This is a genomic window from Georgenia halophila, assembly GCF_039541595.1.
Window position 1 is genome coordinate 1 of record NZ_BAABGN010000011.1, and the last position, 57,671, is coordinate 57,671.

Below are 57,671 nucleotides of genomic sequence, written 5' to 3' on the forward strand. Positions count from 1 at the left end.
CGTTGTAGACCGCGTCATCGAGCACGTCCTCGGTCAGGTCATCGGTGAACCACGCACCCGCGGGCACCGGACCCTCCTGAGTGACCGCGACCGTGTACTCGATCGTCTCACCCGGCCGCACCGTCGACCCGGACTCCGGGTTCGCCGACTTCGCCACCGTGTAGTCCGTGACCACCAGCGCCGCCGACGTGCGCATCACCAGCTCGGTGTGCTCCGCCCGCGCCTGCGCCGAGTTCACATACACATCCTGCGGCTGCGCGTCCTGGGTGGTGATCACCACCTGGAAGGAGAACGACCCACCAGAGACCAGCTCACCACCAATCACTCGGATCGCCGTCGGATCCGCCGGCTTCGTGGTCGACCAGCCCACCGTGTTACCCGCGATGGTGCCGGCCGCACCGTTCGACGCATCCGCCGGGTCGTCAGACAAATCCGCAACGTCGGCGTCGGTGTAATACACCGTCCCACCATTGTTCAGCACCACATCGTCGAGGCTGTAGTCACCCGAGAACGCGGTCCCGCGCTGATCACCCACATACGGCAAGATGTCGATCGTGTCCGTGAACGACTGCGACTGCGGATCATTCGACTCGATCTCCACCGTCCACGAACCCGTGCCCACCCCATCACCATTCTGGTTCGGGATGAACTCCACATCCGCCGTCTTCAAAATCGTCGTATAACCATTGTTCGTCGTCGTCACCGTCTCTCTGGCCGGCCCCGAGGACTCACCGCCATAAGACGACACCGCCGTGTTCGTCAGCTGCGTGCCCGGCTCCACATCCGCCTCCGCGAACGCCTGATACCTCAGCTCGTGCGGCTCGTTCGTCGCCACACCGTCCAACGTCCACGTCAGCACCTGACGACCCTGAGCATCCAGCGTCACCGCCGGATCACACGCCACCGCCGCATCCTCAGGCCCGCACATCGCCGAACCCGGCTCATACCTCATCTCCAACGGCAACGTGTCAACGATCTCGTAGTCGTCGACCGCGTCCGGGATGATCCCCGAACCATTCGCCGAGTACGTCAACATGAAGTCCGCCGGCACACCCGGGGTCACCGTCGCTGCAGCAGCCGCCTTCTCGATATACGGCTGAGCCGAGATGATGCGCACGACGTCGCGCATGTTCGTCGTGCTGGCGTAGCGGGAGTCAGGCGTCGACACCGCGGCGCCTCCGTCCGGACCGATCCAAGCTCCGCCACGGTTGATGGAGCCGAACATCCAGACGTCCTGCCCCACGTCCACGTTCTCGTTGATGTCAGTGTGGGCCCGCAGCTGGAAAAGACTTGCATCTGCAGCGTCGAACGCCGAGTGCGGGTAGACGATCCGGACCGCCTTGGCGTCCGCCAGGCTCGCCGGCGTGGCGGTCCAACCGGTCGCCCCGTCACAGACGAACGCGTTCGGGTCGTACTGCCCGCTTCCCGGCGTGACGGACGCGTCGTTGCCCACGTAGTACTCCAGCCTCATCCCGTCCGGAAGCGACTCGATGACCTGGCTGCCTTCCCCGAGCACTGTGCCGATGACGTCGACGGCTCCGAACGGATCGGCGTCCGCGAGCGTCACATACGCCGTGTCGAGCGCCAGGCAGTTGCCCCACTGCGTGGTCGGCGGCGGGTCGGTGTTGAAGCCGTTGTTGTTGACGTACTGCCGCACCGATGTTCCCGCCGAGACCTCGTACGTGTTGTCGTTGCGGTTGCCGCCCGAGCCGGTGTAGGCGCGATGCCATGCCGCATGTCCACTGCCGGGGACGAAGAACGACTTGTTCGTCGTGTTGTTTTCGACGAGGTCGTCGGAAGTCTGCTCGATCGGACCGGAAGACGTGTAGGTCACCGGGTCGACGTCGACGGTGAACGACCCGCTCCGGTTGGTCTGCGCGTGGAACCACAACGACCCGCTGGCGATGTAGTTCCAGTCGGTCGGCAACGCCGTGCCGTTCGAAGAGCTGTCGGGCGTGTTGAGCAGGTCGTAGTTGATGTCCGTCAACGTCAGGAGGAACACGCCCGGCTCGCCAGGCACCGGAGCGAGGCTGCAGTCACCGACGAAGGACGTGTTCCGCGGGTTCGAGGCGGCGATGTCTGACCTCGACCACGGGTGATCGTCGTTGCTGCCGTAGTCGAACCGTGTGCACCCGACCTCGGGCGTCACCGCGTGTGTGCCGACGCTGACGGGAGACCCGTACTGTTCGGTCACGGTGAGCCGGTACTGCGCCGTGTTGGGTCCGGGGTCCGAGCCCTTGCCGAGCCGAAGCGACCACTGGACGTCCGCATCCACCTCGGTGTAGTCGGGGACGTCCCAGGTGTAGACCCGGGTGTTCTGACCCAGCTGGAGATCCATGTCGAACGAGTTCTGGATCGGGATCCGGGGCAGGGTGCGGGTCTCACCGCTCGGGGAGGTGCCCACCATCGCGACCTCTTCGCCCGTCACGCCGGTGGCCACCACCGATGTCTGCACCACCAGTGCGGTGCCCATGTTGACGGTGCCGAAGTTGCAGGTCAGGGTCATGCCGTCCGCGGAGATGCTCGACGGAGTGGTGACTCCCTCGGTTAGGCAGATGTCCGGGATCCCGTCGAAGATCGCCTTCTCGAGCGAGAACGTAGCCGTGACGTCGTCGACGGGGTCGTTGCTCGGAGGCATGTTGGCGTCGTTGACGTTGACCCGCCACTCGGCCACCACGGGATTCCCTCGCGCGATGGTTGTCGGGTTGTTCACCCATGATCCGTTGATCTCGTACTCCGGCGAGGCCGCCAGCACCTCCGCCTCGTCGGCGGCGAGCGGCGCGACCTCGGAGGTCGACGCCTGCTCGGCCGGCTCCTCGGTGCCGTCCGTCGGCTCAGTCGTCTGCGCTTCCGCGCGCGGGCTCGTCGCCGTCTCGGTCGACGGTTCTTCGCTCGACTCGTCTCCCTCTGACGCGGGGGTGTCGCTCGAAGGGGCGGGCTGCTGAGTCTCTTCGGAGGGCGCGTCGGTACTCGGACCAGAGTCCTCGGACCCCTCGGCCAGCGCGTCCGTAGCGGCCGAGTTGGCCGCGTTCGCGTCCTGCGCCGGCTCGGCACCGGACCCGGTGACGTCGGTGGTCGGAGCCTCCGTGGCTGCTCGGGCCGACGGCGCGATGAGCGCGATGCTCATCACGAGCGCGACCACGACGGCGAGGACTGCGGCGAGCCGCGCGGGCGAGCCAGTCCTGTCGGTCGCCACGACTGCCGCTCCGCCCGGCCCCGCTCGGTACGGCGAATTCTCTTGCCTGCTGCTGGAACTCATTGGTCCGCAACTCCTTCACGACACTCACTCGGTTCGGTCACCGGTGGTCGCACCGCCGCACGCGGATTGCCCCCCTCCCGGAGGTTTAGCAGCAATCCGCAGAATCGCCTAGAAGAAGTGGGCTCACCATCGGGCTTTGGTCCACCCATTGGTCCACGGGGACGGGCGTCCCCGTTTGCGGCGTCAAGCGGAGGCGAAAGGCCCGCGAAGCAGGTTTTTGGATGTCTCCGCGAGGACGAGGCCCGCGACCATGCGAGGACCTTGCGGAGGGGACTTCTGAGTCACGTGGAGAAGCCTGGTAGTTCGACTGAGCCAAGGCGCGCCCGACTGACCCCAGGACGCGGTGAGGATGGCGGCCCGACGTTCCACGTGCCTCGGTCGTCGTCGCGTACGCGGGTCGTCTGGTGGAGCCAACGGGACTCGAACCCGTAACCCCCTGCTTGCAAAGCAGGTGCGCTACCAATTGCGCCATGGCCCCGGTTGCGCCGTACGGCGCCGGTAGATCAGAAAGAATGCTACGCGATCAGCGGCGGGGCGGTTTCTCGCCGAAGCTGTCCGTGACCTCTGCCCACAGGTCGCGTTCCTCGCGGTCCTGGCGGACCTTGATCCACGCCACGTATCCGGCGACGGCGGCAGTGGCCAGCAGCAGTGCCTTCTTCACAGCGACCTCCGGTGTCGGCCCGACCGGCGGTCCGGAAGGGCATGACGAGTGGGCCTAGCTGGACTCGAACCAGCGACCTCTTCCTTATCAGGGAAGCGCTCTAACCGTCTGAGCTATAGGCCCCGCACCCCTGCGAACCACCAGGTCTCGGGGCGTGCGTGTTGGGCGCCGAGCAAGACTATCCCAGGGTTACCGGGCGCCCCAAACGGGATGAGAGCCAGGTGACCAGTCTCACTGGCGGTGGGCGGCGCGGCTGCGGACCCCGGCACAGCGAGGGCTACAGGCAGCACCGAAGGCTGCAGTTGCAACGGTAGCCCTCGGCGTTTCGAGTAGCCCTCGTGGCAACAAACCGGCCGGTCAGTCGTCCGTCAGCGTGAGGTGCAGGCCGCCGACGAGGGCGGCGGTGATGTTGTAGAGGAACGCCATGATCGTCCCGAGTGCAGTCAGCAGGAGGACGTCGAAGACCGCCACGATCGTCGCGAAGGACATCACCCGGTCGAACGCCACGTAGTCCATCAGCTCGAGGAACTGCTCGGACCCGATCGAGATGAGGAGCTCCTCGATCGAGGCGAACACCGCCATGGCGTCCAGCACGAACCAGACCAGTGCCACCGCGATGACGATCATGATCCCGATCGCCACCGAGAGCAGGAACGACAGCTTCATCGCGGACCACGGATCGACGCGCGAGACGGCCAGACGGACCCGGCGGGGTCCGGCCGCGACGGGCTGGGCCTGGGAACCAAGTTGGGCGTTCGCCGGTCCGGAACCGGTGCCCGCACCGCTGTCATAGGAGTCGCCGCGGCCGATCCGCTCGGACAGGTCGGTGCGCAGCGTCTGCGTGCGCGACGGATCCGGCTCCCCGGGAGGGGGAGGGGGCGCGTTCACGCCCTCTGGAGTGCTACTCATGCGTCTCCTCCGTCATCGCGCTCCGCGTCCGAGCTCTGCGGTCCAGTCTCCGAGTCGTTCACCGAGGACGGTACCTCTTCCGTCTCCGAGGGCGAGGTTCCGGACGTGGGGGTGTTCGCGGTGGCGTCGTCGGCCGTGTCCGGCACGCCGACCTCGGCATCGACCTGTCGTTCGATGTTGCGGGCAACGGCGATGATCCGGTCGCCCTTGTCCGGGCGGGCGAACGTCACGCCCTGGGTGTTTCGCCCGGTGAGGTTGACCTCGGCGACGGCGGAGCGGACCACCTTCCCGCCGCTCATGATGACCAGCACCTCGTCCTCGTCGGTCACGATCAGCGTGCCGACCAGGTCACCACGTGCCTCGACGAGATTGGCGACCTTGATGCCGAGCCCGCCGCGTCCCTGGACCCGGTACTCGGAGACGGAGGTGCGCTTGGCGAAGCCGCCCTCGGTCACCACGAAGACCTGCGAGTCGTCCCGGACGACCTCCATGGCGAGCAGCTCGTCACCCTCGCGGAACTTCATGCCGGTCACGCCGGAGGTCGGCCGGCCCATCGGGCGCAGGGCATCGTCGCTCGCGGTGAACCGCAGCGACTGGCCCTTCTTGGACACGAGCAGGAGGTCGTCGTCCGAGTTGATCAGCCGAGCGGCGATGACGCGGTCGGGGACACCGTCCTCGTCCTCGCGCAGGTTGATGCCGATGACACCGCCGCTGCGGTTCGAGTCGTACTCGCGCAGACGTGTCTTCTTGACCAGTCCGCGCTGGGTGGCGAGGACGAGGTACTCACTCTGTTCGTAGTCCCGCAGCGGGACCACCTGCGCGATGGTCTCTCCCGGCTGGAAGGCGAGCATGTTGGCGACGTGCTGACCCTTGGCGTCACGCCCGCCCTCGGGGAGCTCGTACGCCTTCGCGCGGTAGACCCGCCCCCGGTTGGTGAAGAAGAGCAACCAGTGGTGCGTCGTCGTGATCCCGAAGTGGTCGACGACATCGTCCTCACGCAGCTGAGCGCCACGCACGCCCTTGCCGCCGCGGCGCTGGGAGCGGTAGCTGTCCACCCGGGTCCGCTTGGCGTACCCGCCGCGCGTGATGGTGACGACCACGTCCTCCTCGGGGATGAGGTCCTCGATGCTCATCTCACCGTGGAACGGCAGGATCGTGGTGCGCCGCTCGTTGCCGTACTTGCCGACGATGCCCTCGAGCTCCTCGCCCACGATCCTGCGCTGGCGCGGGGGCGAGGCCAGGATGTCGTGGTAGTCCGCGATCTCGGCCTCGAGAGCCTCGTACTCGTCGACGATCTTCTGCCGCTCGAGTGCTGCCAGGCGGCGCAGCTGCATCGTGAGGATGGCCTCGGACTGGGTCTGATCGATCTCCAGCAGGTCCATCAGGCCGCTGCGCGCCTCGTCGACCGTCGGGGAGCGACGGATCAGGGCGATGACGTCGTCGAGCGCGTCCAGCGCCTTCAGCAGACCGCGCAGGATGTGGATGCGTTCTTCGGCCTTGCGCAGCTTGTACCGGGTGCGGCGGACGATGACATCGATCTGGTGATTGACCCAGTGGCGCACGAACCCGTCGAGGCTGAGCGTGCGGGGCACGCCGTCGACCAGCGCGAGCATGTTGGCCGGGAAGTTTTCCTGCAACTGGGTGTGCTTGTACAGGTTGTTCAGCACGACCTTGGCGACGGCGTCACGCTTGAGCACGATGACAAGCTTCTGGCCGTTACGCCCGGAGGACTCGTCACGCAGGTCGGCGATGCCGGAGAGCCGACCGTCACGCACTCCCTCGACGATGCGCTCCGCGAGGCGGTCCGGGTTGACCTGGTACGGCAGCTCGCTGACGACGAGGCACTGGCGACCCTGGATCTCGTCGACCTCGACGACCGCGCGCTGGGTAATGGAACCCCGCCCGGTGCGGTACATCTCCTCGATGCCGCGCGTGCCGAGGATTGTCGATGCGGTCGGGAAGTCCGGGCCCTTGATCCGGAGCATGAGCTCGCCGAGGAGCTCCTCCTTCGAGGCGTCCGGGTTGTCCAGGAACCACTGCACGCCGTCGGCCACCTCGCGCAGGTTGTGCGGCGGGATGCGGGTGGCCATCCCGACGGCGATGCCCTCGGACCCGTTGACGAGCAGGTTCGGGAACCGCGCCGGCAGGACGGACGGCTCGCGCGACCGGCCGTCGTAGTTGTCCTGGAAGTCGACCGTCTCGGCGTCGATGTCCCGGACCATCTCCAGGGCCAGCGGCGCCATCTTGCACTCGGTGTACCGCGGCGCGGCGGCGCCCAGGTTTCCGGGGGAGCCGAAGTTGCCCTGTCCGCTCACGAGCGGGTGCCGCATGGCCCACGGCTGCACCAGCCGGACGAGGGCGTCGTAGATCGCCGTGTCGCCGTGCGGGTGGTAGTGCCCCATCACGTCACCGACGACGCGGGAGCACTTGGAGAAGCTCGAGTCCGGCCGGTAGCCGCCGTCGTACATCGCGTACAGGACGCGGCGGTGGACGGGCTTCAGCCCGTCACGCACGTCCGGCAGGGCGCGAGAGACGATGACCGACATCGCGTAATCCAGGTAGGACCGCTGCATCTCGACCTGGAGGTCGACCCGCTCGATGCGGTCGCGCACGGCGACGACCTCGTCGTCCACGCCGTCCTGGGGCTGTCCGGTTGGCGTGTCGCCGGTGGGGGGCTGCGTCACTGGTGTCTCTCAGTCTTCTCAGATGGCTGTACCCATGTCGACATGTGGCGGTGGTCGCAAGCTGCGCCCGTCATATGGCCGTGCCCACGCCGACATATCTGCGGTGCTCGCTGGCGCTCGCTCCTCATATGTCGAGGAACCGCACGTCGTGGGCGTTTCGCTGGATGAAGCTCCGGCGGGACTCCACGTCCTCGCCCATGAGGACGGAGAACATCTCGTCGGCCGCCGCGGCGTCCTCGATGGTGACCTGGCGCAGGGTGCGGGTCTCCGGGTTCATCGTGGTCTCCCAGAGTTCCTGGTCGTTCATCTCGCCGAGGCCCTTGTACCGCTGGATGCCGCCGTCCTTGGGCAGGCGCCTGCCGGCACGGGCGCCCTCGGCGAGGAAGGCGTCCTTCTCCCGGTCGGAGTAGACGTACTCGTGGTCGGCGTTTGTCCACTTGAGTCGGTACAGCGGCGGCTGCGCCAGGTAGACGTGCCCGCGTTCGACCAACGGCTTCATGTACCGGAACAGCAGCGTGAGCAACAGTGTCGCGATGTGCTGGCCGTCGACGTCGGCGTCCGCCATGAGCACGATCTTGTAGTACCTCAGCTTGGCGATGTCGAAGTCCTCGGCGATGCCGGTACCGAACGCGGTGATGAGCGCCTGGATCTCGGCGTTGCCGAGGGCGCGGTCGAGCCGCGCCTTCTCGACGTTGAGGATCTTGCCGCGCAAGGGCAGGATCGCCTGGCGCTCGGGGTCACGGCCCTGGACGGCGGAACCGCCGGCCGAGTCACCCTCGACGAGGAAGATCTCCGAGATCGTCGCGTCACGGCTCGAGCAGTCCTTGAGCTTGCCCGGCATGGATGCCGACTCCAGCAACCCCTTGCGTCTGGTCGCCTCACGCGCCTTGCGCGCGGCGAGGCGGGCGGCGGCGGCCTGCTGGGACTTGCGGAAGATGTCCTTCGCCTCGCTCGGGTGCGAGTCGAGCCAGTCACCGAGGTGGCTGTAGAGCTGGCTCTGGACAAACGTGCGCGCCTCGGTGTTGCCGAGCTTGGTCTTGGTCTGGCCCTCGAACTGCGGCTCGCCGAGCTTGATGGAGATGACGGCGGTGAGGCCCTCCCGGATGTCGTCGCCGAGGAGGTTGTCGTCCTTCTCCCGGAGCATCCCCTTGTCTCGCGCGTACTTGTTCATCAGGGAGGTCAGCGCCGCGCGGAAGCCCTCCTCGTGGGTGCCGCCCTCGGTGGTGTTGATCGTGTTCGCGTAGGTGTGGACCGACTCGGAGAAGGCGGTGGTCCACTGCATCGCGATCTCGATGGAGATCTTCCGCTCGGTGTCCTCGGCCTCCAGCGAGATGATGTCGGGGTGGATGACGTCCACCTTTTTGGTGCGGTTGATGTGCTCGACGTAGTCCTCGAGGCCACGGTCGTAGCGGTAGCTCACCTCTCGGTGGTCGGCCCTGGGGTCGTCCGAGGTGCCGGCGTCGTCGCCGGTGATCTCGTCGCCGGCGTCCGTGACCCCGGGCCGCTCGTCGAAGAGCGAGATGCGCAGGCCCTTGTTGAGGAAGGCGTACTGCTGGAACCTGGTACGCAGCGTCTCGAAGTTGTAGTCCGTGGTCTCGAAGATCTCGTCGTTGGCCCAGAAGGTGACCGTGGTGCCGGTCTCCTCGGTGGGCTCACCTCTGGTCAGCTCGCCGGTGGGGACGCCGTCGACGAAGCCCATGTGCCAGGTGAAGCCGTCGGTGCAGATGTCGACCTGCAGCCGGTGCGAGAGTGCGTTGACGACGGAGACGCCGACGCCGTGGAGGCCGCCGGAGACCGCGTAGCCCCCGCCTCCGAACTTGCCGCCGGCGTGCAGGACGGTGAGCACGACCTCGACGGCGGGCTTGCCCTCGGATTCAATGATGCCGACCGGGATGCCGCGACCGTTGTCCACCACGCGTATCCCACCGTCGGCGAGGATCGTGACCTCGATGTGGTCGCAGTACCCGGCGAGGGCCTCGTCGACGGCGTTGTCGACGACCTCGGTGACCAGGTGGTGCAGGCCGCGCTCACCGGTCGATCCGATGTACATCCCGGGCCGCTTGCGGACGGCCTCGAGGCCCTCGAGGACGGTGATGTTCTCGGCGCCGTAGGCCTGGTCGGTCGGTACGGTGCCAGGGGTGGCTACCGATGGTGCCGCTTCTGCCGGTGGTACGGCTGTGGTGTCAGTTGTCTCGGCAGCTTCGGCACGGTGGTCAGCCACGTCGTAGGCTCTCCTCGTCTCGCGGGCGCGTTGCCCCGCCACCTGGGCGGATGCCGGGGTGGGGGGCCACCGCATGAACCCATGGACGCACGGCGGCGTCTCGTTGGGCGGGTCGGTCCATTCTACAGCGCCGAGCCGTAAACAACGAATATCCACAGGTTCCTCCACAGGGTCGTGTCGCCCTGTGGAAACACCACTGGACGAGCTCAGCCGTAGGTGTCACGGGGCCCTCGACCGCGCACCGAACGACGCCCGTGCTTCCAGCTCGGCCCACCGGGCCCCAGGACCGTGATCGAGGTGACCACGCCCTCGCCGACCTCCTCGGCCAACCGCCGCTCCAGCTGCGGCATGAGCAGGCGCACCTGAGTCGCCCAAGCCGTCGACGTGGTGCGCAGGACCAGGGCGCCGTCGTCGAAGGTCTCCACCTCGCAGTGGTCGGCGACCTGGTCGCCGACCACCTCCCGCCATCGCCCGACCACGCCACCCACGCTCAGCGGCACCGTCCAACCGCGTTCGGCGAGCATCCGGTTGGCGATTCCGCCGAGCGACTGTGGATCCCGGCGTGACGGTCCTGGGCCGCTGATGCCGTACCCGAGTCCCGGACCGGGGCGCCACCTGCGGCGACCGCCGGCCGCCTCGTCTCGCTCCTCGTCACCCCGGGCGGCCGTGCCACCCGCATCGGAACCACCAGACTCCTGCGACCGCCGTCGGGACGTGCGTCGCAGGCCCTTGGCACGGGCGGCCTCCCGGGCCCGCTCGAGCGCGATCCGGGCGACGGCGTCGCGGTCGAGGTCCTCGTCGGCCCCGGGTGCGGCCTTCTTGTTCTCAGACACGGGTCACCTGCCCGTCCCGGACGTCGAACCGCGCCCCGGACAGGCTCTCGGGCACGTCTTCGGCCACCGCAGCTGTGATCAGCACCTGCTGGGCGCCCGCGACCATGCCCGCCAGCCGGTCTCGCCGTCGGGAATCGAGCTCGGCGAACACGTCGTCGAGGACGAGGACAGGTTCGCCGTCGGGGCCCCAGGGTGAGGTGTCGTCGTCGCGCAACAGCTCGTAAGAGGCCAGGCGCAGCGCGAGCGCGTACGACCAGGACTCGCCGTGGCTGGCGTAACCGCGCGCAGGCAGCGTCCCGAGCGTGAGGATCAGGTCATCGCGATGCGGCCCCACCAGGGCGACGCCCCGCTCGATCTCGCGATCGCGAAGGCGTTCCATCGCCTCGAGCATGCGGGTACGCACGGCGACCGTGTCCAGCAACAAAGCCTCCCGGTCGGCAACCGCAGCCCTGGCGGTCTCGCCCGCCTCGCCAACGCGGCCCAGCAGCTCGGGCCCAGGATCGGGGGCCTCGTCCACGACGTCGATGCTCGCGCGGTAGTCGATCCGTGCGGCCCCGTCCCCGGCGCTGACCTGCTCGTAGGCGGCGCCCACGTACGGACGAAGCCGGCGGACCAGGTCCGCTCTCGCCGTCACCAGCTGGGCACCGGCGTCGGCGAGCTGACCGTCCCAGACGTCCAGGGTGCTCAGGTCGAAAGACGCACCGCGCCGCCGGGCGGTCGCGGCGGACTTGAGCAGCGCGACCCGCTGCCGCAGCACCTTGTCATACTCGCTGCGCAGCGCCCCCAGTCGCGGGGAGAGCAGCACGGCCAGCTCGTCCAGAAAGCGCCGCCGCTGGCCCGGGTCGCCCTTGACGAGGTCGAGGTCCTCGGGGGCGAACACCACCGTGCGCAGCACGCCGAGGACATCCCGCGGCTTGGCGGGCGAGCGGTTGAGCCGTGCCCGGTTCGCCTTGCCTGCCACGACCTCCAACTCGACGACGGTCGGCCGGTCGCCGTGCACCACCTTGGCTCGCACCACGGCACCGTCGGCGCCCTGCCGGACGAGTGCAGCGTCGGCCGCTACCCGGTGGCTGGAGAACGTCGAGAGGTACGCGACCGCCTCGACCAGGTTGGTCTTGCCCTGCCCGTTCGGCCCGACGAACGCGGTCACACCCTCGTCGATGCTGAGAACCAGCTCGTCGTAGGACCGGAAGTCGTCGAGGGCGAGATCCGAGACGTACATCCGCGCCCTCCTGTGTCCGTCGTTCTACTCGTCGCTCGCTGCCGGATCCGGCGTACCGGCTGCCCCCTGCTCCTCCGCGGACCTGACCGCGTGGCCGCCGAACTGCTTCCTCAGGGCCGCCACCGCTCGCATGGCCGGGGAGTTCGGTTGGCGCGAGCTGAAGCGTGCGAAGAGTGCGCCGGAGATCACCGGCACCGGGACGGCGCCGTCGATCGCTTCGACGATCGTCCACCGGCCCTCGCCCGAGTCTTCGACCCATCCTCTGATGTCGTCCAGGCCCGGGTCCTCCTTCACCGCTCGGACCATGAGGTCGAGCAGCCAGGAGCGCACCACCGTGCCACGACGCCACGCGCCGAAGACGGCACCGACGTCGGGGATGAGGTCGTCACGCGCCTCGAGGAGCTGGTACCCCTCGGCGTAGGCCTGCATGAGGCCGTACTCGATGCCGTTGTGGACCATCTTCGAGTAGTGCCCGGCCCCGACCGGCCCGGCGTGCACGAAGCCCTCTTCACGCGGTCCTTCGGGTCGGAGTGCGTCGAAGACCGGGAGCAGGTGCTCGATGTCCTCCTGGTCTCCGCCGGCCATGAGCCCATAACCGTTGTCCCGGCCCCAGATGCCACCTGAGACACCGACGTCGACGTAGCGGATGCCCTTCTCGAAGAGCATGGCGGCGTTCTCCTGGTCCCGCTCGAAGTGGGAGTTGCCGCCCTCGACGACAACGTCCCCCTCGTCGAGGAGCCCGGCGAGCTCGTTGAGAACCGCCGTGGTCGGATCGCCGGCGGGGACCATGATCCAGATCGCCCGTCGTGGCTGCGGCAGCGTGGCCACGAACTCGCTGAGCGTCGGAACCTCGCTGTTCTCCGGATTGGCGTCGTAGCCGGTGACGGTGATTCCGGCGGCGCGGAGCCGCTCCATCATGTTCCCGCCCATGCGGCCGAGGCCCACCATGCCGATGTGCATCTGATCCCTCTCTCCGCCCGGCCGCCCGGTGACCGGGATGGCCAGGCGCGGTATCTCGTGGCTGTCCGTACGACCCAGGATGGGGCGGCCGGCGTCAGCCAGCGAATCGGATGGGCATGAGCAGATAGCGGAACGCCGAGTCGTCGTCGCCCTCGAGCTCCGCCTGCCCGGTCATCACGGCCGGCTTCGACGCGTGCGTGAACGACAGGCGGGTGAATCGGGTCGACAGCGCCTGCAACCCGTCGAGGAGGTAGAACGGGTTGAACGCGGTGGTGATCGGCTCACCGGTGAACGACGCCTCCAGAGCCTCGGACGCTTGTGCGTCGTCGCCCTGACCGGCCTCGAGCACCACCTGGCCCTCGCTGAAGGACAGCCGCACCGGTGTGTTCCGCTCGGCGACGAGGCTGACGCGGCGGGCGGCGCCGATGAGCTGTTGGGTGTCCACGACGGCGTGGGACGTCGTCGAGTCCGGGAAGAGGCGACGCACCGGTGGATAGTCGCCCTCGACGAGCAGAGACGTCGTCCGACGGCCACCCGCCTCGAAGCCGACGAGAGCGGACGGTCCGGCGGCGTCGTCGGTGGCGAGGGCGACGTCGACCGAGCCGGCGGACGTCATGGACTTCGCCACGTCGGACAACGTCCGGGCCCGCACCAACGCGGATGACGAGAATGACGGCGTGGCTGGTTGCCAGGTGAGCTCCCGCATCGCCAGCCGATAGCGGTCGGTCGCCAGCAAGGTGATCTTCTCGTCCTCGATCTCCACCCGGACGCCGGTGAGCAGCGGCAATGTCTCGTCGCGGCTCGCGGCGATGGTGACCTGCGCGACCGCCTCGGTGAGCACGTCCGCATCGACGCTGCCGGTGACCGCGGGCATCTCGGGCAGGGCCGGATAGTCGTCGACGGGCATGGTCAGCAGCGTGAATCGAGAGGCCCCGCAGGTGAGGACGACCTTGGAGCCGTCGAGCTCGACGTCGACCGGCTTGGCAGGCAGGGCCTTGCAGATGTCGGCGAGCAGGCGACCGGAGACGAGCACGACGCCGCCGCTGTCGACCTCGGCCGCCGTCTCGGAACGGGCGGAGACCTCGTAGTCGAAGCTCGACAGGGTGAGCGAGCCTTCGGAGGCGGCCTCGAGGCGGACCCCGGCGAGCACGGGAACCGGCGGACGTGTCGGGAGGGAGCGTGCCGTCCAGGTGACAGCCTCGGTCAGGACGTCACGTTCGACCCGAAACTTCACGATGGATGACCTTCTCTCGACGATGGTGCCCGCGCGGTGCGCCCCAGGTGACAGCGGCGCAGAGCAACCTTATGCGAGGGAACCAATCCCTTGGTAGGCCGATCACCCAGATGTCGGTGCGCCGCAGCACGATGACTGCCGACAGCATGTCACTCGTCGCCCGCGAACGTGTCATTCCAGGGCAGACCGAGCCTTGGTGGTTCTCCACATCAATCCCTCATGACAAGAGTCATCATCGTCATAGCGGTTGTGGACTCTGTGGAGATCAGCCGTCGTCGCAGGTCACGTGGGTGACGGTGGTGTGGGCGGGACAGTGGCCGCAACTGTGGGCGACGGCCGCTGGCAGTGGATTCATCGGTGATGCTCAGCTGCCGTCCACCGCACTGTTGTCATTCGTCCACCGGGCCGGGGGCACTTGTCCACGTCCGTCCACAGCGTTGTGCACAACTGTGCATCCCGTACTCCTTGAGACGGTGCCTTGGCAACCCCCGTCTCGTTCAACGGGTCGGGACGGGACCGCTATGTGGTTCGGTCAGGCGCTCGGCGGCCTGCTCAGGCGCTGCGGGCCTTCTGCTTGATCCGGTTGGTCAGCTCGGTGACCTGGTTGAAGGTGGAACGCTTCTCGGCCATCTGCTCGCGGATCTTGCGGTTCGCATGCATGACGGTCGTGTGGTCGCGGCCGCCGAAGAGCTGACCGATCTTCGGCAGCGAGAGGTCGGTCAGCTCGCGGCAGAGGTACATGGCGATCTGCCGGGCGTTGACCAGTACCCGTGACCGGTCCGCCGAGCACAGCGCCTCGATCGTGATCGAGAAGTAGTTCGCCGTCTGGCTCATGATGAGCGACGGCGTGATGTCCTCACCCTCCGGGTCGGTGATGAGGTCCTTCAGCACCATCTCCGCCAGGGACAGCTCGACCGGCTGGCGGTTGAGGTTCGCGAAGGCGGTCACCCGGATAAGGGCGCCCTCCAGTTCGCGGATGTTGGTCGAGATCCGGGAAGCGATGTACTCGAGCACCTCCGGGGACGCCTGGAGGTTCTCGTTGACGGCCTTCTTCCGGAGAATGGCAATACGGGTCTCGAGGTCGGGGGGTTGGACATCGGTGAGCAGGCCCCATTCGAAACGCGAGCGCAGCCGGTCCTCAAAACCTTCGAGCTGCTTCGGCGGGAGGTCGGAAGTGATGACCACCTGCTTGTTGTCGTTGTGCAACGAGTTGAAGGTGTGGAAGAACTCCTCGACCGTCTGCTCCTTGCCGCCCAGGAACTGGATGTCGTCGATGAGCAGCACGTCGACGTTGCGGTAACGGCGCTGGAAGACCTCCGCCTTGTCATCCCGGATCGAGTTGATGAAGTCGTTCGTGAACTCTTCGGAGTTGACGTACCGCACGCGGATGCCCGGGTAGAGGTTGCGCGCGTAGTGCCCGATCGCGTGGAGCAGGTGTGTCTTGCCCAGCCCCGAGCCGCCGTAGATGAACAGTGGGTTGTATGCCTTGGCCGGCGCCTCGGCGACGGCGGTGGCGGCCGCGTGCGCGAACCGGTTCGAAGAGCCCGTGACGAAGGTCTCGAACGTGTACTTCGGGTTGAGCCGGGCGGAGTCGGCGCCGTGGTCCTCGACCGAGCTTCCACGGTCAGCCGCGCTGCGCTGCGGGACGGGCCGCTCCTCGGCAGGGCGCTCCGGGCTGCGGGCGGACGGTGCTGACTGCTCGTTCCTCTTGTCGTCGTCGTTGTCGGGCGGCGGGGTGGCCGTCTCCTCCAGCGTCGGGTCCACCGTCACGGCGAAACGGACGGGCTCGCCCACGATCTCGGCGAGGGCCTCCGTAATCGGGATACGGGCGCGTGTCTCGAGGAAGTCCTTGGCGAAGTCGCTCGGGACGGCGAGCAGGATGGTTCCGTCGATGACACCCAGGGGCCGGGTCAGCCCGACGAAGGCGAGCTGCGCGCGGCCGATCTCGCCGCGGGTCGTGAGCAGGTCGACGGCGCGGGTCCAGCTATCGGTGATCGGTTGGTTCTCCGGCAACTGGTTCTCCCGCGCGATGACTGTGGGCCCGTCGGTACGACCGAGGACGAGACTGAAGGTGTGAGTGTCCCACGACAGTGCCTTGTCCACACCGTTGTCCACAAGTGTGGGTACGACATCTGGCGTTCAGCTTCGCGACATCGTGCGGTTTCTGTGGACCGTGCGGCCGCGACGTCGAACATGCCTGGGCGGTCGCGCGATGTGGCTCGGTCCACAGGTGTGGAGGCTCATGGCCGATTGACCACCCATCGGCGCTCACGTATCGTGATGAGGCCGTCTCGACGGACCAACGGGTGCGCCCATGACTGAGCGCGTGTGTGTGCCTGTGACTCTGAGGACGTGAGCAAGACTTTTGCATCGTGCCCCCCGAACGCGCGGGGCCTGACGAAGACCGAGCGTTTTGGAGTAATGCCGTGAGCAAGCGCACCTTCCAGCCGAACAACCGGCGCCGTGCCAAGGTGCACGGATTCCGTCTGCGCATGCGCACCCGGGCCGGCCGCGCCATCCTCGCGGGGCGCCGCCGCAAGGGACGCGCCAAGATCTCCGCCTGAATCACCGGTGCTCCCGGCCCGGAACCGGATGCGTCGTTCGGTCGATTTCACCGACGCCGTCCGCCGGGGCGCACGCGGCGGGTCGCGACGGCTCGTCGTGCATCTGACAGGCGCGCCGCCGACGGGAGACCGCGAATCTGCGGTCCTCGTCGGCTTTGTCGTGTCCAAGGCGGTGGGAATCGCGGTGCGGCGAAACGAGGTGAAGAGACGGCTGCGTGGCCTCATGGCCGAACGGGTGGACGCGCTTGTTCCCGGTAGCCGGATCGTCGTCCGTGCTCTGCCGGCGTCGGCCGGCGCGAGTAGCGCCGCGCTCGCCGAGGATCTAGACGCGGCCATCGCGACGGCACGGCGACGGAGCCGGACCACAGCCGGGAACCGGCGATGACCGCCGCGGCGGGGCGGCACGAAGCGGGCGGGTCGCCGTCGGAGAACGAGGACCGGCCGCCCCGTAACCCGCTGACCTGGATCCTGATCATCCTGGTCCGTGCGTATCAGGAGATCGTGTCCCCGTGGCTGGCGCCGACGTGCCGGTATTATCCCTCCTGCTCCGCGTACGCAGTGGCGGCGCTACGGCGTCACGGGATGTTCAAGGGGGCGGTGCTGGCGGCCTGGCGTCTGCTGCGCTGCAACCCGTGGAGTCTCGGCGGCGTGGACCATGTGCCGCCACGAGGCAGCTGGTCCAACCCGCCTGCTGAGCGGGTCGGCAGTACCGACGAGACGGACGACGAAGGCCCGCGCAATTCGGGCGATGCCTCTCGAGCACGTACGCTCGAGGCAGATACACGTGGGGCGCGCACCGTCGTGCCGAAGGATCGCTAGGAGCACATAAGCCATGGACTGGTTCGACTCAATCCTGTACCCGATCATGTGGGTCGTCGCCTGGATCATGGTCACGGTGCACGACGCCCTCGTGTGGATCGGGCTCCCCGAGGGCTCCGGTTGGGCGTGGGTGCTGTCGATCGTCGGTCTGACGGTGGTCATCCGGATCCTGATCATCCCGCTGTTCTTCAAGCAGATCAAAGCCGCGCGTGGGATGCAGCTGATCCAGCCGGACCTGCAGAAGCTGCAGAAGAAGTACAAGGGCAAGACCGATCCTGCGTCCCGGCAGAAGATGCAGCAGGAGATGATGGCGCTCTACCGGGAGCACGGGACCTCGCCGTTCGCGTCCTGTCTGCCGATCCTGCTGCAGATGCCGATCTTCTTCGCGTTGTTCCGGGTGCTGCACTCGCTCGGTCCGCTCTCGCGTGGTGAGTACGGGAATGGGGAACGCGACTCGATCGGGCCGCTGACGCAGCAGCTCGCCATCGATGCGGAGACGTCGACCCTGTTCGGTGCGCCGATCTCGCAGACGTTCCTGAACTCCGACCTCACGTCGGTCAAGATCGTCACGGTCTTCCTGATCGTGGTCATGTCGGCGACGTCGTTCCTCACTCAGCGGCAGCTGACGATGAAGAACATGCCGCAGTCGGCGTTGGACAACCCGATGGCGCGTCAGCAGAAGATGTTGATGTACCTGCTGCCCCTGATCTTCGCGTTCACCGGCGTGAACTTCCCGATCGGTGTGCTGATCTACTGGTGCATCTCCAACCTTTGGTCGATGGGCCAGCAGTTCTACACGATCCGCCGTCAGCCGGCGCCGGGGTCCGAGGCCCACAAGAAGCGCCAGGAACGAATCGCGAAGCGGCGCGAGCGCAAGGGCCTGCCCCCGGAGGAGGAGGAGCAGGAGGCTGCTAAGCCGGAGGTCGACGACGAGCCGAAGGGTGGGCAGCGCGTCCAACCGAAGCGGAAGGACCGGGCGAAGAAGTCCGGGCCCGTCACACCGGCGGCCGCGGGCAACGGGCAACCGGCGAAGTCTGCAGACCAGGCGGACGACGCTGACGAGGCCGACTCCGATTCGCCGGACGAGGGGCCGATCGGCAAGGACGGTCTGACCCCGGCCGAGCGCGCCCAGAAGCGCTACGACGAGCGGGCCGCCCAGCGACGAGCCGCGGCCGCCCGGCGCAAGGCTCAGGCGAAAAAGGGCCGCAACAGCTAACAACGCGGAGGGATCCGCACGTTCGACCACGCCGCAAGGCGCCAGAGCAGAGAAGAGGGACCCATTCGTGAGCGAGGACACCAAGGCGGTCGAGGGCAAGGACCAGCCGTCCGAACCCGATAGCTTGAAGCGGCTCGAGGAGGAGGGCGAGATTGCCGCCGACTACCTCGAAGAGCTTCTCGACATCGTCGACCTTGACGGTGACATCGACATCGACGTCGACCATGGGCGCGCCGCGGTCGAGATTCTCTCCGAGGAGGACGGCTCCCGGTGGCTCAAACGACTGGTGGGCACCGACGGCGAGGTCCTGGATGCGGTGCAGGAGCTGACGCGCCTCGCCGTGCAGGCGAAGACCGGTGAGCGAAGCCGCCTGATGCTTGACATCGCGGGCTACCGCAAGGGCCGCAAGACGGAGCTGACACGCATCGCCGAGAAGGCGATCGGCGAGGTCACGGCCTCGGGTGAGCGCCGTGACCTGCCGGCGATGAATCCGTTCGAGCGCAAGGTCGTGCACGATGTCGTCGCCGCGGCCGGCTTGGTCAGTGACTCTGAGGGCGTCGAGCCCGAGCGCCACGTCGTGATCCACCCATCCTGATGGCTCTCGAGCCCGTGGCGGTCGAGGAACCGACGGAGCCCGTCAGGGAGTTCTTCGGGTTGTCGTGGGCGCCGATGGAACACTTCGCCCAGATGCTCGTCGAAGAAGGCGAGCTCCGTGGACTGATCGGCCCCCGCGAGCTGCCGCGCCTGTGGAGCCGGCACATCGTCAACTCGGCCGCGGCTTCGCTGTTTCTGCCGGACGACAGCACCGTCGCGGACATTGGTTCGGGGGCGGGATTCCCAGGCATCGTGCTCGCGATCATGCGGCCAGACCTCGAGATGCACCTCCTCGAGCCGATGGAGCGTAGGGCTACCTGGCTGAGAGATGTGGTCGAGGAGGTCGGTCTCGACAACGTCACAATCCAACAGGTGCGCGCGGAAGAGCTGCACAAGAAGAAGTCGTTCGACGTCGTCACCGCACGCGCCGTCGCCGTGATGGACAAGCTGGCGCGGTCGAGCCTCCCGCTCGTGCGTGGCCGTGGCCGACTGGTGGCCCTGAAGGGGCAGAAGGCAGCCGAAGAGGTCGAGTCAGCGAAGTACGTCATCCGCAAGCTCGGGGGCCACGACGTAAGCGTGGAGCGAGTGGCGGCAATCGAGGGAGCTGAGCCGACGACAGTGGTCGTCGTGGAGAAGCGGTAGTTGACGAGAATCATTATCAATAGCGTTCGTGCTGCTGGTCCCCCGCCGGCTCCTTGACCGATGCTCAGCGCCAAGCCCGGCGACCACGTCGTTGCCGCGCCATTGCGTTCGGAGGAGGCAAGCCGAGAGGTTGCCCAAGGACGGGACTCCTTGTAGCGCCAGAACGGCGGCTCGTAGCCGGTATACGCAGCGCCCCGCGCCGCGAAGCCGGCGGTGCGTGATTGTTGTCGCTGTAGCAGGCTTGGGACGTAGTCGTCCACGTGAATCCAAGCCGGTGGCGCTGCCTGACGGGAACGGTGACCCCGCCTCGCGGTGGTTCAGCAGGTTAGCGTGCCGAGGGTTCTCGTCGCACCGACCGTATGAGGCTGCTGTGCGCGCCGACGCGGAACGGCACGGCGGAGGCGATGGGTATATCGGGCGGGCTTGAAGGGGGCGCCTGTCGGCGTTCTGACGCGACCGCGACCCCGCGCCGGTCAACCGTGCCTGACGAGGACCCCATCCTTGAGCTAGGCGATCACGCGCTATGGCGGCTGACGAGGGCTGAAGCTGTTGTCTGGTGAGGTAATCGCGCGGGTCATGGCTCGGTCGAGGGCGCGGAGATCGGGAACGACGTCCCGTTTCACGTGGAACACAATGGCCGATGGCAAGCGCCGTGACGGTGCCAGGCGGAGGCAGATCCCGGGTTGGCGTGCTCCCTGCGGCGAGGCGCCTGGACCAGTGACGGTGGTTCTACCTGGCAGCGCCTCGCCGGGACCTGGTCTTACCACCCATCCGACGGTTCCCATCGAACGGAGCCTTCGGTGACCTAAGGTCGCCGGCGACGCCCGGCCGAGAAGCGGGCGAACTGTCACATCGATGTGCCGGGGAGGGTGGGACGGCACCCACAAGGACCGAGCTGGCGCGGAGCCGTTATGCCTGGCGGCTGTACGCCTGTCCGTTTCGGTGCGGCTTCCGACCTCCTGAGCAGTTCGCTCGGCTTGCGGCTAGAGCACACGTCATGATGTACACCCGGGCGAGCAGCGGCGACCCACCGCCGGCCGCTGGTTCCACGTGGAACGAAGTCGCGCCGCGCCAGGTGTCCGTGGGTCGCTGGAAAAGGTCCTCGTGCCCTGAGCGCCTTCCGCGCTTCCCGCTGGGACCCGCGGCCCCATGCATGTCCCGATAGGAAAGGTTCCACGTGAAACGGGCGCGCCGACGCTCCTGCATGGCGCTCGAGTGGCCACGAGGCGGTGAACGCGGTCTAGTGACTGTCACTGTGGACGTTGCGTGGCAAGAGCCGCCTCCCACCGGCCGGCCAGATGGACCGTCGAGATTCATATGGCTTGCCGGTCAAATCACGCGCCCTGCGGCCGCAGGGTGGGAGACAGGCACCGGCCGGCCGCGACATGCGGACATGCCGACCGGGCCCTGAAAGGATGTCTGATCGATGCGTTCGGCAGAGGAACGTACAACCGCCGGCATAGGAGGCGGTCGGGTCGCGGATCGGCGGCGAGCGGCCGTCCGTTTCACGTGAAACGACCCGGCCGCCCCTCGGGGAAGTATGACCGACCCGCGTGAGTGCGTCACTCGGGGCGGCCCAGTGCGCCCGACTGTGGCCGGGCCGGCTGGCGAGGAAGTGCATGTCGGTCTCGGGAAGGAGTCGGCAAGACCCGCTGTGCCGGCGTCGGCGTACGACCCACGGTTCGGCGGGTTGAGGGCGCGACGGCCGGAATGCTTGACGGGCGGCGCTATTGATGGATTCACGTGAAACGTCCCCGGCCGCTTCAGGGGCTTGCGTGTGCCAGTACTCGTGCCGGTGCTGGCGGGTGGCGTACACCCAACGGCAGCTCGGGTGCGCCATCCTCGCTCCAGGCCTGCTTGGAGACGGTCGGTTGGATACTTCCGGTTCGGCCACGCGCATGGCACGTACCGAGCGAGGCTCCGGTCAGCTTAAGTGTCCAGTCAGAACTGCGGCGACTCGGATCTTGCCACCACTTGCGGCCAGCCAGGGCAGCGTCCTGGCAGAGCGGCGCGGAAGCGACGCATCGAATTGGGGTTCCCGGTTCCACGTGAAACCGGAGCGGTGGGCGCGAACCGGTCGGCGTAGAGGCACGCCGGCCTGGCCTCTCCCGCACTCATCGGAAGCGAGTGCCGCGGGCCTTGGCTTGATTTCTGTTCGACATTCATCCGGGTCGACGTTCCATCCTGGCCAGCGTCGAAACGCGCCGGCTCGGTGAGGGCTAGATTCGGAGCAAGCGGGATCGCGGGCGGTCCTGCCGGACGTTTCGCCGCCGATGGGTAAGGCATGCGCCGACACAGAGGTGGGATAGCCCGCTGAGCGGGGAGGGGCCGAGGCAGCGGCGGGCGGGTACGGCCCGCCGCCGAAGTTGCACGTGAAACACGCCCTGGACTGCCAGTCCGACGCTCCCCCCACGAGGCGCCGCGAGTGAACGGATCGCCCCGGCGCCCGGTCTTCTGTGGACCTGGCGCGGGCCCAGCCCAGTACGCGCCGCCGACCCGATCTCGCGGCCCCGCTACGCCTGAGCGGCCGCGGCGGGCGGGCGCCGAGGTGGAGCCCTCGGAGCGCAATTCCTGAACCAAGACGTGGGACCACCCGGCCGTTCCACCACGGTCGGTTCCACGTGAAACCGAGCGCGCAACCCACGCACGCCTGGGCAACATCCAGGTGGCACATGGAACGTGAGCGGTTCGCCGCTCAGAACGGTGACAGGCGAGGCGTCGAGGCGCCGCCTGGAGAGGCACGCGAGCGACCCCAGCGTGCCGTGCAGTTCCCAGAGGTTCCACGTGAAACGGCATCGGAGACCCATCTCGGAAGCACGCTCCTGGTCAAAGTGCACAGGCACCTGCGCCGCCCGCAGGATTGCTCGGCCCCATGCAGCGCCGCAGGCACGACGGGCTGGCGCGCATGACGAGTTCGTCCCAGGCAAGCCGGGCCGATGTTGTGCGCGGCCAAGCGTGCGCGCGGCGGTCTCGACAGCGTGAACGCCCGCGCGCGCCAACTTCAGCAGGTCGATGCATCTAAGCCACGCCTGCACCTGCGAACACGAGGCGCCCGCCGGTTTCACGTGGAACGGCCCGAGGCGCGCGCGGACGCGACTTCGGAGAATGGGTATGTCCGAATCGTCACCACATACCGTCCCGCGCTCCCGCGGGAGCCCGCCACGGGCCGCGTAAGAAGGTCAACCGACGCAGGTGTCAGGCCTCGTGTCGGTCGCTCAACACATGCCACGACCTCTTCTGCTCGCCGTCAGCAGGCGCTCGCGCCTCTCCGTGGCGAATCAGGGGTCGCCCGGTGTCACGTGAAACGCGACTCGCTGGACACGTGCACAAAGCCGCCAGGTTGCTCCTCTACTATTGCCGAAGGCCACGACTTCGAGTGAAGGGGATGTTGTGCCCCCGCAGGACGATTCAGCCGCGCGAGAAGGTATCGCCGCAGGTCAGAGCGCCATGGGGCCGGACGAGAGGCGGCGCGCGGCGCTCCTGCGGTCGGTCCCCGACACGGACGACACCACCCCGCTCGCGGCACAGCTGGCGGAGGACGTGAGGAAGCGCATCGAGCTTCACGGGGCGAAGTTCGAGAAGCCGCCCCAGACACGTGTCTTCACCATCGCGAACCAGAAGGGCGGCGTCGGCAAGACCACTACGGCGGTGAACATCGCGGCCGCCCTGGCCACCGGCGGCCTCAAGGTTCTCGTGATCGACAACGACCCACAAGGCAATGCCTCGACAGCCCTTGGGCTCGAGCACCATGCGGGCGTGCCTTCGATATATGACGTCATGATCAACGACGTGCCGCTCAACGACGTGATCCAACCCTGCGAGGCTGTTCCCGGCCTCTACGGCGCGCCGGCGACGATCGACCTTTCGGGCGCGGAGATTGAGCTCGTCTCCATGGTCGCCCGCGAGAACCGGTTGCGGAACGCAATCCGAGACGGCGTGGAGCGGCGTGAGCGCGAAGGTCACGAGCGCTTCGACTACATCCTGATCGACTGCCCCCCGAGCTTGGGGCTCCTCACGATCAACGCCTTCGTCGCCGCTCGGGAGGTCATGATCCCGATCCAGTGCGAGTACTACGCGCTCGAAGGGCTCAGCCAGCTGCTGAAGAACATTGACCTGATCCGTGGACATCTCAACCCAGACCTACATGTGTCGACAATCGTGTTGACGATGTACGACAAGCGGACGAACCTCGCTCGAGAGGTCGCGGCGGAGGTCCGTGAGCACTTCCCGGACGAGACCCTCAGCGCGACCATCCCACGTTCCGTGCGCGTGTCCGAGGCTCCGAGTTACGGCCAGACAGTTCTGACCTACGACGCCGGTTCCACCGGTGCTCTCGCGTACCTGGAGGCCGCCAAGGAGATCGCAGCGCGGGCGACATCAGCAGCACAGTCGGCAACTGCCGAGAAGGAGAACTCATGAGTGAGAAGCGTCGGGGTCTGGGGCGTGGGATCGGTGCCCTGATCCCTTCCGCGCCGGCGGAGCCGGCGGCCGCCGCCGAGGCGGCAGTGGCCGCTACGGAGGGTGCAACCATCACGGTTGCCCGTCCGGTGGACGTGTTCTTTCCGTCATCGGGCTCGGCGTCCTCCGCAGAAGAGGCGCCGCCGGACGGCGACGGTTCGGACGAGGCGACGGCGGAACGCGCCAGCTCCCGCTCGGCGGCGCGATCGCTCATGGAACCCGGCAAGAAGCGGACGAAGACCAGGCCCACCGCCCGGTCGAGCAGTGCGAAGAGCACCGACAAGCCGGCGTCGAAGACGGCTGCCAGGTCGGCGTCCAAGCCCGCGACCGACTCGGGCGCAACGCCGACCGCGAAGCCGGGAGCCAAGGCGACTGCCAGATCGGCCGCACGTCCAGCCGCCTCGACCGGACGTCCGACGACGGAAGCACCGGAGTCGGTCGAGCCGCCCGAGGTCGCATCTGGGGAGAGCGCTTCGCGCCCCGCTGAGGCCGAGAGCACCGCGGGACCCGACATCCACCTCGTCCGGTCCGCGGCTGCGGACGATCGCCCCACGCAAGCCGCCACTCAGGCAGAGGACGAGGCGCCGCGCTCGCACGCCACCACCCCCACGGCCGGTGACTCGGGCGAGGGTCTCGTTCCCGTTCCCGGCGCCTCGTACGCAGACCTGCCGGTCGACCAGATCGTGCCGAACCAGCGCCAGCCGCGACAGGTGTTCGACGAGGAGGAGCTCGAGGAGCTCGCCGCCTCCATCCGTGAGGTCGGCGTCCTCCAGCCCGTCGTGGTCCGGCCGATGCCTGAGCCAGACGAGAACGGGGCCGGCTACGAGCTCATCATGGGTGAGCGTCGGTGGCGCGCCTCAAAGCTCGCCGGTAACGACACCGTCCCGGCGATCGTGCGGGAGACCAGCGAGAGCGACCTGCTGAGGGACGCACTCCTGGAGAACCTCCACCGGTCCAACCTCAATCCGCTGGAAGAGGCCGCGGCCTACCACCAGCTGCTCGAGGACTTCGGCTGCACCCACGACGAGCTCGCGACCCGCATCGCCCGGTCACGCCCGCAGATCTCGAACACACTGCGGCTCATCAAGCTCCCCCCGCTCGTGCAGCGCAGGGTGGCGGCCGGCGTCCTCTCGGCGGGTCACGCGCGTGCCCTCCTGGGCCTGTCCGACGGGGCCGCCATGGAGCGGCTGGCCCAGAAGATCGTGGCCGAGGGTCTGAGCGTGCGAGCCACGGAGGAGATCGTCGCTCTCGGTGACGAGCCCGTGGAGCCCGAGATGCGCCGTAGGCCGCGGACGAACGCGCACACCGAGGACCTCAACCGGCTGGCCACGCGCTTGTCTGACCGCCTCGACACGCGCGTCAAGGTCAATCTCGGCCAACGAAAGGGCCGCATCGCCGTCGAGTTCGCCTCGGTGGAGGACCTCAACCGAATCCTTGACGTCCTCGCCCCCGGCGAGGAGCACATCACGCCGGATGTCGGCTGAGAGCACGGTCGGCTGGAAGCCCGGGCATCCCTCAAACACCGCCGCCGCTCAGACCTCTCGGGTCTCGGGCGGCGGTGTCATGTCGACCCGCTCTCGCTGAGCGGTGTGGCTGAGTGTGTCCGGACCGAGAACGACACGTGGTTGCGGCGGTGACATGTCAGCGTGGGTGACGTCTCGGCGGGGTCAGGTTCGGGTGGCGGCCTCGACGATCGCCAGGTAGATGTCCGACAGATCGCGCTCGTCGGCGATCGCGGCCTGCGGGAACAGCGACGTCTCGGTCATGCCCGGAGCCACGTTGACGTCGAGGAACCAGGCAGTGCCCTCGTCGTCGAGAATCATGTCCGTGCGGGACAGGTGCCGCAGGCCCAGCGTGCGGTGCACCGCGACCGCCAGATCGTGGACCGTGGCAGTCTGCGCCTCGTTCAGGCGTGCCGGCACGAAGTACTCGCTGCGGCCGGCGTTGTAGCGGGCGTCGTAGTCGTACGGCCCCTCGGTGACGATCTCGACCGCGGGGAGGGCGCGAGGCCCACCCTCGACGTCGATGACCGAGACGGCGACCTCGACACCGTGCACGGCCTTCTCGAGGAGTGCGACGTCGCCGTAGGCGAAGCAGGACACCATCGCCTCGGGCAGCTGGTCCGCGGCGTGGACGACCGTGACGCCGAGCGCCGACCCGCCTGCGGCCGGCTTGACGACGAGCGGCAGCCCGAGGTCCCGCTCGACGGCGTCCAGCACACCTCGCGCGCCGACCTCGCGGAACACCGACTGGGGCAGGGCGGCGTGGTCCGGCGTCGAGAGGCCGGCCTGGCGCAGGAGAGCCTTGGCGACCGGCTTGCTCGAGGCGAGGCGGCAGGCGGCCGCCTCGCTGCCCACGTACGGCGCATGGACCAGGTCCAGGACGTTCTGCAGGGAGCCGTCCTCACCCGTCGAGCCGTGCACCAGGGGCCACACCACGTCCGGCTGGAGCTTCGCCAACCTCGGCAGCAGCTCGGAGTCGACGTCGAGAACCTGGACCTCCAGACCCGCGTCACGAAGGACGCCCGCGACGCGCCGGCCGGAGCGCAGGGAGACGTCGCGCTCGTGCGAGAGCCCTCCCGCCAGGACGGCGACGGTGGCCGGCGCCTGCTCGGTCGCGGCCGGGGTGTCGGCCGGTGGTTGCTGCGCGCTCATGTGCACCTCTCTCAGACCTGATCAGGTGAGGGAAAGTCGACGACGCTCTCCTCTGGGCGGGGCGGATGGGGTGCGGTGCCGAACATGGTGACCAGATCGGCCTCCGCCCGGACCACGTCCGCGAGGCGGCGCACCCCCTCGCGGATGCGCTCCGGCGTCGGGTAGCAGAACGACAGCCGCATGTGGTCGTGACCTTGACCGTCGGCGTAGAAGGCGGTGCCGGAGACGTATGCGACGAGGTTGGTCACCGCCCGCGGCAGCATCGCCTGGGCGTCGAGACCCTCGGGCAGTTTCACCCAGGTGTAGAAGCCGCCCTCCGGAACGGTCCAGGACGCCTCCGGCAGGAACTCGCCCAGTGCCGCCATCATGGCGTCGCGACGCTCGCGGTACATCGCCCGGTAGCTCTTGACCTGCCCGTACCAGTCGTAGGAGGAGAGGTAGGTCGATACGGACAGCTGCCCCATCATCGTCGGGGAGAGGATCGCCGCCTCGCTCGCCAGCACGAGCTTCTCGCGCACGGCGTGCGGCGCGAGCGCCCAGCCGACGCGGTACCCCGGCGCGAACGTCTTCGAGAAGGAGCCCAGGTAGACCACGCCGTCGTCGTCGAGGCTCTTCAGCGACGGCATCGGGTCGGCGTCGAACCCGAGCAGCCCGTACGGGTTGTCCTCGAGGACGAGCACGTGGTGACGCCTGCAGATCTCCACGATCTGCGGGCGGCGCTCGAGCGAGAGGGTCACACCGGCCGGGTTGTGGTAGTTCGGCACCGTGTAGAGAAACTTGACGGTGCGGCCCGCCCGCTTCAGCTCGGTGAGGGTGCGGTCCAGCTCCTCGGGCACCAGTCCGTCGTCGTCCATGGCGACGTGAACCACGTCCGCCTGGTAGGCGCGGAACACGCCGAGGGCACCGACGTAGCTCGGCGCCTCCGCGACGACGACGTCGCCCGGGTCGACGAAGATCTCCGTGACCAGGTCGAGCGCCTGCTGGGAGCCCGTCGTCACGATGACGTCGTCCGGGTGGGCGTGGACGTGGTCGTACCGCATGACGTCGACGATCTGCTCGCGCAGCTCTTCCTCGCCCTGGCCGCCACCGTACTGCAGCACCTTGGGACCACGGTCGCGCAGCAGCTTGGCGGTCATCTCGGCGAGAAAGTCGAGCGGGAGGCCGTCGATGTTCGGCATGCCGCCGGCCAGCGAGACGACCTCCGGCCGGTTGGCAACGGCGAACAGGGAGCGCACCTCCGAAGCGCGCATGCCGTGGGCGCGCTCGGCGTAGCTGGAGAACCAGGGGTCCAGCCGGGTGCCGGCGGCACCGGCGGCAGCAGCGGCGGCGTCCCGCCGGCTGTGCTCGCCGTGCCCTGCCTGCGCACCCGGTGCGTTCATGGTCCTGCCTCTCGACGGTTTCGACGCCGGCGCGTCCGGCATCCCGTGCAGTCTGCCATCGTGGGGGCATGGTGTGTCGTGCCGTTTCGCGCGCGCCGTCGGAGTGGACTGTTCGCGGATGACGAGTGGGCACGCGGATGACAAGTCGGCACGGGGCACGACGACGCCCCCGCCTGCTGGGCGGGGGCGTCGCGTGCGTGCGGGCGCGGACTAGCGGAGGTAGTCGGAGAGCTCCTCGGTGAAGGCCTTCTTCGGCTTGCCGCCGACGATGGACTTCACGAGCTCGCCATCGACGTAGACGTTGAAGGTCGGGATCGAGACGATCCCGTACTGCTGCGCCGTCGCCGGGTTCGCGTCGGTGTCCAGCTTGACGAACTTCATCGACTCGCTGTGCTGCGCGGCGATCTCGTCGATGATGGGAGCCATCTGGCGGCACGGCGGGCACCAGTCGGCCCAGAAGTCGACCAGGACGGGCTTGTCCGACTTCAGGACCTCGCTGTCGAAGGTGGTGTCGGTGACCTCGTTCACGGTGCTCACTGGTGACTCCTCTCGTTGTCGGGCGGCGCGGCTCGGGCCACGGCTCAGACCAGGGCGTTCTCGTTCCGGGCGCTGCTGGCCTGGTCCCGATCGGTCTGTGCCGCGTCGGTCTGCGGCCGGCCCGCCTCGTCGAGCTGCGCGAGGTAGCGCTCGGCGTCCAGCGCGGCCGCGCAACCGGTGCCGGCCGCGGTGACGGCCTGGCGGTAGATGTGGTCGACGGCGTCGCCGGAGGCGAAGACGCCCGGAAGGTTCGTCTCCGTGGTGGGATGCTTGACGAGAATGTAGCCCTCGTCGTCGAGGTCGACCTGGCCGGCCAGGATCTCGGTGCGCGGATCGTGCCCGATGGCGACGAACATCCCTGTGGCCTCGACCTCGCGCTCCTCGCCGGTGACGGTGTCGCGCAGGGTCGCGCCGGTCATCTTGGCCTCGCCATGGATGGCCGCCACCTCGCTGTTCCAGGCGAACTCGATCTTCTCGTTGGCCATCGCCCGCTCGGCCATGATCTTCGAGGCACGCAGCTCGTCGCGGCGGTGCACGACGGTCACCTTCTCCGCGAACCGGGTGAGGAAGGTTGCCTCCTCCATGGCGCTGTCGCCGCCACCGACGACGAGGACGTGCTGGTCGCGGAAGAAGAAGCCGTCGCAGGTGGCGCACCAGGAGATGCCCTTGCCGTTGAGGGTCTTCTCCTCGGGCAGGCCCAGCTCCCGATAGGAGGAGCCATTGGCGAGGATGACCGACCGTGCCGAGAACGTCTCGTCGTCGTCTGTGGTGACCGTCTTGATCTCTCCGGTCAGGTCGACGGAGACGACGTCCTCGTAACGGACCTCGGCACCGAACCGCTCGGCCTGGGCCTGCATGTTCTCCATCAGCTCCGGGCCCATGATGGCGTCACGGAAACCGGGGAAGTTCTCCACCTCGGTGGTGTTCATCAGCGCACCACCGGCGGTGATGGCGCCCGCGAAGACCACCGGCCGCAGGTTCGCCCGCGCCGCGTAGACCGCGGCGGTGTAGCCGGCCGGGCCGGATCCGATGATCACGACGTCCCGGGCCTCGGGCGTCTTGTCCTGCGCAGCCATGTCTTCCTCACGTCTGTTCTGGGGGTCCGTCTGTTCAACCGATGGTAGGCGGGCGATGTTCCCGGTGCCGCTGTGCTCCGCCGTCGTTCAGCCCACCCGCAGCTCGGCCAGCTCGATGCGGTTGAGGCCGTCGGAATCCGCGACGGGAAGCCGCGGGAACCACAGCACGATCGTCTCGGTCTCGACCGGATCGAACTCGAAGACGGAGTCGGGGCCCATCTCTCCGGAGGCCAGGACCTCGCCCTCGGTCGGGTTCTCCGGCGACGTGGCGCGGATCTCGACCATGCCACCGGTGCCCATCAGATCCATCTCGACGCGGCTGACGGTGCTGTTCTCCTCGAGGGTGATGACGAGTCCGATGCCGGACTTCATGCCGTACTCCGGATCGACGTAGGAACGGGAGCGCCAGAAGGTCGCGGGGTCTCCGTCCAGCGCTCGCGGGGTGAGCTCCGGGTTCTCCAGGCCGTCACCCTCCGGGTCGAGCGGCGCGAGCGAGGCGATGACGGGCGGGGGTGCCTGAACCTCCTGCGCGGTGGGCTCCTCCGTCGGCTCGGTCGTGGCCTCTTCGGGTGTGGTCTCCTCGGCGGTCGGCGCGGGCTCGTCGTCGGGCAGGTTCACGGGCTCGGGCGGCGCGAGCAGCACCCGCAGCGAGACCAGCAGCAGGACCAGCACGAGTGCCAGCACGACGACGAGCACCACCGGCGTCGGGTTGATGCGCCGCTGCTTGAACGGCACCTCGGGCCCGTCGACGGCGGAGAGCAGGTCCTCCTCGGGTGGTACGTCACCGTCATCGTCTCCCCGGCGGGTCGCGGCGGTGCCCTCGCCGCGCTCTTGCGCCGACTCGGCGGCTCGCTGCCGACGGGCGGCGACGGCGGAGTCCAGCGACGCGCGTCCTGCGGAGGCCGCGTTCCGGGTTCCCTCGGTGGCCTTGCGCGCCCCTGCGGTGACGGCGGAGCCGGTGGATCGGGCGAGGCCGGCGGCCACGGTGCCGGCCGCGGCAAATCGTGCCGCGGTGCGGGTGTGACGTGCGGTATCCGATGTGCCGGCATCGTCCGCCGGCGCGTCGAGCGTCTGGAGGATCTCCGGGAACTGCGGGGTCGGAGCGGTCGGCGGGGGTGGCGGCGTCCAGGAGAGCGTGCGTGGTCGGTCGACGGGAGTCTCGGCGGGCGCCTCGAGTGTCTGGAGGATCTTCGGGAACTGCGGGGTCGGAGTGGGCGGCGGGGGTGGCGGCGTCCAGGAGAGCGTGCGTGGTCGGACGACGGGAATCTCCGCCGGCGCGTCGCTGACCGCCTCTTGTTCTGCGGACTCCGGCGCTTCCTCCTGCTGCTCTGCCTCGGCCTGCTGCTCTGCCTCGGCCGGTGGCTCCGAGTCCTCGGACGGTGACGCCTCCTGCACCGGCGCCTGGTCCTCCGCTTGCTGGCCTTCGGTCACCGATTGCGGCTCATCCGACGCCTCGTCCAGCTCCGGTGCCTCGTCCCGGTCCGGCCGGTGCTCTGCGTCCGGTGGCGGTGGCGGTGGCGGTGGAACCGCGCCGGACGCGTCGACCGGAAGCACCGGCGCCCAAGCCGGTCGTCGGGTCGGGCGGGTGAGCTGAGCGGCACCTGCGCCGATGACGCCGGCGGGCTCGCCATCGGGGTCGGCGGAACGTTCCGCCGTACTTGCCGCACCCTCAGCGGTGCCGTCCGTGGCGCCATCTGGCGAGTCTGCCGCGGCGTCCTCCGGCGGGGGCGGCGGCGGCACCAGGACCGGGAGGGCGGCGGTGTCGACTGCCGGCCATGGCGCCAGGAGCCGCAGCAGCTCGCCGGAGCTGCGCGGCCCGTCGCCCGCCAGCGTGCGGGCGCACAGCTCGTCCAGGTCGCCGGCGACCTCCCGGCGCGCCTGCCGCGGCGAGGGCGCGCCCTCCTCGGGCATCGCTCCGGTCAGCGCCAGGTAGAGCAGGTGAACCAGGTCGGTGGCGTCGCGCCGGGCGGTGTCCAACGGTGAGGCGTCGGGCTCCTCGGCCGAGTCGAGCAGGACCGCGTCGGTGCCCAGACCGGTGACCAGGACCTCACCGTCGGGCGTGACGTGCAGGCACGCGGGGCGCAGCGCGAGGTGGCGGACGCCGTGGCGGCGCGCCGCCTCGAGCGCGCCCGCGGCCTCGCCGATCACCGCACGGGCCTGCTCCGGCGGCAGTCCGCCGGACGCGGTGAGTTCACCGAGGTCCGGACCGGTGACCTGGTCGGTGACGACGAACGCCCACTCGTCGTCGGTGCCGACGTCAAGCACGCGCAGCAGCCGGTGGTCCTCCACCAGTGAGGCGCGGCGGGCCGCGTCGAGGACCTCGGCCACCTTCGAGCCCGCCGACGGCAGGACGAGCACTTCGACGTCGGCCTCGAGGGTGAGGTCTCGTGCGCGGCGACGTTCCACACCCCCGACGGTGGTCTCGAGGGGTTCACCAATCTCGTAGCGTTCGCCGAGGAGCTGCTGAGACTCTCGGCGAACGCTGTCCGTGCGCTGGTTCAGTGCCGTGCCCCCCGTCATCTCGTCCCTGCCGCCTGCATCGTCGAGTCTACGCAGCGCAGCGGGCGATCCTGGCCGCACCGACGGGGACGGTTCGGGTGTCGTGGCGGCCGCCACGGCCCGGGCGACGGCGGCACCGCCCGCGCCCTCGTCGGACGGCATGCCGGAGGCCGGCGCACCGCCGCCGGGTCCTGGCCGGCCGCCGCCCGGTCCCGGCGCATCGGCGCCAACGGGCCCCGCCGGCCCGCCGCCCGGGCCGCGGTCGTCCGGGCCACCGTCACGTACGGCGGCCGTGCGCGCGGCGTGGGGGGCGAGAACCAGGCCGAGGCGGACGAGGGCACCGCCGACCGGCTCCGGCGCCCGGCCACCCACTGCGACGAGCAGCCTGCCCACCGGGTCGCCGAGGGTCCGTAGCTCTTCGACGCCGAGGGCACGCAGCGCCAGCAGGTACACCACGGCCGACACCGAGCCCACGACCAGGACACGCCACAGCGCACCGAGGACGCTCATGTCGGCGCCGGTGCCGACGAGGCGCAGCAGCCCCCAGCCCAGCAGCGTCGACGGCAGGACCGCCATGACCAGCCGCAGGTGTGTGCGTAGGACTCGTGCGCCGTCGACCGTGCGCAGGTGCTGCCGCAGCCCGAGGTAGGTGACGATCGCGCCTACCCAGCTCGAGATCGACATGGCGACGCCGATCCCCACCACGGTCCACTGAGCGGGCAGGAGCGCCGAGGCGGCCGCGCCGCCGGCCAGGAGCAGCACCATCGGGATCTGCAGGCGGAAGAGCCCCCGGGCGTCCTCGAAGGCGTAGAACACCCGTTGGCACATCGTGAAGATGCCGACCGCCACCAGCCCCGGCAGCATCGCCACGACCACGTGCGCGATGGAGCGCACCTCGGGGTAGGACACGGTCGCCGCGACCACCCGGACCACCGGCAGCGCCAGCACCATGAGCGTCCCGGCCGCGAAGACGGTGAACACGGAGACCGTGCGCAGACCCTTCGAGACGTCCGCCCGCACCGCGGCGAGATCCTTGGCGGCGGCGTTGGCGGACATTCGGGTGAACAGCGCCGTCACCAGCGAGACGGTGACCAGGGACGTGGGGAGGGTGTAGAGCACGAAGGCGGTGTCGTACGCGGCGTTGCCGGCGACGGTGGCGTCGTCACCGGCAGATCCGGCGGCGTACGCGGCCACGTTGGAGACGACGACGTAAGCCGCCTGGTTCGCCGCCAGCGCCGCGAACACCCACATGGCCATGCGGCTGGCCCGGCCCATACCCGAGCCGCGCAGGCCCCACTGCGGGCGGTAACGGAAGCCGGAGCGGTGCAGCGGGACGAGCAGCACCACTGCCTGCGCGAGGATCCCGAGCGTCGCGGTTCCGGCGAGCAGGGCGGTCCGGCCCAGCCCCCACACGCCGGCGTCGGCTGGGTCGAGGGCGGACGTGCCGCCGAAGACGAGGAGGTAGGCCACGAGTCCGGCGATGGCCACCAGGTTGTTCAGAGCGGGGGCCCACATGTACGGGCCGAAGACGTTCCGGGCGTTGAGCACCTGCCCGAAGAGCGTGTACGTGCCATAGAAGAACAGCTGCGGGATGCACCAGTAGCCGAACGTGACGGCGACGTCGTACCACTCGGGCGACAGGTTTGCCGCGTACAGCGAGACCAGCATCGGAGATGCCAGCGTGAGCGCCGCCGTCACCACGGCCAGCCCGGCCATCCCCACCGTCAGCAGCCGGTTGACGTAGGCCCGTCCCTCGTCGTCGTGGTTGCGTATCGCCCGCACGATCTGCGGGACGAGGATCGCGTTGAGCACCCCGCCCGCGATGAGCATGTAGATCAGGTTCGGCAGCTTGTTGGAGACGGCGAAGGCGTTCGCGGCGCCGTGGTTGATCCCGATGGCGGCACCCAGCAGCAGCGGCGCCTTGACCATGCCGAGCAGCCGGGAGACCAGCGTGCCGGAGAACATCACCGCGGAGGAGCCGGCGACGCCGCGGCGAGGGCCTTCTTCCGGTTCGGTGCCGGAAGCCTCGGCGCTCACGCCTGCACCTCCTCCGGGGCCGCCGGCTTCATCCGCCGTCCACGGCGCACGGTCCGGGTGAGTCCGATGACCAGCATCAGCCCGAGCACGACCGCGGCGACGGTGGTCCCGACGCTCTCCCAGTCGGCACGGACCCGCACCTGCAGCTCGCTGGGGGTGCCGACCGGTTCACCGTCGGCGTCGAGGAGCTGGACGGCGGCGGTGACGTTGCCGCTGCCCACGGCCCGGACCGGCACCTCGACGGTGGCCTGGGAGGACGCCGGCACCGTCACAGAGACCGGCCCGTCGACCTGCAGCCGGTCGTCCGAGGGATCCAGAGCGACCCCGACGGTCACCTCCGAGGGCAGATCGTTCCGCACATGCACGGGTAGCTCGGCCGAGGAGTTGATGACGTTGACCGGCGAAGACTCCAGGGCGACGAGCTGGGAGTCGAGCTTCGCCACCCGCTCGCGCACCCCCTCCAACAGCTCGCCGCGGGCCTCGGTGTCGCGGCGCCACGCCGCGGACAGCGCGGAGGAGATGTGCGCCGCCACCGGGTCGAGGACCACCTCCGGCTCCTCGGTCACGCTCGCGTAGTCACGCGCCCGGTCCAGTTCGGCATCCATGTTCGCGAGCTGCGCACGGGTCAGCTCCGTGTCGGCCACCACCCGCTCCGGCAGGCTGTCGCGGTCCAGCTCCGGCGCCGCGAGGTCGCGGACCTCGCTCAGCGTGGTGGGCTGGACCCACGGCGCGGACATGAGCCCCGAGATCGCGTCGGCGAGCGCCGCCGTGTTCCCGCGGTAGGCGCGGGGAAGGGCGAGGGTGATGGCGCGCTGGTCGTTCGGGCGCTCGCGGTTGATCACCGCGGACTCGGCGAGCAGAAGCTGTCGGGTGTCGAGCGGGTTCAGCTCGGTGGACCGGTCCTCGGTGCCGGGCACCGGGGGCAGGCGGCCGGCCAGCACGGAGGAGGCCCCACGGTCGACGAGGACGGCGGGCAGCCGGTCCTCCCCGACGTCGAGGTCCGCCCGACCGGTCGGCGTGTAGGTCAGCTGCTCCAGGGGTGTCACGGACGAGAAGGGCAGCACCGCCGTCGTCGCTCCGGCCCTGGCGGCGGCCGCGACCGTCTGCGTGTCGGGGGTCTGCGTGGCGGGCCAGGCCAGCACTTCCGCCCCGACGATCCCGGCGTCGTCCGCGGCAGCTGCCGACTCCTCCATGACATTCGCGAGGCGTTCGGTCGCGTCCGTGTGCGCGAGCGCCGCGATGTCGGCGTCGTCGCGTGGCAGCACCGCCACCTGCCGGTCGGTCTCGAGGTTCAGGTCGTTCAGGGCCTCGCCGAGGTCGTTGGCGCCGGTGGACTCCGGCGTCTCGTCCGCCTCGTCGGTGGTCTCACCGGTGTCCTCGCCGGTCGGCTGCTCCGTCGTCTCCGCGTCGGTCGGCGTCTCCTCCTCGCCCGCCGGCGTCTCCTCCTCGCCCGCCGGCGTCTCCTCTTCGCCGGTCGATTCCTCGTCGGTGCCGCCCTCGATGGACTCACCCTCGGTGGACTCCTCCGTCGTCTCCTCCTCGCCTCCGGTCTCCTCGCTCCTCAGCAGGAACTCGCTTTCGACGGCGGTCGTGACCCCTGGCTGGTCGACGGCGCTCAGCAGCCCGAGCAGGCGGGGGGCCGCGGCGTCGGCGACGGCTCCCTCTCCCGGGTTCGCGCTCGCCTCGATCCGCTCCTGGGCGCTCGCGGTGACCGGCACAAGCACGCTCATCGGCGTCGCCTGTGCGTCGACGTCCGGGTACCACAGGGCGACGCTCCGGTCGACGCCGGCGAGCGTCGTCCCGCCCGTGTCGGAGACCGCGACCTCCACGCCGTGCGGGCCCCAGGCGTAGTACGACTCCGGCAGTCGGAGATCCTCGGGCGCAACCTCCACAGAGAACGCCTCGGTCGCACCGGGCGCGACGGCGTCGAGCTCCTCGACCGCGAGCGGGGTGGTGATCGAGTAGCTCTGCGGGTCCATCCACTGCCGCAGCGACGTGCGCGAGATGGGTGTGTAGCGCTGCATGTTGAGCTGCAGCTCGGGCGCCGGGGCGTCCTGGTCGGAACGGTTCACGACGGTTCCGGAGACGGTCAGCGTCTCGCCCGGGCTCAGCACCGACGGGAACATGTCGGTGATCTCCACTTCGAGGCCGCGCGCGGCCTCCGGCTCGTCCGGTGCCGCGGCGGCAGGACCGGCAAGGCAACCGACCACGGCCGTCAGCGCTGCCGCAAGTGCGGCGACCGGGCGCCGCGCCGCCCGAGAGAACGTCATGCCCGACCGGCCAGCACGTCCCGCGCCGTGGCGACCACCCGGCGCTCGTTCGGGTAGGCGAGGCGGCTGGCCACCTGAGACAGGGCGACCCAGGCGACGTCCTCGGCCTCACGGTCGGGGTCGTTGTCGATGGTGAGGTGTCCGCCGGTGGCTTCGAGGAGATAGTGGTGGACCACCTTGTGCACGCGGCGGTCGGTGCCGGCGAACCAGTAGTCGATGGTGGCCAGGTGCCTCAGGATCTGGCCGGTGATGCCGGTCTCCTCCGCGATCTCCCGGACGGCGGCCTGCTCCGCCGTCTCCGCACCCTCGAGGTGGCCCTTCGGCAGGCACCACTCGAGTCGCCCGGCACGGTTGCGGCGGGCGATGACGGCGGCGAACGGGCGTCCGTCCTGCACGTCCACCACCAGGCCGCCCGCGGAGGTCTCGTCCACCACCGGGAGCGTGGAGGCCCGCGCGTTCGCCAGTCGGCTCCTCGGCGGCCGCGGCACCTTCGGGCGCGGCACAGGGAAGGCGGCAGGCATGTGGCCACTGTAATTGGCAAGGCTTGTGCTTGCGGAGGAGGCGAGCGTGTGCGGCGCTGGTTGTGCATGGCACCCTTGGGCGGTGCCCAGCCCCACCCCGGATCGACGACTCGACCTGCAGCGCCGCGCACTCGCCTCGCTGGACGCCCTCCCGACGGCGGTACGTGAGCTGGGCGAGGCGTTCGCCGGGGCCGGGCACGAGCTGGCGCTCGTCGGTGGTCCGGTGCGCGACGCCTTCCTCGAGGTGGTCTCCCACGACCTGGACTTCGCCACCTCGGCCCGGCCCGACGAGACCGCCGCCGTGCTCGAGCGGTGGGGGGACACGTCATGGGACATCGGCAAGGAGTTCGGCACCATCGGTGCGCGTCGCTCAGACCTGATCGTCGAGGTGACCACCTACCGGTCGGAGGCCTACGAGATCGGCTCTCGCAAGCCCGCCGTCGAGTACGGCGACACCCTCGAGGGCGACCTCTCCCGGCGCGACTTCACCGTCAACGCCATGGCCGTGCGGGTCCCGGAGCTGACGTTCGTCGACCCGCACGACGGTGTCGGAGCCCTCGCCGAGCGGGTGCTGCGCACCCCGGTCAGTGCCACCAGGTCCTTCGATGACGACCCGTTGCGCATCATGCGGGCGGCCCGGTTCGCCGCCCAGCTGGGATTCGCCCTCGACCCCGACGTGACGGCGGCGATGACGGACATGGCGCAGCGGCTGAACATCGTCTCGGCCGAGCGCGTGCGGTCCGAGCTGGAGCGGCTGCTGATCTCGCCGCAGACCCGCCGCGGCCTCGAGATCATGGTATTCACCGGCGTCGCCGACGTGGTCCTGCCCGAGCTGAGCCGGCTTCGCGAGACGGTCGACGAGCACAAGCGGCACAAGGACGTCTACGAGCACACCCTGACGGTGCTGGACCAGGCGATCGCGCTGGAGACCGGTCCGGACGGCCCCGTCCCGGCCCCCGACCTGGTGCTGCGGCTCGCGGCCGTCATGCACGACGTGGGCAAGCCGGCGACCCGGAAGTTCGAGCCGGCCGGCGGGGTGAGCTTCCACCATCACGAGATCGTCGGCGCCAAGCTGACGGCGAAGCGCCTGAAGGCCCTGCGCTTCGACAAGCACACGATCAAGGACGTCAGCCGTCTGGTCGAGCTGCACCTGCGGTTCCACGGCTACGGCGAGGGCCGGTGGACCGACTCCGCGGTCCGCCGCTACGTCACCGACGCCGGTCCGCTCCTCGAGCGGCTGCACCGCCTCACCCGCGCGGACTGCACCACCCGGAACCGGCGCAAGGCCGCGCGCCTCTCCGCCGCGTACAACGACCTCGAGTCCCGCATCGCTCGGCTGCGTGAGGAGGAGGAGCTCGCCGCGATCCGGCCGGACCTCGACGGCCGCCAGATCATGGAGATCCTCGACATCCCGGCCGGTCCGGTGGTCGGCGAGGCGTACCGGTTCCTGCTCGACCTGCGCATGGACCGCGGACCGCTCGGCGAGGACGCCGCGCGGGAGGCGCTGCTCGCCTGGTGGTCGGCGCGGGAGTAGTCAGGTTCCGCCGTCGGGGCGTCTGGGCGTCAGATCCAGCGAGGGCTACTCCTCACAACCGATGGCCACAGTTGCAGCTGTAGCCCTCGGCGCCGCGTGTAGCCATCGCGACGGGTGGCCAGTGCCGCGCCGCGTCAGGACCGCTCGAGGCGCTCGTGCGCGAGCACGGGCGTGGGCCGGTCGTGGACGCGGACGGTCCCGATCCGGTAGGCCACCGCGATGACGACGTACACCGCGGTCAGGACGACGAAGACACCGCGTGACCAGCCGGTGTCCGGCAGCGCGGCCGCGGCGAGCGCCGCCGCGCCGACGAACGCGGCGTTGTAGAGGACGTCGTAGAGGGAGAAGGCCCGGCCCCGGTAGGTATCGTCCGTGTCGCGCTGGACGATGGTGTCGACGGCGATCTTGGCGCCCTGCACGCCAAGGCCCATGAGCACGGCGGCGACGACGATCACCCAGAGCTGCGGCGTCGTCGCCAGGATCGCCTGGCTGGCTGCGGCGATACCGAGACACACGGCGACCCAGCTCGACGGACGCATGCTTTCATGCGCGATCGGCGTGAGCACGATCGCGAGGCCGTTGCCGGCGAACGACACCGCCGTCAGGGTGCCGAACATGGCCAGCCCGGCGGCGGCGTCGAGCGGGTCGGCGAGCAGGTTCCGGGAGATCAGCAGCAGGGCGAGGAAGTTCATCCCGTACAGGAAGCGGTGCAGCGCCATGACCGTGAGCCCCATGCCCGGGGTGTGGCGGGCGTAGAGGTAGCGGGCACCGTCGACCATGTCCGCGGCCGTGGCACGGACCTCCGCCCACAGCTCTACCTTGGCGTCTGGCTCCCGCGGACCGAGCTGGTCGCGGCCCAGCCGCAGCGCCAGGGCCGAAGCGCCCGCGAACAGGGCACCGGAGACGACGAGGACGACGCCGCTCTTCAGCGTCCCCGCGGGTGCGAGGAGGCCGATCACGAAGCCGATCCCGGCACCCACGGCCGCGCTGACCGCGCCCAGGGTGGGGGTGATCGAATTCGCCAGGAGCAGGTGGTCCCGCGCGACGACCTTCGGCAGCGCCGCCGACAGTGCCGCGAGGAGGAACCGGTTGATGCCCAGGGTGACGAGAGCGAGGACGTACACCCCGACGCTGACACCGACCGTCATCATCAGCGCCGCCAGGACCACGGCGAAGACCACCCGGATCGCGTTGCCGAACAGCAGCACCTGACGACGGCGCCAACGGTCGAGCAACGGTCCGGCAAACGGACCCACGACGGTGAACGGCAGCAGCAGGACGGCGAAGGCGGCCGCAACCGACTCCGCCGTCGCCATGTTCTGCGGGTTGAAGAAGAACAGCGTCGCCAGACCGATCTGGAACGCGCCGTCACCGCACTGCGAGACGAGCCGGACGGCGAACAGCCGCCGGAAGCCGCTGTTGACCGCGACGGTGCGCAGGTCGGACAGCACGCTCATCGGCTCGGCACGCGGTCGAGGGAGAGGGCCACCCCCGCAGGCTACGGCGTCACACTGTCGCGGTTCCTCGCACTGCGCTACGGCCGGGTGCTCGTTCCTCGCCCCCAACCTCCGCTCGCCTTCGTCACCGCTCCCACTCACTGTCGCGGTTCCTCGGCTCCGCTACGGCCGGGTGCTCGTTCCTCGCCCCCAACCTCCGCTCGCCTTCGTCACCGCTCCCACTCACTGTCGCGGTTCCTCGGCTCCGCTACGGCCGGGTGCTCGTTCCTCGCCCCCAACCTCCGCTCGCCTTCGTCACCGCTCCATGTCCCCGCTGATGAAGGCCTCGACGCTCTCGTGCGCGATGTCGTCCGGGCGCTGCTCGGGCGGGGACTTCATGAAGTAGCTGGACGCGGACAGCAGCGGGCCACCGATGCCGCGGTCCAGACCGATCTTCGCCGCCCGGATCGCGTCGATGATGATGCCGGCGGAGTTCGGCGAGTCCCACACCTCGAGCTTGTACTCGAGGTTGATCGGCGCCTCACCGAACGCCCGGCCCTCCAGGCGCACGTACGCCCACTTGCGGTCGTCGAGCCACTCGACGTAGTCCGAGGGGCCGATGTGCACGTTCCGGGCGCCGAGCTTCTGGTGCAGATTCGACGTGACGGCCTGCGTCTTGGAGATCTTCTTCGACTCCAGGCGCTCCCGCTCGAGCATGTTCTTGAAGTCCATGTTGCCGCCGACGTTGAGCTGGTACGTCCTGTCCAGTGCGACGCCCCGGTCCTCGAAGAGCTTGGCGAGCACCCGGTGCGTGATGGTGGCACCCACCTGGGACTTGATGTCGTCGCCGACGATCGGCAGGCCGGCAGCGCTGAACTTGTCCGCCCACTCCTTGGTCCCCGCGATGAAGACCGGCAGGGCGTTGACGAAGGCGACGCCGGCGTCGATCGCGCACTGCGCGTAGAACTGCGCCGCCTCCTCGGAGCCCACCGGCAGGTAGCAGACCAGAACGTCGACCTCGGCCTCCCGCAGCTTGGCGACCACGTCCACCGGCTCGGCCCCGGACTCCTCGATCGTCTCCCGGTAGAACTGACCGAGGCCGTCGAGCGTGTGGCCGCGCTGGACCGGCACGCCGAGCGGCGGGACGTCACAGATCTTGAGCGTGTTGTTCTCGGAGGCGTTGATGGCCTCGGAGAGGTCCTGGCCGACCTTCTTGCCGTCGACGTCGAACGCGGCGACGAACTTCAGGTCGCGGACGTGATAGTCGCCGAACTCCACGTGCATGAGCCCGGGAACCGTGCTCTCGGGGTCCGCGTCGGCGTAGAAGTGCACGCCCTGCACCAGTGACGATGCGCAGTTCCCGACGCCGACGACGGCGACTCGGATTTCACTCATAGCTGCTCCTTGGTTTGTGTGACATCGGGCGCGGAGTAGCCGTTGGCATCTCCGCTCGTCGTTGGGTCCCGTGGCTCACGGGTGGGCAGGGAGCCGTAGTCGAGGGCGCCGCGCGTGCCTCGCTCGGTGTCGATGACCTGCTCGAGCCATTCGACCTCCCGCTCGACCTGCTCGAGGCCGTGCCGGGCAAGCTCGGCGGTGTAGGCGTCCATCCGTCGCGAGGTTCGCCGGAAGGACTGACGCAACTTCTCGCGTCGTTCGACCATGCGGGCGCGCCGCCCCTCGAGGATGCGTAGCCGGGTCCTGGCGTCGGTGCTTCCGAAAAGCGTGAACCGTACGTCGAACGCGTCGTCCTCCCAGGACGTCGGCTCCGCCGAGGCGAGCGCAGAGTCGAGATACTCCCTGCCGTCGTCGGTCAGGTGGTAGACGATGCGTGCTCGCCGACCACCGAGTGCGGACGAACGCGGCTCTGCCGCGGAGATGAGACCACGCTCGGTCAGGGAGCGCAGCGCCGGGTACAGCGACCCGTAGGAGAGGGTGCGGAACGCGCCGAGCGTGACGTTGAGGTGCTTGCGCAGCTCGTACCCGTGCACGGGCGACTCGCGAAGCCGGCCGAGGATGGCCAGCTCGAGGACCTGCGATCGCGTGCTCATACCCCTCCCTTCCGTCGCCTGTCGCCGCGCGGTCTCCCTCGCCGCCGTCCCGTACTACCGATCGCCACAATATATCGCCCCGATAGATCGAGGCGACACTGACCGCGATGTCGGCGCGGCCCCAGGCCCGTGACCGGGGCCCGCGTGACGGGCCGCACGCGTGAACTGCAGCACGATGGACGTGCGCCGGCGGCGCTCTCGCGCATACTGAGGGGACACCACCTGGCTGGCTGCGGCATCGGGCCGCGCCCACCCGGCACTTTCACCGGGCACTCTGAAGGCCGCACACTCGTTGAGGCGGGTGTCCGGCACCTGAAAGGCTGAGATCGCGTGGCACGCACCCCATCACGTTCGGGCCCTCAGCGGCCCAGACGAGCATCGTCGTCCCGACGCCCCGGCTCGGGACGGTCGCGGAAGCGGCTCGTCAACTACCCGCGCAAGGGCAAGGGACCCGTTCGGCGCTGGCTGCCGGGCTGGCCCTTCGTGCTCGGCGCGTTCCTGACGGTGGTCGCGCTGGGGGCCGGAGTGTTCGCGCTCGCGTACGCCACCATCAACGTCCCCGACCCGGACGACTTCGCACTCGCCGAGTCCACGACGGTGTACTACGCCGATGGCGAGACCGAGATGGGCACCTTCTCGGAGGTCGATCGGCGCATCGTGCCGTTCGAGTCCCTGCCGGACCACGTCTCCCAGGCAGTCATCGCCTCCGAGGACGGCAGCTTCTACCAGAACAACGGCATCGACGTGCGCGGCCTGGCCCGTGCCCTGTGGAACAACGTGCGTGGCCTGCCCACCCAGGGTGGCTCGACGCTGACCCAGCAGTACGTCGAGCGGTACTACGTGGGGGACACCACCACCAGCTACGTCGGCAAGTTCCGCGAGACGATCCTTGCGCTGAAGATCGACCAGTCGCAGACCAAGGAAGAGATCCTCGGGAACTACCTCAACACCATCTACCTCGGTCGCGGCGCCTACGGGATCGAGATGGCCGCGGAGGAGTTCTTCGGCAAGCCGGCGTCCGAGCTGACGCTGTCCGAATCGGCACTGATCGCTGGGATCATCCCCTCGCCGTCGAACTGGGATCCCGCCAGCCACCCGGAGCAGGCGGAGCAGCGTTGGAACCGCGTCCTGGATCTGATGCTGGAGGACGGCTGGATCACCCAGGAGGAGCGCGCCTCCGCCGAGTTCCCGGAGACGGTCAAACCCAACGACGAGAACATCTATGGCGGTCCCGAGGGCTACCTGCTGCAGATGGTTCGCAAGGAGCTGGTCGACGACGCGGGCATGACCGAGGAGCAGATCGAGACCCGCGGCCTCGACATCGTCACGACCATCGACAAGCGAAGCCAGGACGCGGCGGTGCAGGCCGTGCAGAACCTGCCGGACGACCGGCCGGACAACAACCACGTCGCCCTGACCTCGATCGATCCGAGCACCGGCGGTGTCGTCGCGCTGTACGGGGGACCGGACTACGTCAAGGAACCGCGCAACAACGCCACTCAGGACCGGGCGCAGGCCGGTTCGACGTTCAAGCCGTTCGCGCTGGTCGCCGGTCTCGAGAACGGGAAGACGCTCGACGACACCTACCCGAGCTACTCGCCGATGGAGATCGAGGGATACGACAAGCCGGTCGAGAACTTCGACAGCCCGGTCAACCGCGGCTACATCGATCTGGTCGATGCGACCGCGGAGTCGGTCAACACCGTGTACGCCCAGCTGAACGTCGAGGTCGGTCCGCAGAAGACGGTCGAGGTCGCCCACCGTGCCGGTCTGCCGAAGGACACCGCCGGGCTCGACCCGACGCCGTCCAACGTGCTCGGGCCGGCCTCGCCGCACCCGATCGACATGGCGAGGGCGTACGCGACGTTCGCCGCGCAGGGTGTCCGGCACGACACGCACATCGTCAGCGAGGTCCGTGACGCGACAGACAACACCATCTACACGGCCGAGACCGAGGGTGAGCGGGTGTTCGAGCAGCAGGTCATGGCGGACACCACCTACGCGATGAGCCAGGTGGTCGAGCGCGGGACCGGTGTCACCGCGAGCGAGATCGGCCGGCCGGCAGCCGGCAAGACGGGATCGTCGAATGCGTACAGGTCGGCATGGTTCTCCGGGTTTGTTCCTCAGCTGTCGACGACGGTCGCGATGTTCCAGACCGGCGAGGGCGGCTTGGAGGACGAGCTCGACGGTTTCGGGGGAGTCTCGACGATCTCCGGAAGCACCTTCCCGACGCAGATCTGGCGTGACTACATGGCAGTGGCCACCGAGGGCATGCCGATCAAGGAGTTCCCGCCGAGGTCCGAGCCCGTGTGGAGCCCGCCGCCCGTGACGGAGGAGCCGGAGTTCGAGGAGCCCCCGGAGGAGCCGTCGGAGGAACAGACCACCGAGGAGCCCACCACGGAGGAGCCGACGACCGAGGAGCCCACCACGGAGGAGCCGACGACCGAGGAGTCGACGGAGGAGGAGACCACCGAGGAGCCGACTCCGACGCCTACGCCGTCCCCGACGCCTACGCCTACGCCGACTGAGCAGGAGGACGAGAACGCGGACGGCGGTTCGGGAAACCAAGAGCGCCAGAACCCCGTCGAGGGCATCATCGGCAGAGACGGCGACGCAGGCAATTCCAGCTGACGGGCCCACGCCGTCGCCTGAGCCGGACCAGTGCCGAACAAGCGCTTGGTGCTCGTCCGGTGCCGCGAATGCGCACCAGGCCCTTGTTCGCCAGCCGAACAAGGGCCTGGTTGCCGTCTGGGCGCGTAGACGGGCATCAAGGGCTCGGTCGGCGCGACGGAGCACCATCGACGAGAAGATTCGGCGGCAGGACGGCGTGACATCCGGCGAGACGTCCTGCCATCCCCAGGGTGCGCCGTCGTCCACAAAGATTGTGATGAGGGTCGCTGACCGAGTTCCGGCGCCCCTACGGTAGTCTGGTCCGCTGGCCCCTCGCCCAGCGCGAAAAGGCCAGCACGCTGCAACCCTCCTGTCACGGAGAGACCGTGACCGCATAGTCCAGAGGAGGTGGGTTAATAGCATGCGTCAGTACGAACTGATGATCATCCTCGACCCGGAGGTCGACGAGCGGACGGTCGCCCCGTCGCTCGACAAGCTGCTCTCGGTCGTCAAGACCGACGGCTCCGTCGAGAACGTCGACATCTGGGGCAAGCGTCGTCTTGCCTACGAAATCAACAAGCGTTCCGAGGGCATCTACGCGGTGGTCGACATGACCACCACGCCGGATGTCGCCCAGGAGCTCGACCGCCAGCTCGGCCTGAACGAGGCCGTTCTCCGCACCAAGCTCATCCGCCCGGACGCTCGCTGAGCATCACGCTCGCCGAGCAACCACGAACCCAGGGAGCACACGCATGGCAGGCGAGACCGTCATCACCGTCGTTGGAAACCTGACGGCGGACCCCGAGTTGCGTTTCACCCCGTCGGGTGCAGCCGTGGCCAGCTTCACCGTTGCGTCGACGCCGCGGACCTTCGACCGTCAGAACAACGAGTGGAAGGACGGGGAGACCCTGTTCCTGCGCTGCTCGGTCTGGCGCGATGCCGCTGAGAACGTCGCCGAGTCGCTGACCAAGGGCATGCGCGTGATCGTGCAGGGCCGGCTCGTCCAGCGGTCCTTCGATACCCGCGAGGGTGAGCGCCGCACGGTCGTCGAGATGCAGGTCGATGAGGTCGGTCCTTCCATGCGTTACGCCACGGCCAAGGTCACCCGCGCCTCGCGCGGTGGTGGCGGTGGCTTCGGCGGCGGCAACCAGGGCGGTGGCAACCAGGGTGGCGGCTTCGGTGGCAACCAGGGCGGCGGCCAGCCTCAGCAGGCGGGCGCGTACAACGCCCCCGGTGGCGGCCAGGCTGACGACCCGTGGGCAACGGGTGGCACGAGCGCCTTCAACGACGAGCCCCCCTTCTAGACAAGACTGATCGCGACGGCCCAGCCGTCCACGTACATCGAGGAGCATCACCATGGCGAAGCCCGTACTTCGCAAGCCCAAGAAGAAGGCGAACCCGCTGAAGTCGGCGAAGATCGACAACGTCGACTACAAGGACACCGCGCTTCTTCGGAAGTTCGTCTCCGACCGCGGCAAGATCCGCGCGCGCCGCGTCACCGGCGTGTCCGTCCAGGAGCAGCGCCTGATCGCGAAGGCCGTCAAGAACGCCCGCGAGATGGCTCTGCTGCCGTACTCGAGCTCGGCTCGCTGAGGTCAGGGAGGCACACGATGGCAAAGTTGATCCTGACCCAGGAGATCTCCGGACTGGGCACCGCTGGCGACGTGGTCGACGTCAAGGACGGGTACGCCCGCAACTACCTGGTCCCCCGCGGCCTGGCCACGCGCTGGACCAAGGGCGGCCAGAAGCAGGTCGACCAGATCCAGGGCGCTCGTCGCGCCCGTCAGATCGCCACGATCGAAGAGGCGCACGACATCCGCGACCGGCTGCAGGCCGCGTCCGTCACCGTCACCGTGCGTGCCGGTGAGAGCGGTCGCCTGTTCGGTGCCGTGACCGCCAAGGACATCGCCGACGCCGTCAAGGCGTCCGGTGGTCCGGAGCTCGACCGCCGCAAGATCGAGGTCCCGACCCCGATCAAGTCGCTCGGCGAGCACAAGGTGCACGTCCGCCTGCACGAGGACGTCCGCGCGACGATTGACGTCAACGTCGTTCCGAGCCGCTGAGCCACGCGGTCGCTGATCGAACCCGAACGGCCCGGTCCCACTTCCGGTGGGACCGGGCCGTTCGATTGTGTCGCCTGGTGACGCGACGGAAGCGTCCGAGCCCGGGTCATCCGCCGGCGCCGAGTACCATCCAGCGGTCGCCGCGGGCACGCACGCCGGTCGTCACGGCGCGGGCGATCATGAACCCGCCGCCGAACGCCAGCCACAACCACGCCAGACCTGACACGCCTCCGGCGGCGAACACGTAGACCGCCCAGGCGAGCGGCAGGTAGACGATCAGGGTGGCGACCCCCGCCCACGCCAGGTAGCGGCCGTCTCCGGCGCCGATGAGCACGCCGTCGAGCACGAACACCCACCCCGCGACCGGCATGCAGGCACCGATGACGGCGAGCCCGACGGCGGCCGCGACGCGGACGTCGCCGTCCCCCGTGAACAGTGGCGCCAGCCACCAGCCCGCAGCCGCGAAGGCCACGCCGATGAGGGCACCCGCCCCGGTGCCCCACTGCAGGCAGCGGCGCAGCAGCGCGCGCACGTGGGCCGGGTCCCCGGCGCCGAGGGACTGGCCGACCAGTGCCTGTGCCGCGATGGCGAGGGCATCCAGAGCGAAGGCCGACAATCCCCACATCGCATACACGACCTGGTGGGCCGCCAGGGTGACGGCGCCGAGCGAGGTGGCGACGGCGATCGTGACGACGATCGCGCCGCGTAGCGTCAGCGTGCGGATCAGCAGCGGGATACCCGCCCGGGCGGACGCCGAGATCCCGGAGCCGTGGGGCCGCAGGTCGATGTCGTACCCGCGGGCGCGCTTGAGGACGACGGTGATGAGCCAGGCCGCCATGGCGGTCTGCGTGACCGCGGTGCCCAGCCCGGAGCCGGCGACGCCCATGCCGAGTCCATAGATGAACAGCGCGTTCAGGCCGATGTTCGTCACGGCTCCGGACGCGGCGACGACGAACGGTGTCCGGGTGTCCAACAGGCCGCGCAGCGTCCCCGTCGACGCCAGCACGAGCAGCATCCCGGGCAGGCCGGGGGCGGAGAAGCGCAGGTAGTCGACGGCGTGCGGGATGACCCCGGTCGGCGCGCCCGAGACGAGTGCGGGGGCGGCGGCCATCAGGCCGGCCGCGGTGACGACACCGAGGAGCAGCGCGAGCCACATGCCGTCGATGCCGGCCGAGACGCCTCCGGCGCGGTCACCCGCACCGACCCGTCGAGCGGTGGCCGCCGTGGTCGCGTACGCCAGGAAGACGAAGACACCGACGGCGGTGGTCAGGACCGTGGACGACAGGGACAGGCCGGCGAGCTGGGCGGTACCCAGGTGGCCGACCATCGCCGAGTCCACAAGGATGAACAGAGGCTCGGCAACCAGCGCACCCAGAGCCGGGACCCCGAGGGCGAGGATCTGCCGGTCGAGCGCTCGGCCCCGAAGGGCCCGTCCCTCAGGTGCTCCCTCAGGGTTGCCGACGGAGTCGGGCGTGTCATCCACCGATGTGCGTTCCTCTTTCCGTCCACAGTGTGTGCACGCCCGCTGCGAGGCAGAACCAGGCCGTTCCGGGAAATGCCACGGTTGTTACCCACAGAGTTTTCCCCCGGCTGTGCACAACCCTGTGGGCAGAGTCCACAGGGCGTCCACAGGATAGGCCCCATGGATGCACATCCCCAGTTCGATATCCCCCGCACGCCCGCCTAGTCTCACGTGGTCGCACGATGGACACCGGACCGGGTCGTCGGTGTGGGTGGTGACCGATAGACCAGGGTGAAGGAAGTCCCGAGGGGGTGGAGATCGGTTGACGATCACTGATGAGCGCACGGCCACGAACGGTCGCGAGGGGTTCGACCGCACCCCACCGCAGGACGTCGCCGCCGAGCAGAGCGTGCTGGGCGGCATGCTGTTGTCGAAGGATGCCATCGCCGACGTCGTCGAGGAGCTCCGCGGCAACGACTTCTACCGCCCTTCGCACGAGCTGGTCTACGACGCGATCCTCGACCTGTACGGCCGGGGCGAGCCGGCCGACGCCGTCACTGTCGCCGCCGAGCTGAGCAAGCGTGGCGAGATCGGTCGCATCGGCGGGGCGCCGTACCTGCACACCCTCATCTCGTCCGTCCCGACAGCCGCCAACGCCGGCTACTACGCGCGCATCGTCCGTGAGCAGGCCATCCTCCGGCGGCTTGTCGAGGCCGGAACGCGCATCGTCCAGCTGGGTTACTCCACCGAGGGTGGCGAGGTCGACTCCCTCGTGGACAACGCCCAGGCCGAGGTCTACGCCGTCACCGAACGGCGCACCAGTGAGGACTACGTCCCGCTGCGGGACACCATCAACCCGACGATGGAGGAGATCGAGTCCGCTGCCGACCGTGGCGAGGGCATGGTCGGCGTTCCCACCGGCTTCGCCGACCTGGATGCATTGACCAACGGTCTGCACCCAGGACAGATGGTCATCGTCGCGGCGCGGCCAGCAATGGGAAAGTCGACTTTCGCTCTGGACGTGTGCCGCTCGGCGTCGATCAAGAACAACCAGGCGTCGGTGATCTTTTCCCTGGAGATGGGCCGCACGGAAATCACCATGCGCCTTCTCTCCGCCGAGGCCCAGGTGCCGTTGCAGAACATGCGCAAAGGCAACATGCGCGAGGAAGACTGGACCCGCATGGCGACGGCCATGAGCAAGGTCTCCGACGCACCGCTGTTCATCGACGACAGCCCCAACATGTCGTTGATGGAGATCCGCGCGAAGTGCCGGCGGCTCAAGCAGAAGCACGACCTGAAACTCGTCGTTGTCGACTACCTGCAGCTGATGTCCTCGGGCAAGCGAGTCGAGTCCCGGCAGCAGGAGGTCTCCGAGTTCTCCCGTGCGCTGAAGCTCCTCGCCAAGGAGATCGAGGTACCCGTCATCGCCGTGGCGCAGCTCAACCGTGGACCGGAGCAGCGCACCGACAAGAAGCCGATGATGAGTGACCTTCGGGAAAGCGGCAGCCTCGAGCAGGATGCCGACATGGTGATGCTGCTGCACCGCGAGGACGCCTACGAGCGTGAGTCACCGCGCGCCGGCGAGGCTGACATCATCGTGGCCAAGCACCGTAACGGCCCCACCGACACGGTCGTCGTCGCGTTCCAGGGTCACTACTCGCGGTTCGTCGACATGGCGAGGTAGGGCTGCCAGGGTTCGCTTGCTCCTGCACTCGCGGGAGTTGCGGCCGCAATCTCTGCAATCCGGGCCGCTATCGAGCAGTGCGGCGAGACGACCGAACCGGGTACAAGCGCGCAGTTGTCCATTACTGTCCGGACATGAAGGGTCGGCGTTTCCTCGGCACGGTGGCCGCCGTGCTCGTGATAGCTGCCTGCGCCGATCCGGAAGGCGTGGCCGAGCCGCCTCGCGAGAGCAGCACCACGACGCAGCAGCCGGACGCCGCGGCGACCACCGCGGATCCGAGCCCGGTCGTCGAGACGAGCGAGGCGGCCACGACCGAGCCGCCGGCGCCGATCGGGCCGCAAGCATGCGGCACGGTGACCTCCGTGATCGGAGAAGAACTCACGGTCGAGATCGTCACGGGCGACGTCGCCTGCCCGTTCGCCGAAGACCTGCTCGACACGTACTACAACGACCCGCCGAGCCCGCCAGAGGGCAGCGGCGGGTACGTGACGATCGACGACTGGGAGTGCAACAGCTCCTCAAGCCAGGAGCCGGGCCACGCCTCGACCTGCCACGGTCCGGACAACGCCGTCGTCGTCACGCTGGTGTCAGGGGCGGAGCCGGGTGAGCGCAGCGAGGGGGGCGAAGGTCCCATCGGCCCGATCTGCTCCCAGATCGATGACCCCACACTCGAGCAGCTCTTCCCAGACGGCGAGTTCGACGAGGCACTCTGCCAGTCCTACATCGATGGCGAAAACTCGATCGGGTGAGCCGCGCGCGGCATTGGCGCGGCACTGCAGCTGGCGCTCAGCTCTGTCCGACCCCGACCCCGACCCCGACCCCGGCCCCGACCCCGACCCCGGCGCCGACGGCTCGCGGAGTCTCATGACCAAGGCGGCAACGCGTCGGCACTTGCCGCCCTTTCGGTGCTGTACCCCGGGGGCGGCCTCAAGAAGTCCAGCGTGGCCGTTGGAACTGTACGTACAGGTGAACCGCGTCTTGGATGATCTCGACGTGGGTGCATACCCGGCGCCGGTCGAGGAGGTTGCGCGCGCTGCATGTCTGCTGGGGTGATCCCATGCTCGCGGCGGTTTGCGCCGGGGTGTGGTCCGGCGGCCCTTCGAGTGTCAGGTCGCGGTAGCAGCCTCCCGATCCACAGAGCACTTCTTCGTGTGTGACTCTCACGTCGTCCGGCAGGTCAGGGACGTCCGAGCGTGGTGGTACGGCACCCTCATCGAGAATCAGCAAGAGGACCGGGGCGGCAAGGACGATGGCTGTGAGTGCGACGAGTGCAAGGGCTACCGCAGCAGGCGTTCGGCGGGGTGCCGACACCTTCGAGGTTGAGGGCATCTCACGAGATCCGGTCTCCCGTCGGGACGGGCGTTGTGAAGTGTGTCGCAGCAGTCGTCGGCCGAGCTGTCGTACATGCCGTCAACAGACTGACAGGTCGTCGTCCCATCATGTCGGTGGCGCGCGGCCGCGTCGCGGCAGCTATCTTCGCGCGAAGCGAGCATCGAGGGACGCGCCATGGCTTCCTCCTCGCGTGACACCAACGCCGACGACGACCACGACCCGAAGGACCGACGCTCGCGTTCGAGCGTTCCCAGGTCGGAGTGCTCGTCCGGCAGGCGGAGCACCACCTGGCGGAGATCGATGTCGCCATGAAGAGGCTGGACGCCGGCACGTATGGAGTGTGCGAGGACTGTGGCGCGGTGATCGGCGCGGGCAGGCTCGGTGCCAGGCCAGTGGCGTGCACCTGCAGGTGCGCGGCGTCGAGCCGACGGTGACCGGCTGACGCGCAGCGTCCCCCAACCCGGGCTACGTCGCCGGACGGCCTACGGGTGCAACCAGTCGGCTAACGTGTCGCCCATGCCCGGCGCCTGGCTCTCCGACACGCGTACGTCGTACGACACCGACGCCCCCGGCTACGCCGAAAAGGTGCGTGGCCTGCTCGACGACAAGCCGTATCTACGCGCGAGCCTGGGATTGTTCGCCGAGCTGGTGCGTGATGCCGGAGGCGGTCCAGTCGCCGACGTCGGCTGCGGGCCCGGCTACGTGACTGCATACCTCCGCGACCTCGGAGCGGATGCGTTCGGCATCGACCTCTCACCCGAGATGATCGCCATCGCGCGCCGCGACCACCCCGACCTGCCGTTCGAGGTCGGGACCATGACCGACCTCGACCTTGCCGACGACTCGGTTGCCGGGGTACTCGCGTTCTGGTCCGTCATCCACGTGCCAGACCACGCCGTACCCGGGGTGTTCGGCCAGTTCCGTCGAGTGCTGCGCGCCGGTGGTCCGCTGCTGGTCGGCTTTCACGTCGGTGACGAGACGCGACACGCGTCCGAGGGCTACACAGGGCGCCAGATCGACGTTGACAGCTACCACCGCCCGCCGCGCCAGGTCGCTGCCTGGCTTCGTGACGCTGGGTTCAGCGTGGAGGCCGAACTGGTCATGCGACCGGACGAGAGCGTCCCGGGAGCGATCATCTTCGCGCGGAGTCAGGCGTGAGGCGAGCGATGATCACCGCTCCGACGCCGGAAATGCTCTGGGAGAGGTCGGACCCGGACGCAGAGCTGCGCCGCCGCTTCGGCTTCGATGACGCCGACGCGGCGGCCGACTGGGCCGCCGATCTGCTCGCCGGCGAGTACGGGATCGAGGTTCGCGCCGTCGACAAGATGGTCATCAGTGCGCAGAACCTCATGGTCTGGGTGACCACCCCCGACGGACGGCTGATGATCAAGGTCTGCCGGCTGGCGGCGGCGCATGACTGGCTCGCATCCCGCGCCGCCATGGTTGGTTGGCTCGCCGACCGGGGCCAGCCGGTGGCCCGGCCGCTGGTGTCCGTCGGTGGCGATCGACAGCTGTTGCGGGACGGCAGATCCGTGGGGACCCAACCCGTCCTGCCCGGGACGCTGCTTGCGGCGACGGAACACGATCAGGTCTGCGCGGCTGGTCGCACGCTGGCGGCGCTGCACACTGAGCTCGCGGCCTGGCCGGACGCAGCGTGGCTCGAGAACGTCGGACCGGTGGCGGGCAGGCGCGGCGAGCTGTGGGCGCTGCCGGAGGAAGGAGCCAATGCGGTGCCCCGGGACCTGCGTGATCGGCTCGACCGGCGCATCGTCGAGCTACCCGAACCGACGGACCGGCAGCCCGTGCACACCGACTTTCGCGGCGCCAACCTCCTCTGGAACGGCACGGAGATCAGCGGCGTGCTCGACTTCGAGGAGGCCCGCCTCGACCTACCGGTCATCGACCTGGCCAACACCGTCTGCCTGCTCGGCACCTGGTACCACGACTGGCAGCCGATCTCGTCCGAGGCTCAACGGCTCCTCATCGACAGCTACACCGATCGCCGTCCCCTCACCGATGTCGAGCACGCCTGGCTTCCGCCCCTGATCGCCTGGGAGATGCTCGGCCTCGGCTGGTACGCCGAAGCCGACCGCTGGCTTCGAGATGCACGCTGAGTGTCCTGACGGCCCGTGGTCAGGTCGGGACAGGCGAAGGTGTCAGACAGGTCATGAAGTTCTGGATCGGCAGCCACCTTCCAGTCGAGCGTCCTGTCACAGAGCGACGTAGGGCTGCTCTGCGCCGTCGCGGGTGTTGTGGATGCTCCAATAGTGCTCGGCGATGGTGTCGGGCTGTGTGTCGGGGCCGCCGGAGCCGATCCAGGCGAAGATCGGGACGTGGGCGACGTACACCCCGGTGTCCGCAGTCGCCTGGTGGAGCTTCAGCGCATAGCTGCGCAGTGCACCGCTGCCGATGGTGGTCGTAGTGAACTCGGTGGGCCCGGCAAGTGGGTCCATGGATGTACCGCCGGTGGTGTAGAGGATGGTGCCGTTGCCGCGCTCGATCATGGCGGGCAACACCTGCTCGGTGGCCGCGATCCCGCCGTAGAGGTAGTAGTCGATCTGCGGCTGGATGTTTGTTCTGTCCGCCTCCAGCGGGGTCGAGTTGGTCAGGCCAGGGACGGGGGTGTGCGGGGCGGGCGAGTACTCCAGGACATCCACGGCTCCGAAGCGTTCCTTGATCCGGTCGAAGGCGGCGGCGACCGAGGTCGGGTCCATGACGTCGGCAGCGAAGCCGGCGGCTTCGATCCCGGCCTCGTTCACCTCAGTGGCGAGGGCGTCGAGCTTCTGTTGGGTCCGGGAGACGAGCGCGACGGAGAAGTCGTGGCTGCCGAAGGCCTTGGCGATGGACAGTCCGAGGCCGGATCCGGCCCCGACGATGGCGATGGTGGGCACAGCGGTATTCCTTTCGGGAGGATTGAGCCGTAGTCGTGGATTGGTGTGTGGTCGACGATCGGGTGTTTCATACTGGTAGTGCGGTTGCACACCGGACGAGAGGCAAATGGGATGGCGTCAGCGCGACGGATCACTGGTCCGTGCCAGGCATGGCCGGAGGACAGCGCCTTCATCCGCGAGGTGCTCGATCGCATCGGCGACAAGTGGACGGTGTTGATCATCAGCACCCTGAGCGCCGGCCCGCTGCGCTACTCCGACTTGCAGGCGAGCATCCCCGGGATCTCCCAGCGGATGCTGACCCAGACGCTCAAGCACCTCGAACGAGATGGACTGATCACGCGGACCGCGTACGCCGAGGTCCCACCGCGAGTGGAGTACGCGCTGACGGAACTGGGCCGCTCCCTGATGGATGCGGTGACGGCGATGGCTGGTTGGGCCGCCACCCACCACGGTGAGATCGCCAGCAACCGGGCCGCCAGCGAGCTGACCGGAGTCGGCCGAGGCAAGGCCACCGTCAGCGCGACGGCAGGCTGACACGTCGCTGCCGCTCATCGCTCCGTAACGCCGGCACGTCGCCCGCGGCGTTGCCTCGTTGCGGCTGGCGCGCACGCGGTCGGCGTCCTCGTTGCTCGCGAGGATCTCGCGGACTCGCCGCCCGTCCAGCCCAACCGACTCTGTGACGCCTGTGAGGGTGTCCGGGTCGTGGGGGTCGAGGGTGCCGGCGAAGAAGCCGTCCTGGACGGTGGAGAAGAACTCGAACCCGCGGTCCTGGTCGTCGGCGTACTGGACCACGCGGTGGAGGTCGAACGTGTTGGCGTTCAGGTGGTCCAGGTAGTACTCGAGCCCCTCCGCGCGCGCCATCGCCTGCATCTGGGGCTCGGCCCGGAGGACGTCGGCGGCGGTGCCGCCGTGCGTACGGATGTAGCTCTGCTCGTTCTTCTCCGGCTCATGCGGCGCGCCCGGCTCCCGCTCGAAGGACCGCATCACGATCTTGAACCGATCCGCGTCCGGACGCTGCGCGATCGCGGCCCGGAGGCGGTCCTTTCCGAGATCGCACCACGGGCAGCCCACGTCTGCCCACACCCCGATGACGACCTGCGACCCCTGGGACTGCGTGACCTGCTCGACCAACTTCTCCACCTCACTAGTAGTGCGTAACCTCATCGTGAGGGAGTAAAAGGAGGGGTACAAAAGGCACTTTGAAGTGCGTCAGCACGGCACGACGGGGCACGACACTCTCATCTGCGAAGAGTCGCCAAGCGGCGACGGATCCCTGCGAGTCGCGTCAGTATTGACGATGTGGATCGAGCCCGTGCCCGGCTTGAGGCGGAGCGTGAACAGACGCTCGGACGCTTGGCGACGCTGGCCGGCGACTTCGACGCCATGGTGGCGGCCTCGCGTGGCAGCAACGCCGACGACGAGCACGACCCCGAAGGGGCGACGATCGCCTTCGAGCGGTCCCAGGTCGGAGGGCTCGTCCGGCAGGCCCGACTCCACCTGGGGGAGATCGATGCCGCCATGGAGAGACTGGACGCCGGCACGTACGGAGTCTGCGAGAGCTGTGGAGGGGCGATCGGCGAGGCAAGACTCAGAGCCAGGCCCGTGGCGCGCACCTGCATCGAGTGCGCGGCCGGCGCGAGTCGGCGGAGATGAGCCTATGGGCGGAGATGAGCCTATGGTTGTCGTGCGGGCAGGCGTACTCTCGTCGAGGTGACTGCTCCCGCTGTGGCGACCGTGGGCGAGCTCCGGAACTCTGGGCACGTCCAGAAGACCCTGCGCGCCGAGATCCGCGACAACCTCCTGGCCGCCCTCCGAGAGGGCCGGGATCCCTGGCCGGGACTGCACGGCTTCGAGTCCACCGTCATCCCGCAGCTCGAACGCGCACTCATCGCCGGGCACGACATCGTGCTGCTCGGCGAGCGCGGGCAGGGCAAGACGCGCCTGCTGCGCACCATCGTCGGCCTGCTCGACGAGTGGTCCCCGGTGATCGAGGGCTCCGAGCTGGGTGAGCATCCCTACGAACCCATCACGACGGCGAGCCTGCGCCGCGCCGCCGAGCTGGGCGACGACCTGCCGATCCGGTGGCGCAGCCACGCGGAGCGGTACACCGAGAAGCTCGCCACCCCCGACACGAGCGTCGCCGACCTCATCGGTGACGTCGACCCCATGAAGGTCGCCGAGGGACGCAGCCTGGGCGATCCCGAGACGATTCACTACGGCCTCGTCCCGCGCAGCCACCGCGGAATCGTCGCCGTCAACGAGCTGCCCGACCTGGCCGAGCGCATCCAGGTTGCGATGCTCAACGTGATGGAGGAACGCGACATCCAGGTCCGCGGCTACGTCCTGCGGCTCCCGCTCGACGTGCTCGTGGTGGCCAGCGCCAATCCCGAGGATTACACGAACCGCGGACGCATCATCACGCCGCTCAAGGACCGGTTCGGCGCCGAGATCCGCACCCACTACCCGACCGAGCTGGCCGACGAGGTGGCCATCATCCGGCAGGAGGCCGAGCTGGTCGCCGACGTCCCCGACCACCTCGTCGAGACCCTGGCTCGCTTCACCCGCGCGCTGCGGGCGTCGAGCGCAGTGGACCAGCGCAGCGGCGTGAGCGCCCGCTTCCCCATCGCCGGGGCCGAGACCATCGCCGCAGCCGCGATCCACCGCGCGAGCCGGCAAGGGGAGGACCAGGCAGTGGCCCGGCCGGTCGATCTCGAGGCAGCCGTCGACGTGCTCGGCGGCAAGATCGAGTTCGAGTCGGGTGAGGAGGGCCGTGAGGACGCGATCCTCGACCACCTGCTGCGCACCGCGACCGCCGAGACCGTGGGAGCCCGCTTCAGAGGCGTCGACTTCACCGTCTTGGTGGAGGGCCTCGAGCACGGCGCCATGGTCACGACCGGGGAGCAGGTCAGCGCACGGGACTTCCTCGCCGGGCTGCCGATTCTGGGCGAGTCCGACCTCTACGACGAGATCTGCGCACGACTCGGGGCCTCCAACGACGGCCAGCGGGCCGGCGCCATCGAGCTGGCCCTCGAAGGCCTTTATCTCGCCCGCAAGGTCGGCAAGGAGAGCGTCGGGGGCGAGACGATCTATGGCTAGGGGCAACCGGCGGCTCACACGCGGTGCCCGCTATCGCAGGTACACCGGCGGGCCCGATCCGCTCGCCCCTCCCGTCGATATCTCCGAGGCGCTCGACGCCATCGGCGAGGACGTCATGGCCGGCTACTCGCCCGAGCGCGCGATGCGGGAGTTCCTGCGTCGGGGAGGCGAGGGACGTGCCGGCCTCGACGACCTGGCGCGCCGGGTCGCGGAGCGTCGGCGCGAGCTGACGAGCCGGCACAACCTCGACGGCACGCTGCAGGAGG

General features: G+C 69.0%; 44 protein-coding genes, 2 tRNA genes and 1 pseudogene (1 of these 47 running past the window's edge). 22 read left to right on the plus strand and 25 right to left on the minus strand.

Annotated elements, in window-relative coordinates:
- The 12 genes from ABD907_RS11630 to dnaA form a co-directional block, all read right to left on the minus strand.
- The coding region (locus ABD907_RS11630) for a DUF7927 domain-containing protein (protein WP_345216425.1) at positions 1-3,196 on the minus strand (3,196 nt) is incomplete at its 3' end.
- A 465-nt stretch (positions 3,197-3,661) separates the two neighbouring features.
- Positions 3,662-3,737 (minus strand) — tRNA-Ala (locus ABD907_RS11635).
- A gap of 45 nt (positions 3,738-3,782) precedes the next feature.
- Positions 3,783-3,920, minus strand: a complete 138-nt coding sequence (locus tag ABD907_RS11640) for a DLW-39 family protein (RefSeq protein WP_345216426.1) — start codon at positions 3,918-3,920, stop codon at positions 3,783-3,785.
- A 49-nt stretch (positions 3,921-3,969) separates the two neighbouring features.
- Positions 3,970-4,043, minus strand: a tRNA-Ile gene (locus tag ABD907_RS11645).
- A gap of 234 nt (positions 4,044-4,277) precedes the next feature.
- Entirely contained in the window at positions 4,278-4,829 is a 552-nt protein-coding gene (locus ABD907_RS11650; protein WP_345216427.1) for a DUF3566 domain-containing protein, read from the minus strand.
- Entirely contained in the window at positions 4,826-7,462 is a 2,637-nt protein-coding gene (gene gyrA / locus ABD907_RS11655) for a DNA gyrase subunit A (RefSeq protein ID WP_345216855.1), read from the minus strand. Before gyrA ends, ABD907_RS11650 begins: the two co-directional genes overlap by 4 nt.
- Positions 7,463-7,637: 175 nt before the next feature.
- On the minus strand, positions 7,638-9,734 hold the full coding sequence (gene gyrB, locus ABD907_RS11660; protein WP_345216428.1) for a DNA topoisomerase (ATP-hydrolyzing) subunit B: 2,097 nt from the start codon (positions 9,732-9,734) through the stop codon (positions 7,638-7,640).
- Positions 9,735-9,940: 206 nt separating this feature from the next.
- Entirely contained in the window at positions 9,941-10,567 is a 627-nt protein-coding gene (locus ABD907_RS11665) for a DciA family protein (RefSeq protein WP_345216429.1), read from the minus strand.
- On the minus strand, positions 10,560-11,789 hold the full coding sequence (recF, locus tag ABD907_RS11670; RefSeq protein ID WP_345216430.1) for a DNA replication/repair protein RecF: 1,230 nt from the start codon (positions 11,787-11,789) through the stop codon (positions 10,560-10,562). The genes ABD907_RS11665 and recF overlap by 8 nt, the downstream gene beginning before the upstream one ends.
- Positions 11,790-11,813: 24 nt before the next feature.
- Positions 11,814-12,749, minus strand: coding sequence for a phosphogluconate dehydrogenase (NAD(+)-dependent, decarboxylating) (gene gnd / locus ABD907_RS11675; RefSeq protein WP_345216431.1), 936 nt, complete (start codon positions 12,747-12,749; stop codon positions 11,814-11,816).
- A 94-nt stretch (positions 12,750-12,843) separates the two neighbouring features.
- On the minus strand, positions 12,844-13,983 hold the full coding sequence (gene dnaN / locus ABD907_RS11680; RefSeq protein ID WP_345216432.1) for a DNA polymerase III subunit beta: 1,140 nt from the start codon (positions 13,981-13,983) through the stop codon (positions 12,844-12,846).
- A 552-nt stretch (positions 13,984-14,535) separates the two neighbouring features.
- Positions 14,536-16,086, minus strand: a complete 1,551-nt coding sequence (dnaA, locus tag ABD907_RS11685) for a chromosomal replication initiator protein DnaA (RefSeq protein ID WP_425555756.1) — start codon at positions 16,084-16,086, stop codon at positions 14,536-14,538.
- A 323-nt stretch (positions 16,087-16,409) separates the two neighbouring features.
- On the opposite strand from dnaA, the gene rpmH reads away from it, so the two are divergent.
- The 8 genes from rpmH (at position 16,410) to ABD907_RS11725 (ending at position 25,760) form a co-directional block, all read left to right on the plus strand.
- Positions 16,410-16,547 carry a 50S ribosomal protein L34 gene (gene rpmH / locus ABD907_RS11690; RefSeq protein WP_345216433.1) on the plus strand — a complete coding sequence of 46 codons (138 nt, stop codon included), beginning with the start codon at positions 16,410-16,412 and terminating at the stop codon, positions 16,545-16,547.
- Between the two features lie 7 nt (positions 16,548-16,554).
- On the plus strand, positions 16,555-16,932 hold the full coding sequence (gene rnpA / locus ABD907_RS11695) for a ribonuclease P protein component (protein ID WP_345216434.1): 378 nt from the start codon (positions 16,555-16,557) through the stop codon (positions 16,930-16,932).
- Complete coding sequence (gene yidD / locus ABD907_RS11700) at positions 16,929-17,366, plus strand: membrane protein insertion efficiency factor YidD (RefSeq protein WP_345216435.1); 438 nt, start codon at positions 16,929-16,931, stop codon at positions 17,364-17,366. The genes rnpA and yidD overlap by 4 nt, the downstream gene beginning before the upstream one ends.
- 13 nt (positions 17,367-17,379) lie before the next feature.
- The gene (gene yidC / locus ABD907_RS11705) at positions 17,380-18,582 is read left to right on the plus strand and encodes a membrane protein insertase YidC (protein WP_345216436.1); all 1,203 of its coding nucleotides are present in this window, start codon (positions 17,380-17,382) and stop codon (positions 18,580-18,582) included.
- Positions 18,583-18,649: 67 nt separating this feature from the next.
- Positions 18,650-19,177, plus strand: coding sequence for a Jag family protein (locus ABD907_RS11710; RefSeq protein WP_425555757.1), 528 nt, complete (start codon positions 18,650-18,652; stop codon positions 19,175-19,177).
- Complete coding sequence (gene rsmG / locus ABD907_RS11715; RefSeq protein ID WP_345216437.1) at positions 19,177-19,818, plus strand: 16S rRNA (guanine(527)-N(7))-methyltransferase RsmG; 642 nt, start codon at positions 19,177-19,179, stop codon at positions 19,816-19,818. The genes ABD907_RS11710 and rsmG overlap by 1 nt, the downstream gene beginning before the upstream one ends.
- 3,447 nt (positions 19,819-23,265) lie before the next feature.
- On the plus strand, positions 23,266-24,237 hold the full coding sequence (locus ABD907_RS11720) for an AAA family ATPase (RefSeq protein WP_345216438.1): 972 nt from the start codon (positions 23,266-23,268) through the stop codon (positions 24,235-24,237).
- Positions 24,234-25,760, plus strand: coding sequence for a ParB/RepB/Spo0J family partition protein (locus ABD907_RS11725; RefSeq protein ID WP_345216439.1), 1,527 nt, complete (start codon positions 24,234-24,236; stop codon positions 25,758-25,760). Before ABD907_RS11720 ends, ABD907_RS11725 begins: the two co-directional genes overlap by 4 nt.
- 183 nt (positions 25,761-25,943) lie before the next feature.
- Here ABD907_RS11725 and ABD907_RS11730 read toward each other — a convergent pair whose 3' ends face one another.
- From ABD907_RS11730 to ABD907_RS11760, 7 genes are all read right to left on the minus strand, one after another.
- Positions 25,944-26,930, minus strand: a complete 987-nt coding sequence (locus ABD907_RS11730; protein ID WP_345216440.1) for a D-alanine--D-alanine ligase family protein — start codon at positions 26,928-26,930, stop codon at positions 25,944-25,946.
- A gap of 11 nt (positions 26,931-26,941) precedes the next feature.
- Positions 26,942-28,309, minus strand: coding sequence for an aminotransferase-like domain-containing protein (locus ABD907_RS11735; protein ID WP_425555758.1), 1,368 nt, complete (start codon positions 28,307-28,309; stop codon positions 26,942-26,944).
- A 210-nt stretch (positions 28,310-28,519) separates the two neighbouring features.
- Complete coding sequence (gene trxA / locus ABD907_RS11740; protein ID WP_345216441.1) at positions 28,520-28,846, minus strand: thioredoxin; 327 nt, start codon at positions 28,844-28,846, stop codon at positions 28,520-28,522.
- Between the two features lie 44 nt (positions 28,847-28,890).
- Positions 28,891-29,922, minus strand: a complete 1,032-nt coding sequence (gene trxB, locus ABD907_RS11745; protein ID WP_345216442.1) for a thioredoxin-disulfide reductase — start codon at positions 29,920-29,922, stop codon at positions 28,891-28,893.
- A gap of 87 nt (positions 29,923-30,009) precedes the next feature.
- Positions 30,010-34,458, minus strand: a complete 4,449-nt coding sequence (locus tag ABD907_RS11750) for a lipid II flippase MurJ (protein WP_345216443.1) — start codon at positions 34,456-34,458, stop codon at positions 30,010-30,012.
- On the minus strand, positions 34,455-36,728 hold the full coding sequence (locus ABD907_RS11755; RefSeq protein WP_345216444.1) for a DUF6049 family protein: 2,274 nt from the start codon (positions 36,726-36,728) through the stop codon (positions 34,455-34,457). The genes ABD907_RS11750 and ABD907_RS11755 overlap by 4 nt, the downstream gene beginning before the upstream one ends.
- Positions 36,725-37,249 carry an NUDIX hydrolase gene (locus ABD907_RS11760; protein WP_345216445.1) on the minus strand — a complete coding sequence of 175 codons (525 nt, stop codon included), beginning with the start codon at positions 37,247-37,249 and terminating at the stop codon, positions 36,725-36,727. Before ABD907_RS11760 ends, ABD907_RS11755 begins: the two co-directional genes overlap by 4 nt.
- An 82-nt stretch (positions 37,250-37,331) precedes the next feature.
- Here ABD907_RS11760 and ABD907_RS11765 point away from each other — a divergent pair, with 82 nt between their 5' ends.
- Positions 37,332-38,783: a CCA tRNA nucleotidyltransferase gene (locus ABD907_RS11765; RefSeq protein WP_425555759.1), complete on the plus strand. Its 1,452-nt coding sequence runs from the start codon at positions 37,332-37,334 to the stop codon at positions 38,781-38,783.
- Positions 38,784-38,917: 134 nt separating this feature from the next.
- Here ABD907_RS11765 and ABD907_RS11770 read toward each other — a convergent pair whose 3' ends face one another.
- The 3 genes from ABD907_RS11770 to ABD907_RS11780 all read right to left on the minus strand — a co-directional run bounded on the left by ABD907_RS11770 (position 38,918) and on the right by ABD907_RS11780 (position 42,267).
- Positions 38,918-40,240 (minus strand): MFS transporter, encoded by a 1,323-nt coding sequence (locus tag ABD907_RS11770; protein ID WP_345216446.1) that lies wholly within the window; start codon positions 40,238-40,240, stop codon positions 38,918-38,920.
- A 294-nt stretch (positions 40,241-40,534) separates the two neighbouring features.
- On the minus strand, positions 40,535-41,614 hold the full coding sequence (locus tag ABD907_RS11775) for an inositol-3-phosphate synthase (protein ID WP_345216447.1): 1,080 nt from the start codon (positions 41,612-41,614) through the stop codon (positions 40,535-40,537).
- Positions 41,611-42,267: a PadR family transcriptional regulator gene (locus ABD907_RS11780; protein WP_345216448.1), complete on the minus strand. Its 657-nt coding sequence runs from the start codon at positions 42,265-42,267 to the stop codon at positions 41,611-41,613. The genes ABD907_RS11775 and ABD907_RS11780 overlap by 4 nt, the downstream gene beginning before the upstream one ends.
- Positions 42,268-42,597: 330 nt before the next feature.
- On the opposite strand from ABD907_RS11780, the gene ABD907_RS11785 reads away from it, so the two are divergent.
- The 5 genes from ABD907_RS11785 (at position 42,598) to rplI (ending at position 46,940) form a co-directional block, all read left to right on the plus strand.
- Positions 42,598-44,898, plus strand: a complete 2,301-nt coding sequence (locus tag ABD907_RS11785) for a transglycosylase domain-containing protein (protein ID WP_345216449.1) — start codon at positions 42,598-42,600, stop codon at positions 44,896-44,898.
- A gap of 400 nt (positions 44,899-45,298) precedes the next feature.
- Positions 45,299-45,586, plus strand: coding sequence for a 30S ribosomal protein S6 (gene rpsF, locus ABD907_RS11790; RefSeq protein ID WP_345216450.1), 288 nt, complete (start codon positions 45,299-45,301; stop codon positions 45,584-45,586).
- A gap of 43 nt (positions 45,587-45,629) precedes the next feature.
- Entirely contained in the window at positions 45,630-46,181 is a 552-nt protein-coding gene (locus tag ABD907_RS11795; RefSeq protein WP_345216451.1) for a single-stranded DNA-binding protein, read from the plus strand.
- A 52-nt stretch (positions 46,182-46,233) separates the two neighbouring features.
- Entirely contained in the window at positions 46,234-46,470 is a 237-nt protein-coding gene (rpsR, locus tag ABD907_RS11800) for a 30S ribosomal protein S18 (RefSeq protein WP_345216452.1), read from the plus strand.
- 17 nt (positions 46,471-46,487) lie between these two features.
- On the plus strand, positions 46,488-46,940 hold the full coding sequence (rplI, locus tag ABD907_RS11805; protein ID WP_345216453.1) for a 50S ribosomal protein L9: 453 nt from the start codon (positions 46,488-46,490) through the stop codon (positions 46,938-46,940).
- Positions 46,941-47,046: 106 nt separating this feature from the next.
- Here rplI and ABD907_RS11810 read toward each other — a convergent pair whose 3' ends face one another.
- Positions 47,047-48,423, minus strand: a complete 1,377-nt coding sequence (locus ABD907_RS11810) for an MATE family efflux transporter (RefSeq protein WP_345216454.1) — start codon at positions 48,421-48,423, stop codon at positions 47,047-47,049.
- Positions 48,424-48,724: 301 nt separating this feature from the next.
- On the opposite strand from ABD907_RS11810, the gene dnaB reads away from it, so the two are divergent.
- The 4 genes from dnaB (at position 48,725) to ABD907_RS11830 (ending at position 53,532) form a co-directional block, all read left to right on the plus strand.
- Positions 48,725-50,086, plus strand: a complete 1,362-nt coding sequence (gene dnaB, locus ABD907_RS11815) for a replicative DNA helicase (protein ID WP_345216455.1) — start codon at positions 48,725-48,727, stop codon at positions 50,084-50,086.
- A 134-nt stretch (positions 50,087-50,220) separates the two neighbouring features.
- Positions 50,221-50,835, plus strand: a complete 615-nt coding sequence (locus ABD907_RS11820; RefSeq protein WP_345216456.1) for a hypothetical protein — start codon at positions 50,221-50,223, stop codon at positions 50,833-50,835.
- A gap of 1,099 nt (positions 50,836-51,934) precedes the next feature.
- Complete coding sequence (locus tag ABD907_RS11825; RefSeq protein ID WP_345216457.1) at positions 51,935-52,576, plus strand: class I SAM-dependent methyltransferase; 642 nt, start codon at positions 51,935-51,937, stop codon at positions 52,574-52,576.
- Positions 52,577-52,584: 8 nt separating this feature from the next.
- Positions 52,585-53,532, plus strand: coding sequence for a phosphotransferase (locus ABD907_RS11830; protein WP_345216458.1), 948 nt, complete (start codon positions 52,585-52,587; stop codon positions 53,530-53,532).
- A 96-nt stretch (positions 53,533-53,628) separates the two neighbouring features.
- Here ABD907_RS11830 and ABD907_RS11835 read toward each other — a convergent pair whose 3' ends face one another.
- Entirely contained in the window at positions 53,629-54,309 is a 681-nt protein-coding gene (locus ABD907_RS11835; protein ID WP_345216459.1) for an SDR family NAD(P)-dependent oxidoreductase, read from the minus strand.
- Between the two features lie 111 nt (positions 54,310-54,420).
- Here ABD907_RS11835 and ABD907_RS11840 point away from each other — a divergent pair, with 111 nt between their 5' ends.
- On the plus strand, positions 54,421-54,843 hold the full coding sequence (locus ABD907_RS11840; RefSeq protein WP_345216460.1) for a winged helix-turn-helix transcriptional regulator: 423 nt from the start codon (positions 54,421-54,423) through the stop codon (positions 54,841-54,843).
- A gap of 60 nt (positions 54,844-54,903) precedes the next feature.
- Here ABD907_RS11840 and ABD907_RS11845 read toward each other — a convergent pair.
- Positions 54,904-55,473, minus strand: a pseudogene (locus ABD907_RS11845) (DsbA family protein); the annotation flags it as partial.
- 135 nt (positions 55,474-55,608) lie between these two features.
- Here ABD907_RS11845 and ABD907_RS11850 point away from each other — a divergent pair.
- The 3 genes in view from ABD907_RS11850 to ABD907_RS11860 are tightly spaced (at most 57 nt apart) and all read left to right on the plus strand, a layout consistent with a single transcriptional unit that may run on beyond the window.
- Complete coding sequence (locus ABD907_RS11850) at positions 55,609-55,962, plus strand: TraR/DksA family transcriptional regulator (protein WP_486334084.1); 354 nt, start codon at positions 55,609-55,611, stop codon at positions 55,960-55,962.
- Between the two features lie 57 nt (positions 55,963-56,019).
- Entirely contained in the window at positions 56,020-57,405 is a 1,386-nt protein-coding gene (locus ABD907_RS11855) for a magnesium chelatase ATPase subunit I (protein WP_345216462.1), read from the plus strand.
- On the plus strand, positions 57,398-57,671 hold the 5' portion of the coding sequence (locus ABD907_RS11860; RefSeq protein ID WP_345216463.1) for a vWA domain-containing protein. The gene runs 1,781 nt beyond the window's last position; the window shows 274 of its 2,055 coding nt (coding positions 1-274); its start codon is at positions 57,398-57,400; its stop codon lies off the right edge, out of view. The genes ABD907_RS11855 and ABD907_RS11860 overlap by 8 nt, the downstream gene beginning before the upstream one ends.

Coding starts and splice junctions, on each gene's coding strand:
- ABD907_RS11755 (WP_345216444.1), bottom strand. CDS start 36,728: ATGACGTTCTCTCGGGCGGCGCGGCGCCCGGTCGCCGCACTTGCGGCA.
- ABD907_RS11830 (WP_345216458.1), top strand. CDS start 52,585: ATGATCACCGCTCCGACGCCGGAAATGCTCTGGGAGAGGTCGGACCCG.
- ABD907_RS11650 (WP_345216427.1), bottom strand. CDS start 4,829: ATGAGTAGCACTCCAGAGGGCGTGAACGCGCCCCCTCCCCCTCCCGGG.
- ABD907_RS11735 (WP_425555758.1), bottom strand. CDS start 28,309: ATGAACGCACCGGGTGCGCAGGCAGGGCACGGCGAGCACAGCCGGCGG.
- rsmG (WP_345216437.1), top strand. CDS start 19,177: ATGGCTCTCGAGCCCGTGGCGGTCGAGGAACCGACGGAGCCCGTCAGG.
- ABD907_RS11720 (WP_345216438.1), top strand. CDS start 23,266: ATGGGGCCGGACGAGAGGCGGCGCGCGGCGCTCCTGCGGTCGGTCCCC.
- ABD907_RS11760 (WP_345216445.1), bottom strand. CDS start 37,249: ATGCCTGCCGCCTTCCCTGTGCCGCGCCCGAAGGTGCCGCGGCCGCCG.
- trxB (WP_345216442.1), bottom strand. CDS start 29,922: ATGGCTGCGCAGGACAAGACGCCCGAGGCCCGGGACGTCGTGATCATC.
- yidD (WP_345216435.1), top strand. CDS start 16,929: ATGACCGCCGCGGCGGGGCGGCACGAAGCGGGCGGGTCGCCGTCGGAG.
- gnd (WP_345216431.1), bottom strand. CDS start 12,749: ATGCACATCGGCATGGTGGGCCTCGGCCGCATGGGCGGGAACATGATG.
- ABD907_RS11825 (WP_345216457.1), top strand. CDS start 51,935: ATGCCCGGCGCCTGGCTCTCCGACACGCGTACGTCGTACGACACCGAC.
- ABD907_RS11795 (WP_345216451.1), top strand. CDS start 45,630: ATGGCAGGCGAGACCGTCATCACCGTCGTTGGAAACCTGACGGCGGAC.
- ABD907_RS11775 (WP_345216447.1), bottom strand. CDS start 41,614: ATGAGTGAAATCCGAGTCGCCGTCGTCGGCGTCGGGAACTGCGCATCG.
- ABD907_RS11820 (WP_345216456.1), top strand. CDS start 50,221: ATGAAGGGTCGGCGTTTCCTCGGCACGGTGGCCGCCGTGCTCGTGATA.
- rplI (WP_345216453.1), top strand. CDS start 46,488: ATGGCAAAGTTGATCCTGACCCAGGAGATCTCCGGACTGGGCACCGCT.
- rpsF (WP_345216450.1), top strand. CDS start 45,299: ATGCGTCAGTACGAACTGATGATCATCCTCGACCCGGAGGTCGACGAG.
- ABD907_RS11780 (WP_345216448.1), bottom strand. CDS start 42,267: ATGAGCACGCGATCGCAGGTCCTCGAGCTGGCCATCCTCGGCCGGCTT.
- ABD907_RS11770 (WP_345216446.1), bottom strand. CDS start 40,240: ATGAGCGTGCTGTCCGACCTGCGCACCGTCGCGGTCAACAGCGGCTTC.
- yidC (WP_345216436.1), top strand. CDS start 17,380: ATGGACTGGTTCGACTCAATCCTGTACCCGATCATGTGGGTCGTCGCC.
- recF (WP_345216430.1), bottom strand. CDS start 11,789: ATGTACGTCTCGGATCTCGCCCTCGACGACTTCCGGTCCTACGACGAG.
- rpsR (WP_345216452.1), top strand. CDS start 46,234: ATGGCGAAGCCCGTACTTCGCAAGCCCAAGAAGAAGGCGAACCCGCTG.
- ABD907_RS11840 (WP_345216460.1), top strand. CDS start 54,421: ATGGCGTCAGCGCGACGGATCACTGGTCCGTGCCAGGCATGGCCGGAG.
- ABD907_RS11730 (WP_345216440.1), bottom strand. CDS start 26,930: ATGAGCGCGCAGCAACCACCGGCCGACACCCCGGCCGCGACCGAGCAG.
- ABD907_RS11725 (WP_345216439.1), top strand. CDS start 24,234: ATGAGTGAGAAGCGTCGGGGTCTGGGGCGTGGGATCGGTGCCCTGATC.